This is a genomic window from Odoribacter sp. N15.MGS-14, assembly GCF_000980245.1.
GTDB classification, from domain to species: Bacteria; Bacteroidota; Bacteroidia; order Bacteroidales; family Marinifilaceae; genus Odoribacter; species Odoribacter splanchnicus.
Genome location: NZ_LARE01000005.1, coordinates 1 through 57,671, shown reverse-complemented (window position 1 = coordinate 57,671; position 57,671 = coordinate 1). Strand labels below are relative to the sequence as shown.

The 57,671-nt window shown below is 43.9% G+C and carries 53 protein-coding genes, 1 tRNA gene and 1 pseudogene; 26 read left to right on the top strand and 29 right to left on the bottom strand.

The annotated features are described in order from the left end of the window. Window positions 1-183 precede the first annotated feature (183 nt). Complete coding sequence (locus WS34_RS15345; protein WP_233433991.1) at window positions 184-351, top strand: hypothetical protein; 168 nt, start codon at window positions 184-186, stop codon at window positions 349-351. Here the strand turns inward: WS34_RS15345 and WS34_RS01920 are convergent. The 11 genes from WS34_RS01920 to WS34_RS01870 all read right to left on the bottom strand — a co-directional run bounded on the left by WS34_RS01920 (window position 348) and on the right by WS34_RS01870 (window position 10,428). After that, window positions 348-1,697 carry a carbohydrate binding domain-containing protein gene (locus tag WS34_RS01920; RefSeq protein ID WP_022160951.1) on the bottom strand — a complete coding sequence of 450 codons (1,350 nt, stop codon included), beginning with the start codon at window positions 1,695-1,697 and terminating at the stop codon, window positions 348-350. The genes WS34_RS15345 and WS34_RS01920 overlap by 4 nt on opposite strands. A gap of 290 nt (window positions 1,698-1,987) precedes the next feature. After that, window positions 1,988-2,464: an NADH-quinone oxidoreductase subunit NuoE family protein gene (locus WS34_RS01915; RefSeq protein WP_013610539.1), complete on the bottom strand. Its 477-nt coding sequence runs from the start codon at window positions 2,462-2,464 to the stop codon at window positions 1,988-1,990. A gap of 9 nt (window positions 2,465-2,473) precedes the next feature. Then, a complete protein-coding gene (locus WS34_RS01910) occupies window positions 2,474-4,234 on the bottom strand; it encodes an NADH-dependent [FeFe] hydrogenase, group A6 (protein ID WP_022160950.1) in 1,761 nt (586 codons plus the stop codon). A 30-nt stretch (window positions 4,235-4,264) separates the two neighbouring features. Beyond that, window positions 4,265-6,055 carry an NADH-quinone oxidoreductase subunit NuoF gene (locus WS34_RS01905; RefSeq protein ID WP_013610541.1) on the bottom strand — a complete coding sequence of 597 codons (1,791 nt, stop codon included), beginning with the start codon at window positions 6,053-6,055 and terminating at the stop codon, window positions 4,265-4,267. A gap of 52 nt (window positions 6,056-6,107) precedes the next feature. After that, window positions 6,108-6,497: a (2Fe-2S) ferredoxin domain-containing protein gene (locus tag WS34_RS01900; RefSeq protein WP_013610542.1), complete on the bottom strand. Its 390-nt coding sequence runs from the start codon at window positions 6,495-6,497 to the stop codon at window positions 6,108-6,110. Between the two features lie 27 nt (window positions 6,498-6,524). After that, window positions 6,525-7,094: an ATP-binding protein gene (locus tag WS34_RS01895; RefSeq protein WP_013610543.1), complete on the bottom strand. Its 570-nt coding sequence runs from the start codon at window positions 7,092-7,094 to the stop codon at window positions 6,525-6,527. A 107-nt stretch (window positions 7,095-7,201) separates the two neighbouring features. Then, window positions 7,202-7,921, bottom strand: a complete 720-nt coding sequence (locus tag WS34_RS01890; protein WP_022160946.1) for a PHP domain-containing protein — start codon at window positions 7,919-7,921, stop codon at window positions 7,202-7,204. Between the two features lies 1 nt (window position 7,922). Continuing rightward, the gene (locus tag WS34_RS01885; protein WP_013610545.1) at window positions 7,923-8,267 is read right to left on the bottom strand and encodes a DRTGG domain-containing protein; all 345 of its coding nucleotides are present in this window, start codon (window positions 8,265-8,267) and stop codon (window positions 7,923-7,925) included. Between the two features lie 18 nt (window positions 8,268-8,285). Continuing rightward, entirely contained in the window at window positions 8,286-9,644 is a 1,359-nt protein-coding gene (locus WS34_RS01880) for a [Fe-Fe] hydrogenase large subunit C-terminal domain-containing protein (RefSeq protein WP_013610546.1), read from the bottom strand. Between the two features lie 17 nt (window positions 9,645-9,661). Beyond that, a complete protein-coding gene (locus WS34_RS01875; protein ID WP_022160943.1) occupies window positions 9,662-10,075 on the bottom strand; it encodes an ATP-binding protein in 414 nt (137 codons plus the stop codon). Window positions 10,076-10,083: 8 nt separating this feature from the next. Next, window positions 10,084-10,428, bottom strand: a complete 345-nt coding sequence (locus tag WS34_RS01870; RefSeq protein ID WP_013610548.1) for a DRTGG domain-containing protein — start codon at window positions 10,426-10,428, stop codon at window positions 10,084-10,086. A gap of 391 nt (window positions 10,429-10,819) precedes the next feature. Here WS34_RS01870 and WS34_RS01865 point away from each other — a divergent pair, with 391 nt between their 5' ends. Both WS34_RS01865 and WS34_RS01860 read left to right on the top strand, forming a co-directional pair. Then, complete coding sequence (locus WS34_RS01865) at window positions 10,820-11,266, top strand: hypothetical protein (RefSeq protein WP_046402777.1); 447 nt, start codon at window positions 10,820-10,822, stop codon at window positions 11,264-11,266. A gap of 71 nt (window positions 11,267-11,337) precedes the next feature. Then, on the top strand, window positions 11,338-12,009 hold the full coding sequence (locus WS34_RS01860) for a hypothetical protein (RefSeq protein WP_087381968.1): 672 nt from the start codon (window positions 11,338-11,340) through the stop codon (window positions 12,007-12,009). Window positions 12,010-12,037: 28 nt separating this feature from the next. Here the strand turns inward: WS34_RS01860 and WS34_RS01855 are convergent, their stop codons facing one another. After that, window positions 12,038-14,998: a BamA/TamA family outer membrane protein gene (locus WS34_RS01855; protein WP_046402775.1), complete on the bottom strand. Its 2,961-nt coding sequence runs from the start codon at window positions 14,996-14,998 to the stop codon at window positions 12,038-12,040. A gap of 173 nt (window positions 14,999-15,171) precedes the next feature. On the opposite strand from WS34_RS01855, the pseudogene ligA reads away from it, so the two are divergent. The 3 genes and pseudogenes from ligA to WS34_RS01845 all read left to right on the top strand — a co-directional run. Further along, a pseudogene (ligA, locus tag WS34_RS01850) lies at window positions 15,172-16,869 on the top strand (NAD-dependent DNA ligase LigA); the annotation flags it as partial. Then, window positions 16,867-17,661, top strand: coding sequence for a helix-hairpin-helix domain-containing protein (locus WS34_RS15885; RefSeq protein WP_502685461.1), 795 nt, complete (start codon window positions 16,867-16,869; stop codon window positions 17,659-17,661). The pseudogene ligA and the gene WS34_RS15885, both read left to right, overlap by 3 nt. Before the next feature lie 42 nt (window positions 17,662-17,703). Continuing rightward, on the top strand, window positions 17,704-20,217 hold the full coding sequence (locus tag WS34_RS01845; RefSeq protein ID WP_046402772.1) for an ATP-dependent Clp protease ATP-binding subunit: 2,514 nt from the start codon (window positions 17,704-17,706) through the stop codon (window positions 20,215-20,217). Window positions 20,218-20,385: 168 nt separating this feature from the next. Here WS34_RS01845 and WS34_RS01840 read toward each other — a convergent pair whose 3' ends face one another. Both WS34_RS01840 and WS34_RS01835 read right to left on the bottom strand, forming a co-directional pair. Further along, window positions 20,386-20,856, bottom strand: coding sequence for an Lrp/AsnC ligand binding domain-containing protein (locus WS34_RS01840; protein ID WP_013610555.1), 471 nt, complete (start codon window positions 20,854-20,856; stop codon window positions 20,386-20,388). A 30-nt stretch (window positions 20,857-20,886) separates the two neighbouring features. Next, entirely contained in the window at window positions 20,887-21,510 is a 624-nt protein-coding gene (locus tag WS34_RS01835; protein ID WP_013610556.1) for a hypothetical protein, read from the bottom strand. A 233-nt stretch (window positions 21,511-21,743) separates the two neighbouring features. Here WS34_RS01835 and WS34_RS01830 point away from each other — a divergent pair, with 233 nt between their 5' ends. Beyond that, entirely contained in the window at window positions 21,744-23,312 is a 1,569-nt protein-coding gene (locus WS34_RS01830) for an alkaline phosphatase family protein (RefSeq protein WP_013610557.1), read from the top strand. Between the two features lie 8 nt (window positions 23,313-23,320). On the opposite strand, the gene gldD is transcribed toward WS34_RS01830, so the two are convergent. The 3 genes from gldD to WS34_RS01815 all read right to left on the bottom strand — a co-directional run bounded on the left by gldD (window position 23,321) and on the right by WS34_RS01815 (window position 25,870). Continuing rightward, on the bottom strand, window positions 23,321-23,890 hold the full coding sequence (gene gldD, locus WS34_RS01825) for a gliding motility lipoprotein GldD (RefSeq protein WP_022160937.1): 570 nt from the start codon (window positions 23,888-23,890) through the stop codon (window positions 23,321-23,323). A 33-nt stretch (window positions 23,891-23,923) separates the two neighbouring features. After that, window positions 23,924-25,219 (bottom strand): gliding motility-associated protein GldE, encoded by a 1,296-nt coding sequence (gene gldE / locus WS34_RS01820; RefSeq protein ID WP_087381965.1) that lies wholly within the window; start codon window positions 25,217-25,219, stop codon window positions 23,924-23,926. 201 nt (window positions 25,220-25,420) lie between these two features. Then, window positions 25,421-25,870, bottom strand: coding sequence for a single-stranded DNA-binding protein (locus WS34_RS01815; protein ID WP_046402769.1), 450 nt, complete (start codon window positions 25,868-25,870; stop codon window positions 25,421-25,423). A 284-nt stretch (window positions 25,871-26,154) separates the two neighbouring features. Here WS34_RS01815 and WS34_RS01810 point away from each other — a divergent pair, with 284 nt between their 5' ends. The 8 genes from WS34_RS01810 to WS34_RS01775 all read left to right on the top strand — a co-directional run bounded on the left by WS34_RS01810 (window position 26,155) and on the right by WS34_RS01775 (window position 33,299). Beyond that, window positions 26,155-26,460, top strand: a complete 306-nt coding sequence (locus tag WS34_RS01810; RefSeq protein WP_445557737.1) for an HU family DNA-binding protein — start codon at window positions 26,155-26,157, stop codon at window positions 26,458-26,460. 208 nt (window positions 26,461-26,668) lie between these two features. Next, the gene (locus WS34_RS01805; protein ID WP_022160284.1) at window positions 26,669-28,213 is read left to right on the top strand and encodes an Rne/Rng family ribonuclease; all 1,545 of its coding nucleotides are present in this window, start codon (window positions 26,669-26,671) and stop codon (window positions 28,211-28,213) included. Between the two features lie 320 nt (window positions 28,214-28,533). Continuing rightward, window positions 28,534-30,561 (top strand): protein-disulfide reductase DsbD family protein, encoded by a 2,028-nt coding sequence (locus tag WS34_RS01800; protein ID WP_013610573.1) that lies wholly within the window; start codon window positions 28,534-28,536, stop codon window positions 30,559-30,561. Between the two features lie 123 nt (window positions 30,562-30,684). After that, window positions 30,685-31,188, top strand: a complete 504-nt coding sequence (locus WS34_RS01795; RefSeq protein ID WP_013610574.1) for a GFO_1088 family ECF-type sigma factor — start codon at window positions 30,685-30,687, stop codon at window positions 31,186-31,188. Further along, window positions 31,178-31,636 carry a PG0215 family putative anti-sigma factor gene (locus tag WS34_RS01790; protein ID WP_013610575.1) on the top strand — a complete coding sequence of 153 codons (459 nt, stop codon included), beginning with the start codon at window positions 31,178-31,180 and terminating at the stop codon, window positions 31,634-31,636. The genes WS34_RS01795 and WS34_RS01790 overlap by 11 nt, the downstream gene beginning before the upstream one ends. A gap of 7 nt (window positions 31,637-31,643) precedes the next feature. Then, window positions 31,644-32,141, top strand: a complete 498-nt coding sequence (locus WS34_RS01785) for a DUF4252 domain-containing protein (protein WP_013610576.1) — start codon at window positions 31,644-31,646, stop codon at window positions 32,139-32,141. Window positions 32,142-32,166: 25 nt separating this feature from the next. Next, entirely contained in the window at window positions 32,167-32,667 is a 501-nt protein-coding gene (locus tag WS34_RS01780; RefSeq protein ID WP_041556231.1) for a DUF4252 domain-containing protein, read from the top strand. A 14-nt stretch (window positions 32,668-32,681) separates the two neighbouring features. Next, window positions 32,682-33,299, top strand: a complete 618-nt coding sequence (locus WS34_RS01775; protein WP_013610578.1) for a DUF5715 family protein — start codon at window positions 32,682-32,684, stop codon at window positions 33,297-33,299. A gap of 21 nt (window positions 33,300-33,320) precedes the next feature. On the opposite strand, the gene WS34_RS01770 is transcribed toward WS34_RS01775, so the two are convergent. Continuing rightward, window positions 33,321-33,674 carry a lipocalin-like domain-containing protein gene (locus WS34_RS01770; protein ID WP_046402765.1) on the bottom strand — a complete coding sequence of 118 codons (354 nt, stop codon included), beginning with the start codon at window positions 33,672-33,674 and terminating at the stop codon, window positions 33,321-33,323. A gap of 105 nt (window positions 33,675-33,779) precedes the next feature. Then, window positions 33,780-34,361: a Crp/Fnr family transcriptional regulator gene (locus WS34_RS01765; RefSeq protein ID WP_286693593.1), complete on the bottom strand. Its 582-nt coding sequence runs from the start codon at window positions 34,359-34,361 to the stop codon at window positions 33,780-33,782. Between the two features lie 141 nt (window positions 34,362-34,502). On the opposite strand from WS34_RS01765, the gene ychF reads away from it, so the two are divergent. Further along, window positions 34,503-35,603, top strand: coding sequence for a redox-regulated ATPase YchF (gene ychF / locus WS34_RS01760; protein ID WP_013610581.1), 1,101 nt, complete (start codon window positions 34,503-34,505; stop codon window positions 35,601-35,603). A 70-nt stretch (window positions 35,604-35,673) separates the two neighbouring features. Here the strand turns inward: ychF and WS34_RS01755 are convergent, their stop codons facing one another. The 3 genes from WS34_RS01755 to WS34_RS01745 form a co-directional block, all read right to left on the bottom strand. Then, window positions 35,674-36,678 carry a family 43 glycosylhydrolase gene (locus WS34_RS01755; RefSeq protein WP_286693592.1) on the bottom strand — a complete coding sequence of 335 codons (1,005 nt, stop codon included), beginning with the start codon at window positions 36,676-36,678 and terminating at the stop codon, window positions 35,674-35,676. 46 nt (window positions 36,679-36,724) lie between these two features. Next, window positions 36,725-37,708 carry a family 43 glycosylhydrolase gene (locus WS34_RS01750; protein ID WP_286693591.1) on the bottom strand — a complete coding sequence of 328 codons (984 nt, stop codon included), beginning with the start codon at window positions 37,706-37,708 and terminating at the stop codon, window positions 36,725-36,727. A gap of 138 nt (window positions 37,709-37,846) precedes the next feature. Beyond that, complete coding sequence (locus WS34_RS01745) at window positions 37,847-38,986, bottom strand: aldose epimerase family protein (protein WP_046402762.1); 1,140 nt, start codon at window positions 38,984-38,986, stop codon at window positions 37,847-37,849. A gap of 230 nt (window positions 38,987-39,216) precedes the next feature. On the opposite strand from WS34_RS01745, the gene WS34_RS01740 reads away from it, so the two are divergent. Both WS34_RS01740 and WS34_RS01735 read left to right on the top strand, forming a co-directional pair. After that, window positions 39,217-41,283: a beta-L-arabinofuranosidase domain-containing protein gene (locus tag WS34_RS01740; RefSeq protein WP_286693590.1), complete on the top strand. Its 2,067-nt coding sequence runs from the start codon at window positions 39,217-39,219 to the stop codon at window positions 41,281-41,283. 14 nt (window positions 41,284-41,297) lie between these two features. Next, window positions 41,298-42,392, top strand: a complete 1,095-nt coding sequence (locus WS34_RS01735) for a glycoside hydrolase family 43 protein (protein ID WP_046402760.1) — start codon at window positions 41,298-41,300, stop codon at window positions 42,390-42,392. Window positions 42,393-42,566: 174 nt separating this feature from the next. Here WS34_RS01735 and lolA1 read toward each other — a convergent pair whose 3' ends face one another. Then, complete coding sequence (gene lolA1, locus WS34_RS01730) at window positions 42,567-43,199, bottom strand: outer membrane lipoprotein periplasmic chaperone LolA1 (protein WP_046402759.1); 633 nt, start codon at window positions 43,197-43,199, stop codon at window positions 42,567-42,569. A gap of 120 nt (window positions 43,200-43,319) precedes the next feature. Between lolA1 and cdaA the strand changes: the two genes are divergently transcribed. After that, window positions 43,320-44,105: a diadenylate cyclase CdaA gene (cdaA, locus tag WS34_RS01725; RefSeq protein ID WP_286693589.1), complete on the top strand. Its 786-nt coding sequence runs from the start codon at window positions 43,320-43,322 to the stop codon at window positions 44,103-44,105. Window positions 44,106-44,182: 77 nt separating this feature from the next. Here the strand turns inward: cdaA and WS34_RS01720 are convergent, their stop codons facing one another. Continuing rightward, entirely contained in the window at window positions 44,183-45,127 is a 945-nt protein-coding gene (locus WS34_RS01720; RefSeq protein WP_046402757.1) for a phosphoribosylaminoimidazolesuccinocarboxamide synthase, read from the bottom strand. Window positions 45,128-45,154: 27 nt separating this feature from the next. Further along, window positions 45,155-46,120 (bottom strand): PhoH family protein, encoded by a 966-nt coding sequence (locus tag WS34_RS01715; protein WP_046402755.1) that lies wholly within the window; start codon window positions 46,118-46,120, stop codon window positions 45,155-45,157. Window positions 46,121-46,301: 181 nt separating this feature from the next. Between WS34_RS01715 and mazG the strand changes: the two genes are divergently transcribed. From mazG to WS34_RS01690, 5 genes are all read left to right on the top strand, one after another. Then, window positions 46,302-47,090 (top strand): nucleoside triphosphate pyrophosphohydrolase, encoded by a 789-nt coding sequence (mazG, locus tag WS34_RS01710; protein ID WP_046402754.1) that lies wholly within the window; start codon window positions 46,302-46,304, stop codon window positions 47,088-47,090. Window positions 47,091-47,098: 8 nt separating this feature from the next. Then, window positions 47,099-47,467 (top strand): hypothetical protein, encoded by a 369-nt coding sequence (locus tag WS34_RS01705; protein WP_046402752.1) that lies wholly within the window; start codon window positions 47,099-47,101, stop codon window positions 47,465-47,467. Window positions 47,468-47,575: 108 nt separating this feature from the next. Further along, window positions 47,576-50,806: an FAD-dependent oxidoreductase gene (locus WS34_RS01700; protein ID WP_046402750.1), complete on the top strand. Its 3,231-nt coding sequence runs from the start codon at window positions 47,576-47,578 to the stop codon at window positions 50,804-50,806. Between the two features lie 252 nt (window positions 50,807-51,058). Continuing rightward, a complete protein-coding gene (locus WS34_RS01695; protein WP_046402748.1) occupies window positions 51,059-51,898 on the top strand; it encodes a CvfB family protein in 840 nt (279 codons plus the stop codon). Between the two features lie 123 nt (window positions 51,899-52,021). After that, complete coding sequence (locus tag WS34_RS01690) at window positions 52,022-53,131, top strand: acyltransferase family protein (protein ID WP_046402746.1); 1,110 nt, start codon at window positions 52,022-52,024, stop codon at window positions 53,129-53,131. A gap of 57 nt (window positions 53,132-53,188) precedes the next feature. Here WS34_RS01690 and WS34_RS15835 read toward each other — a convergent pair whose 3' ends face one another. The 3 genes from WS34_RS15835 to WS34_RS01675 are packed head-to-tail and all read right to left on the bottom strand — an operon-like array spanning window position 53,189 to window position 55,588. Further along, on the bottom strand, window positions 53,189-54,325 hold the full coding sequence (locus tag WS34_RS15835) for a cell division ATP-binding protein FtsE (RefSeq protein WP_046402743.1): 1,137 nt from the start codon (window positions 54,323-54,325) through the stop codon (window positions 53,189-53,191). A 45-nt stretch (window positions 54,326-54,370) separates the two neighbouring features. Beyond that, window positions 54,371-55,030, bottom strand: a complete 660-nt coding sequence (rpe, locus tag WS34_RS01680; protein WP_046402741.1) for a ribulose-phosphate 3-epimerase — start codon at window positions 55,028-55,030, stop codon at window positions 54,371-54,373. A 24-nt stretch (window positions 55,031-55,054) separates the two neighbouring features. Further along, window positions 55,055-55,588: a gamma carbonic anhydrase family protein gene (locus tag WS34_RS01675; protein WP_046402739.1), complete on the bottom strand. Its 534-nt coding sequence runs from the start codon at window positions 55,586-55,588 to the stop codon at window positions 55,055-55,057. A 230-nt stretch (window positions 55,589-55,818) separates the two neighbouring features. On the opposite strand from WS34_RS01675, the gene WS34_RS01670 reads away from it, so the two are divergent. Next, entirely contained in the window at window positions 55,819-56,244 is a 426-nt protein-coding gene (locus WS34_RS01670; RefSeq protein WP_286693588.1) for an Hsp20/alpha crystallin family protein, read from the top strand. A 272-nt stretch (window positions 56,245-56,516) separates the two neighbouring features. Beyond that, window positions 56,517-56,589: transfer RNA gene (locus tag WS34_RS01665), tRNA-Gly, on the top strand. 488 nt (window positions 56,590-57,077) lie between these two features. Here WS34_RS01665 and WS34_RS01655 read toward each other — a convergent pair. Further along, the coding region (locus WS34_RS01655; protein WP_286693587.1) for an IS256 family transposase at window positions 57,078-57,671 on the bottom strand (594 nt) is incomplete at its 5' end.

The window sequence follows — 57,671 nt, the reverse complement described above, 5'->3', positions numbered from 1 at the left end:
ATCAAAAATGATTCCCGGTTAAAATAAGATGTAAAATTTATTTTTTAATGTTTGATTGTATCCAATTTAATCGTACGTTTTATTCATTCGGAAATTCTTGAAAAAGAAAGAATTGTATGGGAGAAGATGAAAGAATTTTGATCCGTAATTTCTTGCATAGTGCCCGTTTATCGGGGGAAGGATGTGTCAGTTTTGAATCCGTACATCGGGTATTATAAGGCGGCAGCGATAGCGCAGAAAGCCCACCGCGAAGGAATTACCTTGCGGCAGGCTGCGATTGGGTCGGGTGAGGTTACGGCAGAGGAGTTCGATCGCTGGGGCGACCCGGCCCGGATGGTGGGGGAAAGCTAATCGACGGCTTCCACACGGATGGCATCGACGTATAGCCCTTTACCTTCGACCGGATCCATGTAATTACGGATTTCTACCCGGAGCTTGGTGGCGTCCGCCGGTGCCCGGAATACTTTTCCGGCATAGGCATCGATATAGCCCGAAGTCTCGTATTGGTAACTCGGAGAATGAAGGGCGTCCGAAGGCAGGTTTTTACTGCCTTTCATCCAGGTACACCAGCTGCGCCATTTGACCTCGTGAGCGGGTGCATTGACGTACATCTTCAATTGGTAACATTGACCACCCGTCACAGGAATGTCCTGATAGAGGTAAGTTTTACCTTCTATTCTTACCGCTTTACTTCCCTCCTGGGTCGGAGAGGTGACGCTGACTATCCGGGGAGTATATTCTTTACTGGAAACATCTGCATTCCAGTGATCGGGAAGATCGTCAATAAAATCGCTTTCAAAGCTTCCGTTTAGAACGAGGTTCGTTCCATTGCCTACGCCTGTACAGGGACCTTGGGGCTTGTCGACTTCCCAATCCGCTTCCTGCAGGATCGTTTCATCCCAATCTGCGAGTCGGGTGGTGATATCCAACTCGCTGGTGGCAGCCGGGTCTTTGAAAATGGCTTTGATCTCCGTTATCCGGTTGGCTAATATGGATTCGATGGGATGCTCCGGAGTGACAAATACCATTGAATTGGAAGAAAGGGTCAGAATAGCCTTTTCTTTTGGGGGAAATACCAGCAAAGTCGTCACCGAAGTACCGTTCTCGTCCGGTAAACCGATATTTTTAGTGATAGAACAATCGCCTTTATATTCTCCGGTCAGACTCATCTTTTGAGAGATATTACTTAGATTGATTTGTAAATCGGTTAACCATTCGGGAATATTCTCGATGGTCACTCTCAACATTCCGACTTTTCGGTTGAGGTCGAAAACGGCGCTGTTGTCGCCGTCCTGGGCCACGGTGAAATCACTTTGCCCGAGTAGATGATCTCCGGTTTCTGTTTTACCCGATTTCAGGAATATTTCGCCGGGCGGAAGATTATCGGTATATTCCCAATTTTCGGTTTCTTCGGCATTTGTAACGCAATAGCCGGTATATGTGCCGGGAAAAAGCTTCAGGTGAAGGACATTGTTGTCCTCTTTTTCGGGATTGACACTGTACCGGCTCATGCTGGAATGAACCTGATCGTAAACAAAAAACTGATACACTGAGGGAGAAGCTGTAATGCCGGACAGGCTACGTGTTCTGACATACATGGCGACATCTTGTTTGTCACCGTCACCAGGCCAGGGGTCCATCGAATGATGACAACCGACAGCCATAACTACCGCTAAGATATAAATCATGCGTTTCATGGTGAAAAATTTTTAATGAAATAATTAAAACAAGCAGCATTCAGGAGAGAAGAATGCAAGGAGTACAACCACTATAAAATTAAAGAAATTAGATAAAATAACCAAATTATAATTGATAAATCTGTTTGAAAAACAGGATATAATTCAAATTGAAGTGGAGATGACAATGATAAGCTATAACATGTAAGCAAAAAGAAATAAAAAAATAAGTATATGGATGTGTTAATATGTAAAAATCCACAGGATTCCGTTTCCGGAGTACTGTGGATTTTAAGCGATCATAAAAGGTTCTAATCTAATTCTTTCAGTATTTTTTCTACGTCACCCGGAACAACGCGTCCGAATACTTTTTCGCCGATCAACACGACGGGAGCCAGGCCGCAAGCCCCGACACAACGCAGACTGGACAAAGAGTATTTACCGTCGGGAGTCGTTTCGCCTACATTGATATTCAATATCCGTTTAAATTCATCCAGTACTTTTTCAGCTCCCCGGACATAACAAGCGGTTCCCATACATACGGAAATCGGATGTTCACCTTTGGGGGTCATAGTAAAGAATGAATAAAAGGTGACTACTCCATATACCTTAGATACCGGAATATTCAGCTTGTCGGCAACAATCCGTTGTACTTCTGCCGGAAGATATCCGAAAAGATGCTGTGCTTTATGTAAGACATTGATCAGTTCTCCCGGCTGATTTCCATGAGCATCACAGATTTCGAGTAACTTGTCTATTTTATGCTGAGGTAATTGTATTTCGCTCATAGTTTTCAATTAATGGGTTGCTTTATTAAAATAGTGGGTATGTAATAAATGATGGGCTTTTTCGCTCAACGGCTTTCCGAGATATTCTTCATATAATTTGATAATATCCGGGTTTTCATGAGATTTCCGTAGCGGTTTATGCTCGTCTTCCTGATAGAGGGCCTGGCTGCGGGCTTTTAATAAAGCCGAATTGCCATGATGTAAAGGTTGGCCTCCTCCTCCGATACAACCACCGGGACAAGCCATGATTTCGATCGCATGGAATTCGGATTTTCCTTCCCGGATTTCATTCAAAAGTTTACGGGCATTTCCCAATCCATGAGCAATACCGACATGGAGTTCTACTCCGTTGAGTTTAATAGTTGCTTTTTTTATGTTCTCCAGACCCCGTACTTCTTTGAAATCTACTTTGTCGAGTGTTTTTCCGGTATAAAGTTCGTAAGCTGTTCGCAATGCTGCTTCCATCACACCTCCCGAAGCTCCGAAGATTACTCCGGCACCTGTAGATTCTCCCAAAGGATGATCGAAATCTTCGTCCGCCAGGCTGTTGAAATCGATATTGGCCCGTTTGATCAGACTGGCTAGTTCCCGGGTAGAAAGAGAGTAGTTGACATCGGGATCGCCCTGTGTTGCGAATTCTTCCCGGGCACATTCGTATTTCTTAGCCAGACAAGGCATAATAGATACAACGATCAAATCTTCCCGGGGAATGTTCATCTTTTCTGCCCAATAGTTTTTAGCGATAGCACCGAACATTTGTTGGGGTGAACGTGCGGTCGACGGGATATCCAGCATATCGGGGAACTGATGTTCGAAGAAATTGACCCAGGCCGGACAACAAGAAGTCAGAATAGGGAGGCATACGTCTTTATCACCCTTGAGATAACGGGTCAACCGATCCAGTAATTCGCTTCCTTCTTCCATAATGGTCAGATCGGCAGCGAAATCGGTGTCGAACACTTTGTCGAAGCCCAATTGTCTTAAAGCAGCTACCATCTTTCCGGTAACAGAAGTGCCGGGTGTTAAACCGAATTCCTCGCCGAGTGCAGCCCGTACTGCCGGTGCCGTCTGTACGATAACGGTTTTTTTCGGATTACTCAGATCGCTGATCAGCCGATTCGTATGGTCGACTTCGGTCAGTGCTCCTACCGGACATACGGCGACACACTGACCACAGAAGGTACAGGCTGAATTGGATAAAGGTTCGTCGAAAGCCGGAGCTATCGTTGAAATGAAACCACGGTTTACAGCACCGAGTGCCCCTACGGTTTGCACTTCATTACACATCATCTCACAACGACGGCAATAAATACATTTGCTCATATCGCGGACAATCGATGGAGAGGTCTCTATCGGGAGAATATTCCGCTCACCGGCAAAGGGTATCTCGCGGATTTTTAATTTAACGGCCAGGTTTTGTAATTCGCAATTCCCGGATTTCGGACAGATCAGGCAATCGTTGGGGTGGTCCGAGAGAATTAATTCCAGTACGGTTTTCCGGGCATTGAGCACCCTGAGGCTACTGGTTTTTACCTTCATGCCGTTTTCACAACGGGTAGCACAGGCCGGAGCCAGGTTTCTCCGTCCTTCGACTTCGACGACACAAATACGGCAGGAAGCCGGAAGGTTGGTGATACACATGTCTTTCAGATTCATATAGCATAAGGAGGGGATTTGAATACCTACTCCCCGGGCTGCTTCGAGAATCGTCGTTCCTTTGGCCACCTCTACGATATGATTATCTATTTGCAGAGTTATATTTTGTTCCATGTTTTTTCGTTATGGGCTGTTATACTTCGGTTATCCGGCACTTATCGCATTAAATTTGCATTTATCTTTACAAGTACCGCATTTGATACATTTAGTCGTGTCGATGAAATGGGCTTCTTTCCGTTCGCCGATGATTGCATCTACCGGACAATTACGTGAACAGAGGGTACATCCTACACATAGTTGCGGGTCGATACGGAAAGATAACAACGCCTTACATTTTCCGGCAGGACATTTGTGATCCCGGATGTGAGCGACATATTCGTCATAGAAATGTTCCAGTGTAGACAGTACCGGATTGGGAGAGGTCTGTCCCAAGCCGCAAAGAGCCGTATCTTTAATCACTTGGCTCAGGTTACGGAGGTTGTCGAGATCTTCCATCGTGCCTTTCCCTTCGGTGATCCGGGTTAAGATTTCCAATAACCGTTTGTTGCCGATCCGACAGGGAGAACATTTTCCACAAGATTCTTCGACGATAAATTCCAGATAGAACTTGGCGACAGCAACCATACAATCGTCTTCGTCCATGACGATCATGCCACCGGATCCCATCATCGAACCTGCTGCCAGCAAGTTGTCGAAATCGATCGGAGTATCCAGATGTTTCTCCGTGAGACAACCGCCCGAAGGACCTCCGGTTTGTACGGCTTTAAATTTTTTACCATTTTTGATTCCTCCCCCGATTTCATAAATGACTTCCCGGAGAGTAGTACCCATAGGCACTTCGATCAGGCCCACATTATTGATTTTACCGGCTAATGCAAATACTTTGGTTCCTTTCGAACGTTCTGTTCCGATAGAAGCAAACCAGTCGGCCCCTTTGTTGAGAATGACAGGAATATTGGCCAGTGTTTCGACGTTATTGACATTCGTCGGTTTATTCAAATAGCCCGATTCTGCCGGGAAAGGAGGTTTGGTCGTGGGCTCGCCCCGGTGTCCTTCCATCGAGTGGATCAAAGCGGTCTCTTCTCCACAGACAAAAGCACCTGCACCATAACGGATTTCTATATGGAAAGAAAAATCGGTACCGAGAATATTTTCTCCCAGCAGCCCGTATTTTTCAGCTTGTTCGATCGCGATACGAAGCCGTTCGATAGCCAGAGGATATTCTGCCCGGATGTATACCAGTCCTTTACTGGCACCTATGCTGTAACCGCAAATGGCCATGGCTTCGATCACGGAGTGCGGATCCCCTTCCATAATCGAACGGTCCATAAAAGCTCCCGGGTCCCCTTCGTCGGCGTTACAAACGACATATTTTTGATCGGCCTGGTATTTGCGGGCAAATTCCCATTTCAGACCGGTAGGGAAACCGCCGCCACCCCGTCCACGCAATCCGGATCGTTTGATTTCGTCGATAACCGCTTCCGGAGTCATCTCTGTCAGACATTTGGCTAAAGCGCTGTAACCGTCACGACCGATACATTCTTCAATGTTTTCCGGATCGATAAAACCACAGTTACGCAAAGCGATGCGTAATTGCTTTTTATAAAATTCCATGTGTTTGGAATCGCTGACCGTCACTTTTTTAGACGGTTCTTTGTATAATAACCGTTCTACCTTGCGGCCTTTAATGATGTGTTCGTTGACGATTTCTTCGGCATCTTCCGGTTTTACCTGTACATAAAAGGTATTGTCAGGCATGATCTTGACAATAGGACCTTTCTCACAGAAACCGAAACAGCCGGTAGCGATGACCTGTACTTCGTCTTCCAGAGCACGTTCTTTCAGACAATCTTCCAGTCGGCAGATGATATTTTTACTGGCTGACGCACGGCAACCGGTCCCTCCACAGACAAGAATATGCATTTTATAACTCATAGATGGGGTTGTTTATCGATTAATAGTTGAAAATATTTAGCACGTTATAGAATCAGATACTTTGGTAATTAACCGGGATAATCCCTTCGACCAATTCGTCGTTTTTCAGGTATTTCTGGATGATCTCTTCTGCTTTAGCACAGTTGACATGACCGAATACGATCGGTTCTTTTCCCGGTTTGGTGATTTCTACCGTGGGCTCTGCAAAGCAGTAACCCATACAGCCGGTTTGAGTGACTACGGCCTGAATACCGTTTTTTTCAAGATTGTTCAGAAAGTAATTCATCGTTTCCTTACTACCTGCTGCTATTCCACAAGTGGCCATGGCGACTTTGATCTGAATCAGATTTTCAGGATGCTCGCTTTTTTCGCGCAGATCGATTTTCGATTGAACGTTATCCCTGATTTTTTTCAGGTCGGCGAGTGATTTTATTTTTTCCATATAGCTGTTATTAGGTGATAATTGATTTTATGATTGCCTGATAGACATGCTTTGATCGGCATGTATTTCTTTGAGATTCTCCCGGATTAAATTTTGTATGGCCGGAAGAATTTCGGGATGTCCCAAAGGTACACCTTCCAGCACCTGTATGATCTCTTGGGTATCGAACCGGTATGTACCGCTGGGAGTCGAATGATCGTAGCTGAAATGGATGGCCGGATTGGCGGCTGCCAATAGCGTAAGCGTTTCTGCTACATCTCCCAAAGGAGGACGGTCCAGATGGGAATGACCGAAACGGGCTGTGAGAGTAGTCCCTTGACCCGGCTGTGAGACGATACTAACTTTTCCTCCGGTTCGTTCGGCATTTTGCTGGAGCAAGGGAATTCCCAGGCCCACTTTGCGTACTGTCCGGCTGGTAAAAAAAGGATCCCTGACCCTTGCCAAAGTCGCCTCATCCATACCGCAACCGTTATCCTGAATTTCAATAAGAAAGAGATCTGCCTCCGGATCTTCGCAAATCCGGATCTGAATCCACGAAGCCTCTGCCCGGATAGAATTCTGGACGATATCCATCATATGAGAGGACAAATCTTTCATGAATAGGTTATATTCTTTAACTTATTGGGATAATAAACTTTAAATATTTATTTCTGGCCTCAAATTTAATTTAAATTCATAAAATTACAACGATTGCAGGAGTGAAATTACGTAATTAAATTCCGGATAGATTGCCGGATGTTTTTGAAGGAAAAATCTTCTATTTTCAGTTGGGTATATATTTTTCCGATGTCCCCGGGATAGTGGGCATCCGAGGACTGGATGAAAGAGGCGGATTTCAGTTCGGGATGGCCGGACAGGAATTTCGAAAGAGAGGTATGACTACTGAGCTCCAGGGCATCATAACGTAAATCCGGCGGGACGAATCCTAATTGTGAAAGAATACTGAAACAGGGTTTGTCGATATGGGCCGGAATGAAAATACCGTCGAGTTGCCTGACTTTATGTGCAATTTCTTCCAGCGATTGGTTCAAGGCAGAAATCAATAGTTTGGGTTCTTCGTAAATGATCTGTTCTTCCGGATCGACGACAACCTGGAAGCCGAATTTTTCCGGGTCGTTCGGAATATCGGGTAAATGTACATCCAGGTAATGCTGAAAAATAGTAAGCTGTTCGTCGGTTTCGAAAAAAGTCAGGGCATGCACTTCTTCTTTACTGCAGATTTCAGCACCTGTAAGGACGAATATACCTTTCGTTTTCCCATAATCACGGATTATCGGTGCCTGGCGGGTGGAGTTGTGATCAGTGATTCCGATCATATTCAGTCCTTGGACTTGGGCGAAATACAGAATATTCTCCGGACTCATTTCCAGATCTCCGCAAGGGGAAAGGACGGTATGAATATGGAGGTCGGCCCGAATGTCCATTTTACTGCTCCTTTTTCTGGAGAAGTTCGTAAATCTCGCCTGTCATTTCGAATGTCTGTCTGGAAGTACTTAAGATGGGTATGCCTTCTGCCTCACTTTCGGAAACGGTATCTTCTTCCGGTCGGTAACCTTTGACCAGGACAATGGCTGCCAGTTCTTTCAGCGAAGCGATGGCCATGATATTTTTGTGTGTCTGAAGCGTAATCCAGATATTCCCTTCCCGGGCGTTACCCATCACATCACTCAGTAGATCGGAGGTATAGCCGCCTTTGATCTCTTTGTCCAGGCCTGCCGCACCACAGCAGACTTCTAATTTTAGTTGTGTAGCCAATTCTCTGACTGTCATATCTTTGTTCGTTTATTTTTATTCTTCGTTCTTTTCAAATTTTCCGATTCCCCAGACTTTGGCCGATAATTCCATCGATTCTTCCGGGGTAAGCAACCCTTCCCGGGTGAGGATTTTTTGCATGAATATACATTGGTTGAGTTTGGCCTTTCCTTGCACGACATCCTGAGCCAAAGCCTGACAGGAGGGTGTGCCGCAAGCCCCGCAGTCTATCTGAGGTAAAACTTTCATAATGCGGGTGATTTTTTCCATTTTCTGAAAAGCAACCGACAAGTCTTCATCCAGTTTTTCGATCGACCGGGGTGGAATTTCACCGCTCAGTTGCATTTGTTTTACCAGAAAATCCTTGTACCGGGGCATTTTATTGATAGAGATGTAGTTGTATTTGATATAGTTCTCCATCCGTTTCTGTAGTCTTTCGATGGTGAGAAAACGGTTGTTGATCGCCAGTGCCCCTCCGGCACAGGAATGGTCGCATGCCCTCAGTTCCAGAAAGTCGATATCTGTCAGTTCGTCGTTTTCCAGTTTTTCGAGGATATCGATGACATTATGGATTTCGTCGATCGCCAGGCAACGCCCCGGATAGTTGGAAGCTTCTCCTCCCGAGAGGGTCCATTGGATGGATTGCGGAGTCAGATGGTATTGTTCCGGTACCCGGGGGAGAACCTGGGATTTATGTCGGTTGATCGAAAGGAGGATTTTGTTATAGATAAAATCCATATTGATCACCCCGTCTACAGGAGAACTTTCTTCGCCGACGGGACACTTGATGGCTGCGATTTTAGCGGCACACTGGGTGACATAAAAAACACCGATCTCTTTTTCAGGTATGCCTTTGTCGATGTATTTTTTCCTGACATAGATGGCTGCAATATCCATGGCTTGCTTTAAGCGGACGATATGTCCGATCAGGGAAGGAAAACGTACCTGGATCAAGCGTACGACAGCCGGGCAGAAACTGGAGATAAAAGGACGCTGCCGGGGATGCTGCTGAAGATAATGCTTTGTCTCTTCCATCAGCAGACCGGTCGATTTATCCACTTCCATGACATAATGGAATCCCAGGTTGTGCAACTCTGAAAATATCTGTTCTTCGCTGATATCTTCCGGGAATTGTCCGATAAAGACCGAAGGTAACAAGATGATCCGGTAAGAGAATTTGAAAATCTGATTGAAATCGTCCTGTTCCACATAAATGGCTTGACGGGGACAGGTCTTCAGGCACATGCCGCAATCGGTACAAGCGGCTTCGTTGATGGTCGCTTTACCGTATTTTATGCGGATCGCTGCCGTAGGACATACATTCATGCAGTGCGTACATCCTGTGCAAACCTCACTGTTGATCTTCAATGCATGATAAAATGTCTCGTTCCCCATTTTCGTAATTTTAAGACTTATCTCAGATACGTGGTCATCGTCACTTTGGTGCCGACATTTACGGTAGATTCGATATTCAACCGGTCACAATTTTTTTTCATATTGGGTAATCCCATCCCGGCACCGAATCCCATTTCCCGGACTTCGGGCGAAGCGGTCGAGAAGCCTTCCTGCATAGCCTTCGCTATATCGGGGATACCCGGCCCCTTATCAGTGATGGTGACGACGATAGATTTCCCGTCCAGCACGACGTTCATCACTCCCTCATAAGCATGAGCGACGACATTGACTTCCGCTTCATAAAGCGCAACGACGATACGTTTTATTAAAAGGGCATCGACGTTGAGCTGTTTCAATATTTTCTTTATCTCACTGGAAGCGGCCCCTGCCCGTGAAAAATTTCCTCCTTCCAGATTAAAATTGAATTCCATATGTTTTCTTAATACACCGGAAGAAGCCCGGCTTTATACAATTCTCCGCATACCCTGAACATACTTTGACGGCAACGCAATAGCAGGATTTCGTTTTCCTCGGCCAGCTGTTGCATTTCTGCCGTGATCTGCTTGTCACGAACAAAAAGAATAAACGGAATATCCGCCATTTCTGCCGTACGAATGACTTGTGGATTGGCCATCCCCGTTATCAACAGCAATCCTTCCGTATTCAGACGCAAGACATCGCTCATTAAATCTGCTGCAAAAGCATGTTGTATGGGATCGTGAAGCTTACGGGCCCCACAAATACACGTGGCGTCGAGTAATTTTATAATGTCGTCCGGTGTCATACCTTGGTTAATTTATATGCATCTAAATTAGTGAAATCATCTTCAAAAACAATACCTCCTCTGCGGGAAGCGATAATTTAAAATTGATATAAATAAGTATATTAGTCCGATGAAGACATTGGTTTTAATTGTTGTCAAGGTTTCAGAAGTCAGGGATAACCGTTTCATTGAAAAACCGGTGTTTTCATCTTCGGGGCTCGTGTTTGAGGATCCAGTCGTTTCTGTCGGTCAGTGAAAGAAAGCCTTATCGGACCGTTTCAGGCGATCGGGTTTGACGACACAAAAATCGAAATCGGAATGGAAAGAAAAAATTAAACCGAGAATTAAATGGGGCTATGAAGTCCTTGAAGTTTATTTTTTTGTATCTTTATAAAAATATTGTCGCATAAGTATGATAAGAAATGTAGTATTGACAATAATAGTTTGTTCTTTGCTTCTGATTGTTCAGGCATGTTCTGCCGGGCATGAGGACGAGGTCGAACCTGTCGTAGAAGAAAAAGGGTTTACGGTAAAGGTGTTTTATATAAATGAAGCTCAGCCCGATGTAGAAATACCTGATGCCGGGGCAAAGGTGTATCTCTATTATGGAGTGAATAACGGAGAATTGGTAAGAGGAGAATTTCAAGCCGGGGGAGAAGTGGTGAAAGGGGATATAACGTTTTTTCCGGACCAAATGTATCGGATCGATGGGGATGGGATGATCGATATTACTCCTTTATATGAGGATAAAGAGATGACGATGCTTATCGAAAGTAACTTTTATACAACCAGACTGGCGACCGGATATTTCCGGGATCTCAGTCGTCCCATAAATTATAAGTGTTTATTTTATCCTTAGTATCGATGGGGATAGCCGGCCTGATCGGACGAGGGACGGTCGGGGAATAAGGGTACTTTAGATAAATCCAGATGATGAAATACGAAATTGTAGCTTTTTATAAACAGGAGATAGAAGAAATCCGTGAATGTGCTGAAAACATCGGGCGGTTATATGGATGGCGGTATAGATGTGAAAAAATACCCGGTAGCGGAAAACTGCTTTCAGCCTGCATGGGAGAGGATAGTGTTCTTTGTTTGTTGAAGCGGAAATCATATTCTTTTTATCGGTTGATGAAGTACGTGTATGCTTTGAATAAACCGGTACTTGTTTTGCAGGATCATTTTTCTGCCGATACTTTTCAGCAGCTGAAAATTCCGGTAGGTTATTTGAAGGAAAATAAAGAAAAAGGGATTTGGGCTAATTTCCTGCAGCGGCATCATCCCGGGTGTCGGATCGAAATCATCGTTCCCCGGGAAAAAGATGAGCATATTGCGGCCATGGTCCGCAATAATTTAGCATTTATGGAGCGTATCTTAAAGCATTCCGAAGCCCGCTACGAGGTGGTGAATGAAGAGAAAAGTTTTGAAAAAAGCCTGATAAAGGTTTTGCAGGATCTTTCTCCGGGGATAACCCTGATGATGCGTCCGTTCCGCTTATTTCCCTTTTACTATCCCTATACTGTCCGGCTTTACCGTAAACACGCCCGGTCCGAAGTATTGATTATCCCCCGGGACGACTCTTTGTATATACCTTGCCATTAAAGATGATAGATGACACCTGTCATCTATCTTAAATACTCAGTCCGATAGAGAAAATCAGGTCGGCGAACATCTTTTTATGTTGTGTTTCGTAGCCGGTGCGGATACCGAGACGGATCGGATAGGTTAACCGGAAGAAGTGGGTGTCCGTGGTCAATTCTATTCCATAGGAGGAGTAAGTAGCTTTGCCGAATTTGTTGCGGCTGCTACCCCAATCGTAGAATACGGCGGCGTTTATAGTTTTGAGATAGAGCAATGAACTCAGGGGCAGATCCGGGAAAGCGATCGGCATATGGTAACCGGTACGCAAGCTGGCTATTTCGTAGCCAGGTAGGGTGATCCCTCTGGGGTAAAGAATTTTATTGCTATAATTCCGCTCTTTGTGCGACATATGCTGGAAGCCTCCGTACAGCGACAGGGAATGATTGGTGGTGAAGCCCGGAAAATACAGGTGTCCGTCTCCCCACCATTGATAGCCCAGGTCTATATGTTCCAGAGGGCTGTGAGTGTAACCTGCACTGAAAGTTTGGCCCCAGCGGGGATTGATCTCCTGGGTAGTCATACGGGTTTGATTGGTAAAATAAAGTCCGTATTCCAGCAATTGATAAAACCGGGAAGGCTCGTTCACCTGGTAAAAGTTCGGATCGACTTGTGTAATCCATATAGTGTTCGCTTCTGCTATTTTACAGGTGTAGAGTTTATTTAATTTTTCATGGTGTAATCCGACAAACCGGTAACGGACATAAGGTTGTAAGGTCCGGTTATATTGGCGGGCAGACAGGGTAAAAGGAAACCGGACCGTAACCTCAGCCGAAGAACGCCAGGCTTTATATTGTGCATAAAAAGTTTCTTTTTGCCGGGTAGGCAGGAAAAAACCTTCGTTGAAAGATTCGTAATCGTATCTCCCGCTATACAGGTCGAAATCGAATACCGGCCACCAGCCTTTGTAGCTGGCATTCAGCATCCAGGCCCCGTGGTCATAACCCGATTTTAAGATATAACCGACAGTAAAGGATAAGGTGCTCAACTTATTCTGAGAGTAAACTACCGCACCGAAGTCGACGTCCATATCGTTCAGATCGGCTTCTACCGGTCCCCAGCTGTGGATATTGACAAGGTGGGTGAATTTATTGTATTTCCGGGAAGGATAGATAGAATCGTATTGGAAAGCAGAATGCCATTTTTCTTCCTGTTTCATCGAGTCGGCTAACCGGAATTGCTGATAGACCGTCGGCTGTTCCTGTAATCCGGCCAGGTCGATATGCCCGGGTTTATAGCCATCTGCTGTGTAGAAAGAAAAATACAACTGTTTTTTATCCGCACTGAGGGTGGGGAACTGTAGGCCGTACTTACTGTTCAGCACATTCACCGGACCTTGTGCGGTCCAACGGTAGAAAGCATTGTTACCGTTGTAAGAAGCTCTGTAGATCAATAGACTGTCTCCGGCAACCGGGTGGTCCAGTTCGTAATAGATCGCAGGACAGATGGTATGTCGCCGGTGAGTGACCGGATCGATCGATACCAGACTCAAGCCTCGGGGGGATTGGACGACTGTGGTGATTTTACCCTCGTGGTAAGACGGATGGATGAATAGTTCGTTCGCTTCTGCCGGAATACGCCCGGTTTCCCGGCTCAAAGTCGAGTCGAGCAAGACCAGATAAGATCGGTTGCAATGGTCCACTTCTACACAGCCCCACTCCTGGCCCATCGCGAAAGGAGAAAAACGGTTGTTCCGGCTTTTATAGCGTTTGTATTTACCGGTATTCAGGTCGTAACTGCTTAAACGCATACGTCCGCCCTGATCCCAACGGATGTGATTGTAATATTCGCTCCAGACTATTTGGTCGTTGTTGAAGGCAAATTTATAGTCGTCCAGAATCCCTGTACGCCGGAGGAGTTTTTCGTTCTGATTGTGCAAGAGAACGAAAGCTCCCGTTTGTTGCAGCCCTTTTTTATAAGCAATCACTTTGCCGGAAGAAATCGGGGTGGGATTGTAGTAATTCGTGTAATACTTGTTGTGGGTGGGAAGTGTATCGAATGGAGACGATACGAGAGAGGCCTCCCGCATCCAGCGCTGTTGCAATTCGGAAAAATTATCCCGGTAAAGGGTACGCTTGGCATCCCGGTAGGTGTTGGCCTGGCGGACACTGTCGGGATCGATAAACAGAGAACGGAATGTACTGTCCCGCCAGAGACTGTCCCGCTTGCCCTGCATGGAAAGCTTCAGGCTGGTGGCGAAGGGAGTAATGCCGTAAGGGCGTCTTCCGGTGCGTTCCAGCGCTTTTGCCCAGATATCCGAACCGTAATTGACCCGGGAGTTGGCGGTCATGAAGTACCCCATGGTGTAACGATTGGGCACGAAATCTTTGTTTGAACCCAGTACGGCTTTCGAATAATTGTAAATCCCTTTTTCCAGGATTTGGGCTTTCATTTCGTTCAGAAATTCCGGGGAACGTCCTCGGCCGAGATGGCCGACAGCAGTTTCAAAACATACGGCATCTCCTTCCATAAACCACATCGGTACATATACACCGACTACTGCAATAGGAAAAATCTCCCCGAAGAGATAATACAGGTCTTTGGTAAGTCCCTGGTTTACCTTGTCGAGCTGCACGACATGCCGGAATTCGTGTACACACAAATGTTCCAGCCAATCATCCGTGGGATCTTGGGAAGGCATGGTGTAAAGTTCACTCTTCCGGGGTGCCAGGGCTACATTCCCATTGGAAACACCTCCGTCGGCATGCATGATGATGGATATCTTTTTGGGGTGTAATTGCAGTGTGTTGGCGTGGTGGTATAAAAGACTGAAAATAGAAGCTGCTTTTTGGGCGTTTTCTTCGAAAAAATCCGGGTATATAATTTGAAAATCGTCGGTTTTGATTTGCTTCCAGCGCAGGGAAGGCCTATCCTGACCGAAATTGACGAATTGTGCCGAAACGATTGAAAATGGGCACCAGAGAAGTAGAATAAAAAACAGAACTTTCTTCATATATCACCTATTTTTTAGAGCATCTAAATTAAATTATAAATTTTAGAAATAAGCCTGATTGCCTTTTTTATTTTAACACCGGCTTGCGTTTGCAAATTTTGCGTTTTTACATTTAAGTTTGAAAGAGGTACGCCAAAATTTTCCTTACCTTTGTAAAGGATAAAACAAGAGATATGCAAACAGAGAAAGATCGGATTTTGGAGTTGCGGAAAGCGCTTGAATATCATAATTATAAATATTATATCGAAAATGCACCGGAGATTTCAGACCGGGAGTTCGACGGGTTGATGCACGATTTGGAAAAACTGGAAGAAAAGTATCCGGAGATGTACGATCCCAATTCCCCGACCCAACGGGTAGGGAGGGATATCAATCAGGAATTTACTCAGGTCGCTCATAAATATCCGATGCTTTCTTTGGGAAATACATATAGCGAAGAAGAATTGCGGGATTTCGATCAGCGGGTGCGGAAAGTAGTCGGTGACCGGGTACAGTATGTTTGTGAGTTGAAATACGACGGGACTTCGATTAGTCTGACTTATGTGAACGGTGAGCTCACTCAGGCGGTTACCCGGGGAGACGGCGTGAAGGGAGACGATGTCACGGCTAATGTCAGGACGATTCGCACTGTACCCTTGAAGTTGAGAGGGGATTATCCGCCCGAATTCGAGATCCGGGGGGAGATTCTGATGCCTTTTTCGGTATTCAATCGCTTGAACCAGGAAAAAGCAGAGGCCGGAGAACCTTTGTTCGCCAATCCCCGGAATGCTGCTGCAGGAACCTTGAAATTACAGAATTCTTCGCTGGTAGCGAAACGGCATTTGGATTGTTTTCTTTACTATATTCCCGGCGAAGTGACTCCGGCGGAAACCCATTACGGAAACTTGATGAAAGCTAAAGAATGGGGCTTCCATATGCCCCCTTATATTCACTTGGCCGATTCGTTTGAAGAAGTTTGGGCCTTTATCACAAAATGGGATGAAGAAAGGACGGGTTTGCCGGTTCCGATCGATGGGATTGTGATCAAAGTCAATGATATCGGGATGCAGCATTTGCTGGGATATACGGCAAAATCTCCCCGTTGGGCCATTGCTTATAAGTTTAAGGCCGAACAGGTGGAGACGCCCCTGATCGATGTGGTTTATCAGGTAGGGCGGACAGGTGCCGTCACGCCGGTAGCCAATCTGGAACCGGTGCATATTGCCGGCACTACGGTGAAAAGGGCTTCCCTGCATAATGCAGATATCATCTCTTCTCTGGATTTACACGAACATGATACGGTGTATGTGGAGAAAGGGGGAGAAATTATTCCGAAGATTGTGGGGGTAGACCGGGCTAAACGCAGGGAAGGAGCCGCAGCTGTCGAATTCATTACGTATTGTCCCGAATGCGGAACAAAATTGATACGGATAGAAGGTGAAGCCAATCATTATTGCCCGAATGAAGACCATTGTCCACCTCAGATAGCCGGAAAAATCGAACATTTCGTTAGCCGTAAGGCGATGAATATAGAGGGGATGGGAGAAGAAACGATCGAGTTATTACTGGGTAAAAGGCTGATCCGGGATGTGGCCGATATTTATGGATTACCGGCAAAGCGAGAGGAATTGATCGGACTCGAAAAAATTGTTTACCCCGAGAGTTTCGAAATGACCAGTATCCCTTTAGCAAAAGTGATTTATGGATTTGAAATCGGAATAAAGAATATTTCTTCCCGAAATGCAGAGACGTTGGCTGGTCATTTCGGTAGCCTGGAAGCTTATGCCGCTGCTTCGAAACAAGAGCTTTCAGCGGTGATAGGCGATGAAACGACGGTAAACCGGATATTGGATTACTTTCGTACTCCTTTTAATCAGACCGTAGAACGCTTGAAAGAAGCAGGTGCCGTTGAAAATATTCCTTTGGATTATGTCGTCTATGCATTGAATATTCCGGGGATAAATTGGCATAAAGCTGACTTATTGGCAGCCCGCTTCGATTATATTTATGAATTATCTGTGGCTTCTGCTGCTGAAATCCGGGCTGTTGAGGGGATCGATGCAGATGAAGCCGATAGCATTGTCCGTTTTTTCCGTTCTAATGAAAAATTGGTACGGAAATTGAATACTTTATCCGTTTATCGGATGCAGGAGAAATCGGTAGATAATTTAATCGCCGGTATCGAAAAATCGAAAACGGCCGGTTTTCCCGCTTTATTGAATGCTTTGGGAATCCGGTATATCGGAGAGACTGCCTCCCGTAATCTGGCTAAAAGTTTCCGGGAACTGACCAGGCTGATGGAAGCCGATTTTGAGCAATTGACCGAAGTAGAAGATATCGGTGAACAGATGGCTAATAGTATTTTGCGCTATTTTGGTAAAGAAGAAAACAGACAATTGGTGAAACGTCTGATCGATTATGGCGTAGAAGCAGAAATAGGAGAAACGGAAACAGGAAACGATAACCTGACAGGGCAAACATTTGTGATTACCGGTACACTGACCCGGCCCCGCGAATACTTCAAAGAGTTGATTTTGAATGCAGGGGGAAAGGTCAGCGATTCTGTTTCAGCCAAGACCGCCTATTTGTTGGCTGGCGAAAATGCCGGTAGTAAATTGAAAAAGGCAGAAAAATTGGGTACCCGGATTATTTCTGAAGAAGAATTTTACGAATTACTGAAATAATAGGGAATACCCTGCTACATCAACGAAGTAATAAACGAGGATATGACAAAAAATGATAACAAAAAATTGAAAGAAATAATAGACTTAGCTTGTGAAGAGGCAAAGCGTTTGGGGAATACGAAGGTTTCACCCGAACATTTGTTTCTGGGGATGTTGCGGATGGATCAGGCCAGGGCTATCGATGTTCTGATCGCTTTGGGAGTGGATTTTTATGAGGTGAAAGCAAAAATCGAACAGAAACTGAATAAGCAAAGGAATAAGAGTGAAGAGATGCCCGATGAGCTGGATCTTACTCTGGCTGCCAACAGTATTGTTAAACGGGTCATCGAGGAGGCCTGGAAGCTGGGGGATGAGGAAGTAGAGTCGGAACATCTGATGTTGGCCATGTTGAGAAATCAGGCAGGGTTTGTCACAAAATTGTTTAATTCTATGGGAGTAGATTACGAGAAGTTTAAAGAACAACTGCTGAAGGAGAAAACCCGTATGCAATCCGATTATGGAGAAGAATCCGATGAAGACGAGGATGCAGGTGATGAAGAATCGATGTACAATCCCTATCGTCAGAACGGGCCTGCTAAATCGGATACACCGGTATTGGATAATTTCGGTATAGATATCACGAAAGCTGCCGAAGAAGGTACCCTCGATCCGATCGTAGGGAGAGACCGGGAAATCGAACGATTGGCCCAAATTCTGAGCCGGAGGAAGAAAAATAATCCGGTGTTGATCGGAGAACCGGGGGTCGGTAAATCGGCTATTGCCGAAGGGTTGGCGATCCGTATCATCCAGAAAAAAGTGTCACGGGTATTGTTCGATAAGCGGGTAGTAGCTTTGGATATCGCGTCTATTGTTGCAGGTACGAAATACCGGGGACAATTTGAAGAGCGGATGAAAGCCATTCTGAATGAATTGGCTAAAAACAAAAATATTATCCTTTTTATCGACGAGATTCATACCATTGTAGGAGCCGGAGGGTCGGGAGGTAGCCTGGATGCGGCAAATATGCTGAAACCTGCGCTGTCGAGAGGGGAGATTCAGTGTATCGGGGCGACGACCCTCGACGAATACCGGCAGAATATCGAGAAAGACGGTGCTTTGGAAAGACGCTTCCAGAAAGTATTGGTCGAACCGACTTCTTTCGATGAAACGGTCGAAATCCTGAACAATATCAAATCCCGCTACGAGGATCATCACAACGTCCGTTATACCGATGAGGCGATCAAGGCCTGTGTCAAGCTGACGACGCGTTATATTTCCGACCGGGCGTTGCCTGACAAAGCGATCGATGCGATGGATGAGGCCGGTTCACGGGTACATATCGCCAATATCCATGTGCCTCAGGTTATCGAAGAGTTGGAAAGATCGGTGGAAGAAATCAAGAATAAGAAGAAAGAAGCGGTCAAACAACAGAATTTCGAGGTTGCAGCTGCTTTTCGGGATAAAGAACGCCAATTGCTGGCCCAGCTCGAGCAGGAAAAAGACAACTGGCAGAAAGAATTGAAAGAAAACCGGGTGGTGGTCGATGAAGAGAGTGTGGCCGAAGTAGTGGCAATGATGACCGGAGTACCCGTAAAACGGATCGCTAAGACCGAGGGTATGAAATTGTTGCAGATGCGTGAAGAATTGGCGGATAGTGTCGTCGGACAACAGGAAGCGATTGAAAAGATCGTTAAAGCGATACACCGGAACCGGGCCGGATTGAAAGACCCCAACCGACCGATCGGATCGTTCATTTTCCTGGGGCCTACCGGTGTCGGAAAAACTCAATTGGCCAAAGTATTGGCACAATATCTGTTCGATACGCCTGATTCGCTGATCCGGATCGATATGAGTGAATATATGGAGAAATTTGCTGTTTCCCGGTTAGTCGGGGCACCTCCCGGATACGTAGGATACGAAGAAGGCGGACAGCTGACGGAGAAAGTGAGACGTAAACCTTATTCGGTAGTATTATTGGATGAGATTGAAAAAGCACATCCCGATGTATTCAACATCCTCCTGCAGTTGCTGGATGACGGCCAGTTGACCGATAGTTTGGGGCGGCGCGTCGATTTTAAAAATACGATTGTGATCATGACTTCCAATATCGGAAGCCGGCAATTGAAAGATTTCGGACGTGGTATCGGATTTATGGCTGCCGATAAGACGAATGACAACGATTATGCCAAGAGTGTCGTGCAGAAAGCGTTGAAGAGTGCCTTTTCTCCTGAATTTCTGAATCGTATCGATGATGTGATCGTCTTCAATCCTTTGAGTAAGGAAGATATCCATAAGATCATAGATATAGAACTGAAAGGACTGCTCAAGCGGGTAGGTGAATTGGGATACCACATCCAGGTTTCGGATGCTGCAAAAGAATTCCTGACCGAGAAAGGGTATGATCCTCAATATGGAGCACGTCCGTTGAAACGGGCTATCCAGAAATACCTGGAAGATGAATTAGCCGAAGTGATCATCAAAGGCGACCTTCCCGAAGGGGGGACCCTTTATGTCGACTGCGATAAGGAAAACGATAAGCTGAAGGTAAAAAGTAAAAAGCTAGAGGCTAAAAGCTAGAAGAGACGAAAAGCTAGAAGCTAAAGGCGAGAAGGCTATAAAATAAGAAGCTAAAGGCTATAAAGCAAATTATAAACTCCTTTTCTTTGCTTTTAACCTTTAGCTTCTTTGCTTTTTTATCTTTTCAGCTTCTCGCTTTTAGCCTTTAGCTTTTAAGCCTTTTCGCCTTTATTGTTCCTCCGTACAAATATCCACCTGTTTTTCGATGAGCTGATCCAGGGAGATGAAAGATTCGGTTTTAGCAATACCGGGAATATTTTGCAGAGTATTGATCAGGATATCCATCAGATGCTGGTGGCTGTTACACCGGATTTTCAGGAAAAAGGAGTAGTGACCGGTGATGAAATGGCATTCGATTACTTCAGGGATCTTTTCTATTTCTTTGACAACTTTTTTATATTGGGAAGCATTATCCAGAATGACCCCGATGAAAGCACAAATCTTGAATCCCAGTGCGCGTGGCTTTACAATGAATCGTGAACCTTCGATGATGCCGGCATCTTCCATTTTTTTCACTCTTTGGTGAATAGCTGCGCCGGATATACCGCATTCACGGGCAATCTCCAAAAAAGGTACTCTGGCATTTTTTACAAGATAGGATAGAATTTTTCTGTCTATATCATCGATCTGGTATTTCATAGCATTTAGGTATTGATTAGTAAAATGAGATTATCTGAAGTTCAGAATACTATACAATTGTTTGCGTTGTTTGTAATATCTTCTTCCTTCTTCGTTGGTAATGTTTTTGATGACTCCGTCTATCAAATTATTGAATATCGTTGCAAAAGTAAATCCTTCCGGAGGGTAAATATCCGGATTATGAATATCGTTTAGTTTGGCGATATACATCCGGGCGATCATCTCGCTTGAAATATCCTTCTTATACATGCCTTGTTCCATGCCTTTCTCGATATTGATTTTAATCTTCTCATAGATAAAATCTGAACGCATTTGCATATGTTCTTCGAAAATATCCGGGAAAGCTTTCGATAACATAATGGTGAATGAAGGAGATACATTGAAAAAACGGTTGTTGATTTCATCACTGACGATCAACATAATATCGATAGCGTTCCACCCTTCGAAATTGTATTCATTGAAGATTTCTTCAAAACATCTCCGTTCATGCTCCAGTATGGCTTTGACAATGTCTTTGCGGTCGGTGAAATTTTCTTTCAATTCCTCTAAGGTCAGGCCCACCTTTTGCAAGTGTTCTTCGTTGAAATCATTAATTCCGTATTTCGAAATATAGGTTCGTAATTTTTCTGCCAGTTGAAATCTCTGTTCTGTCATTGTTCTGCAAAATTCGGTTTGATGCCGTAAATATAATAAACAAAATGGGATAGCGCCAATTTAAAGTTGTAAATTATTATTTATTCGATCTTTTTTCTTTTAAAATATAGTTGATAATAAGAAAATTGTTTCAATTCTGTTTTTGATAGGATTTCATGGGGAGACATACTATTTTAAAGGTTGTTTTTATACCTTTGTACGATCAAGGGTTGTGATATCTAATTTGAAAATAAATGAAAAAGGGGATACTGGGATTTTTGTTGATACTGCAGGGAATGGTATCGATGGCTGCTGAGAATAAGACGAAATTGATCGTAGGGATTACAGTCAGTAATTTTTATCCGGAGTGGGTAACTATTTATAAGAACGATTTGGCAGAAGGAGGCTTGAAGAGAATTTGTGGGCAAGGTAGAGAGATGATGGCCGATTATCGGTATCTGTATTCGCAGACCGGAGTGGATCAGGCAACGATTTATACGGGTTTATTGCCATCCGAACATGGGGTGATCGCTCACGATTGGTACGATCGTTTGAGAGGAAAGCGGCAGAATAATGTGATCTCGGATAACTGCCTGATGTTGGGGGAAGATGGAGTCAAAGGGCTTAGTCCTGAAGGCTTACAAGCCTTGACACTCGGATGTGCTATGAAGATGAATAATGTTTTTTCGAAAGTATATAGTGTTGCTGTCAATGGGGAAGAGGCGGTTCTGAGTGGAGGAAGCTGTGCGAATATGGCTATTTGGTTGAGTGAAGAGTCAGGTAAATGGATCTCTTCCGATTATTATGCCGATTCGTTGCCGGGGTGGCTGCAGGCTTATAATGCCAAAATGGAAAGCGATTTTTTTATTCGCCGGGGGTGGATGGCTTTGGGGGATGAGGATGGTAATGCAACCTCCCTGCGTTTGAAGAACAAGATCGGTTTGGGAAATAATTTTTATTACGATTTGGCACAGGCGAAACGGAAATTCGATACCTATCGGATTTTAAAAGCTACTCCTTATGCTAATACCCTGGTGACGGATTTAGCGCTTGAATTACTCAAGACGGAGCAACTCGGGCATGATAACGATGCTGATTTACTGGCACTGAATTTTTCCTGTCTGGACTATATGAACCGGGATTATGGCGTATATTCCCGCGAATTTCAGGATGTCGTGATGCGATTGGACCGGGATGTCGAAAAGCTTTTGAATGAATTGGATAGCCGGGTGGGAAAAGGAAATTATACCGTTTTTCTAACTTTTTCCGAAGCCCGTGAATTGTTGCCGGAAGAATTGGCCAAGATGAGATTGACCTCCGGATATTTCAGTATTTTTAAAGCCGTTGCCTTATTGAAGTCTTTCTTGAACCTGGTATATGGAGAAGGGGAATGGATTTTGGATTATGATGCCGAACAAATTTACCTGGATCGTCAGTTGATCGAACAGAAAAAAATTTCTTTGAAAGAGATGCAGGATAAGATCGCTGATTTTATGATCGAATTCGAGGGGGTCGGACATGTACTGACTGCTTATTCCTTGACTCATAATGCGTCGTCGGCAGGTAAGGAAGTCTTGTTTCAGAATGCTTTTTCTCAGAAACGGAGCGGAGATATTTTGTATTCCTTGGTACCGACCTGGATTCCAACCCTAAAGGAACGGGAAGACAATTATGCGCGCTATAGCAAGAGAAACCGGGTTCCGCTTTATCTGTATGGGGCTGGGGTACCTCAGGACTTACCTCAGGAGTGTCAAATGACCGCTTTGTTACCGATGTTGTGTCGTATACTGGAAGTACCGGTTCCCTATACGGCCGGGAAATAGAAGTTTTTTCATTTGTTTTTAAAGCGGAGTGTTTCCATCAGAGTGACGATGTCTTCCCGTAAATAATCGATGACCGGAGCCAAAGAATCTTTATCGGGGTGCTGGTTGAAATATAAAGCTCCGCGCAGAAAATGACGGGTGGAATCGGTGATGAAAAATTGAGTGGAAGAAGCGGTATTTCCTTCGATATAATAAATGAGTCCGAAAATTTCCCGATTCTTGAAATATTTTTCGTTGATCGATTCGGCCTTTATCGTATGCGTATAGGCCAGATGATGACAGTCTTCGAGATAATGATTCAGGGCGGTATCGTTGTTGATCTCTTTATAGGAGAGATGGAGTTTGGCGTTGTATTGCGGATAAGAAAGATTCATCCACCCTGGTTCTGCCTGCTTATCGGGATCGGCTTCCAAGATGGCCTGTGCCGATTGCTCGAAACAATAGGGTAGAGTGTCGGGAGAAGCGACCCACTGTTTTTCAGGAAAGTCGATCCTGAAATATCCGTAAGGCTTGGGAGTATATTGGTCCTTGCAACCCGACGCCAGGAGTAAGAATAGAATAAAAGCTGTTTTTAGCATCACATGAGGTATTTATTTTTCAGTAAACCTGTATCAATTTCTTTCGTATTTGATTTTTTTTATCCGGCGGTTATCGACTTCCAAAATTGTGAATTTATGGCTTTGATAAGTGATTACGTCGTTCTTTCCGGGCAATTCTCCCTTGATTTCCAGAATCAAACCGGCCAGGGTATCGGCTTCTCCTTCGATATCTTTGAAACTATCCGGATCTGCATCTACGATTTTAATAAAATCATTTAATAGAGTACAGGCTTCGAAAATATAGGTGTTGTTGGATAATTTCGTATAGGTTTCTTCTTTTTCATCATATTCATCGTTGATTTCTCCGACAATTTCTTCCAGAATATCTTCCATGGTTACGATCCCGGAAGTTCCTCCGTATTCGTCGACGATGATGGCCATATGGACCTTTTTTACCTGGAATTCTTCCAGCAAATCATTGATTTTTTTGGTCTCCGGTACGAAATAGGCCGGACGGATCAACGATTGCCATGCGAAATTCTGAGGCTCTTTCAGATGGGCAAGCAAGTCTTTGACGTACAAAATACCTTCGATGGTGTCCAGATTTTCACGATATACCGGCAAGCGGGAATACCCGTGTTCGATTACCACATTTTTGACTACTTCGAAACTATCTTCGATATCCAGGGCTATAATGTTGATACGGGGACGGATGATATCGATGGCAGCGATATTGCTGAACCGTACGATTCCCTCTAAAATATCTTTTTCGTCGTTGATTTCTGCATCTTCGGTCAATTCCAGGGCTTTGGATAACTGATCCATGGATAAGCCGTCTTTTTTGGCCATTCGTTTGCTGATAAGGGAAGTTGACCGGATCAATAAGGTCGATAAAGGACGGAAAAGATAAGTGAGGAAAGTCAAAGGACCTGCCATAAAAATGGCCATTTTTACCTGTGAGCGATTAGCGTATAATTTGGGTATAATCTCACCGAATAAAAGGATGATGAAAGTGACCCCTATCACCTGGATGATAAATCCCAACACAGGATTACCCGAAAAATCGAATAAAGAATTAACCAGATAAGTCGATAGAATGACTATACCTACATTTACGAAATTATTAGTAATCAGAATGGTCGATAGTAATAGATTCGGCTTTTGGTGAAGATTGGCTACTTTATCGTAACCTTTTTCTTTCAATTTTTCTAATTCTCCGGGAGATAGAGAGAAATAGGCTACTTCTGAGGCAGAAGCTAATGCTGAACATAACAGAAGGAATAGAAGAATAATCAGAAAAACAATGTCTGCAAGATCGAAAGTTCCGCGGAATATACTTTGTGCCGCGTCATAAGCGTCTGTTTCCAAAATGAAATGAATTAGTTAAACAAATTAAGCTAAAGGCTATAAGCTATAAGCTAAAAGCTGATTGCTATGAGTTTGAAAAGCCAGAGCTTTAAGATTAAAACTCCAGGCTATACTGGGACAAAGATAATTGAAAAACTTTATTTTTATAGCTTTTCACCTTTCGCTTTTCGCTTATAGCCTATAGCTTATCGCCTTTCAGCCTTAAAATGGCAGATCGTCGTTATCGTCCGGTGTATTCATCGGAGGAGTAGCGGTCGTTGAAGTGCTACTTGAAACCGACGGCGTATAAGATCTGGGAGCATTTCCTGTGGCCTCACCGTCTTGTCTGGAAGATAACATTTGCATATTATCGGCATAAATTTCGGTCGTATATCTTTTTACTCCATTCTGGTCGTCCCAGGAACGGGTACGAATCCGTCCTTCGATATAAAGACGCATTCCTTTTTTGACATACTTTTCGACGATTTCAGCCAATCCTCTCCATAATACGATGTTATGCCACTCGGTCTGATCGATGTTTTCGCCGTTTTTGTTTTTATATCTTTCCGTAGTTGCCAGACGGAGATTGGCAACCGCTACTCCGCCTTCCAGGTATCTGACTTCCGGATCAGCACCTACATTTCCAATTAAAATTACCTTATTTACCATAATGCGTCCTAATTAAATTATTTAAATAATTGAAGCAGATAATGAGTGAATCATTGTTCGAAGCCCATATACACGTGTAAATTTCTTAACTGAAATTTTACACAAGTTACGAAAAAAAACGGACATGGGATACATCGTCTGCATGATTTTTTTCAGAAAAGCGAAATTAAGGAAAAAAATCTGATTCAGAAAAAAATGACAAAAATCATCCCGTTTTTTTTATTCTTAATAGAAAAGCTTTATATTTGCAGACTGAAATTTGAACGAGAAGAAATAAATTATTGAATATTAAATATTTAAAGAAAATGACAAAAGCGGATATTGTTAACGAAATTTCGAGAACGACCGGGATTGAGAAAGTAGCTGTGCAAGCAACTGTGGAGGCTTTTATGGAGTCAATTAAAAATTCCGTTGTTGAGGGTAAAAACGTGTATTTAAGAGGTTTCGGTAGTTTCGTTGTGAAGAAGAGAGCTGAAAAAACAGCCCGTAATATTTCTAAAAACGTAACTATCAAAATTCCGGAACATTTTATTCCTTCATTCAAACCATCCAAGAGTTTTGTTAACGACGTAAAGGGTAATGTTAAAAAATAAGAAAGGAGGAATTTATGCCAAGCGGTAAGAAAAGAAAAAGACATAAGATGGCTACCCACAAACGGAAAAAAAGACTGAGAAAGAATCGTCATAAGAAGAAGTAAAATTCTTCGCGTTTGTGAGTAAAGATATAAACCTAAAGGCACACGTCTTTAGGTTTATTTGGTTAAAAGATAATGTAATACGGTATCTTAAATAGATAAAAGTTGTGAGTAGTGAGTTAGTTATTGACGTCAAAGCAGATGAAATTGTCATTGCCCTGTTGAGAGAAAAGAAACTGATCGAATTGACAAAGGAAAAGACCAGTATGCAATTTGCTGTCGGGGATATTTATCTCGGAAAAGTGAAGAAAATCATGCCGGGATTGAATGCTGCTTTCGTGAATGTAGGGTATGAAAAGGATGCTTTTTTACATTATCTGGATTTGAGTCCCCAGTTTCATTCGCTGGATAGCTATATCAAACAATGTATAGCTAGAAAAGGAATGCCGGTATCGAAGTTGAAACTGGAACCGGAAATTCCCAAAAATGGGAAAATTGCCGATATTCTGACAGTCGGACAATGGGTGGCCGTTCAGGTGGCCAAAGAACCGATTTCTACCAAAGGACCCCGCTTGACTTCCGAACTGAGTATTGCAGGACGGAATCTGGTATTGATGCCTTTTGCCGATAAAGTGTCGGTTTCCCAAAAAATAAAATCTCCGGAAGAACGGAAAAGACTGAAACGTTTGATCGAAAGTATCAAACCGAAGAATTATGGCGTGATCGTCCGGACTGTCGCCGAAGGAAAGAAAGTAGCTGTTTTCGATAGTGAGCTCAAAGAATTGGTCGAACGTTTCGAAACGGCTTTTAAACACATCCGGGAGATAGAACCTCCGAAATTGATTTTAGGAGAGATCGATCGTACCAGTGCCATACTCCGGGATATCCTGAATCCCTCTTTCGAAAATGTATATGTCAACGATATCACGCTGAGTAAAGAAATCCGGCATTTTCTGACTACTATTGCTCCGGAAAAGCAGGATATTGTCAAATATGTTTCTCCTGAGATACCGATTTTAGACCATTTTGGTGTGGATAAGCAAATCAAATCTTCTTTGGGAAAGACGGTTTCCTTTAAAAACGGAGCCTATCTGATTATCGAACATACGGAGGCTTTCCATGTGATCGATGTGAATAGCGGTAACCGGACCAAACTGGGGGACGATCAGGAAACGAATGCCCTTGAAGTCAATCTGGCAGCAGCCGAAGAAGTGGCTCGGCAATTGCAGTTGAGGGATATGGGAGGGATTATCGTCATTGATTTTATCGATATGCAAAAGGCGGAAAATCGCCAGAAATTGTTCGATAAAATGAAGGAATGTATGGAAATCGACCGGGCAAAGCATACGATCCTGCCATTGAGTAAATTCGGGTTGATGCAAATTACCCGCCAACGGGTACGCCCCGCTATGACTGTGGATACGACCGAACTGTGTCCGGTATGTCACGGTACCGGTAAAGCGGAAGCCGCTATTCTGGTGATCGATAAGATTGAAGATGAATTGGAATTTTTTGTATGTGAGAAGAAAAACAAACGTATTATCTTAAAAGTGCACCCTTTTGTCGGTGCCTACCTGAAAAAAGGATTACTGTCCATGCGGCGGAAATGGGCTTTCCGTTATCATATTTCACTGAAAATAGTTGATGTCCCTTCCTATTATATCTACGAATACCATTTCTATAACCGCTATAACCGGGAGTTGGAGAATTAGAAAAAAGTAAAGGTGAAAAGTGGAAAGATCGATCGTCCGGTTGGGAAGGAGGATTGATCAGGGGAGGATTTTATATTGCTGAGAAGAGGGATTCCGGGTGTATATGCTATGGCTGTCAACTTATGAAAATACAGCGGACAGAGATTGTCCGTGGCCTTCTTAAAGAAACTTGAAAAACGTTTGCATACCCATTAATTATATGTTAAACTTGTATTTGCGTCTAGTGTGAAAAAAAATTAATAATATTTTTGTATGGAGATTTTGCATCAGACGGTGTAGAGGCAAGAATGAAAATTAATTAATAATACACTTAATAGTTTATGAAAAAAGGATTGTTTGCTTTTTTGTTGACGTTCATGCTGGGTATTTTTACTGTTTCGGCACAGGTAGAAAATCCGGCTCAATGGTCATATTCTCAGAAGAGTCTGGGAAATAATGAATACGAACTTGTTTTTAAGGCCGCTTTAGAACCGGGATGGCATATTTATTCGATGTATACGCCCGAAGGTGGTCCTATGGCTACAACTGTTACTTTTGAAGAAGCCGGAAAAGGGATCGAATTGGTTGGAAAAGCAACAGAGAACGAACCCAAAAAAGAACATGACGATGTATTCGGTGTGGACGTTTGGTCGTTCGAACTTGAATATGTCATTACTCAAAAAATTAAAGTAACCGATCCGGCTATTGCTGCTGTAAAAGGTGAAATCGAATTTCAGGTATGCCGCGAAGGACAATGTGTGAGATTCGACGAATCGTTCGATATCAAGATCGGTGATCAGCCTGCTGCTAAAACTGAAGTAAAAGCTGCTGCTGCAACCGATTCTTCCAGTGATTCGACTAAAGACGAGTCTTTGTGGATATTTTTCTGGGGGGCTTTCGTAGCCGGTTTGGCTGCTGTGGTGATGCCTTGCGTTTTCCCGATGATTCCGATGACTGTATCTTTCTTTATGCACGGAGATACGAACAAAGCAAAGGCGAAAGCAAAAGCGATCTTCTTCTCTTTGTCGATTATCGCTATCTATACCGCTCTGGGATTGATTATTTCTATGTTATTAGGTCCTGATTTTATCAACTGGTTAAGTACCAATTGGGTGCCTAATGTATTTTTCTTTGTGATCTTTATGATTTTCGCAGCTTCTTTCTTCGGTGCTTTCGAGATTGTATTACCTTCCTGGATTGTAAATAAATCGGATGCACAGGCAGATAAAGGCGGATATGTCGGAGCTTTCTTCATGGCTTTCACTTTGGTATTGGTATCTTTCTCTTGTACAGCTCCGATTGTCGGGACTGTACTGGTTGAGGCTGCCAGAGGATCTGTACTGCGTCCGATTATCGGTATGTTGGGATTTTCTATCGCTGTAGCCTTACCTTTCGGTTTCTTTGCTTTCTTCCCTTCAAAACTAAGCAACCTGCCGAAATCAGGAGGTTGGTTGAACTCTGTAAAAGTGGTACTCGGTTTTATAGAAGTTGCTTTAGGATTCAAATTCCTGATGGTTGCCGACCAGACTTACCACTGGGGATTACTCGACCGTGAAATATATATCGCTATTTGGGTAACGATCTTTACTTTGCAGGGATTGTACCTGATGGGTAAAATCAAATTTGCACATGACAGCGAACTGAAATACATCGGTGTTCCCCGTCTGGCGTTTATCATCGCTACGTTCACTTTTGTGGTATATCTGATTCCGGGTATGTTCGGTGCTCCTTTAAAAGCTTTGGCCGGTTATTTCCCGCCTCAGGAAACCATCGACTTCGATATCAACCGGATTGTACGGGATAATGTAAAGCAGATTTCTGTCAGTGGTGTTGCTACCGGAACAGCTAAGAAGTCTGACGCTTGTGAAGCTCCGAAATATTCCGATTTCTTGCATTTAGCTCATGGTTTGGATGGCTATTTCGATTATGATCAGGCTTTAAAATGTGCTCAAGCTCAAAACAAGCCGCTCTTTATCGACTTTACAGGACACGGTTGTGTAAATTGCCGCGAAATGGAACAATCGGTATGGTCCGATCCGCGTGTATTGGATATGTTGAAAAACGATTATGTCGTAGTGGCTTTGTATGTAGACGACAAGACTACTTTACCTGAAAGTGAATGGTATGTATCCGATTATGACGGAAAGAAAAAGAAAACATTAGGCAAGAAAAATGCTGACTTTCAGATCAAGAAATTCGATTCCAATGCACAGCCCAACTACATTTTGTTGGATAGCCGCGGCGGCAACGATAATGATCTGAGACCGCATATACTGGCTGCTCCAAGAGGACATAACCTGGATAAAGATGCTTTCGTTGAATTTTTGAAACAAGGTTTGGAAGAATATAAGAAAAGAGGAAATAATTAATTGACTCTTTGACTGATCGATCAGGTACCCCGGAAACGGGGTACCTTTTTTATTTTCCGAAAATTCGGTCTTTTATGTAACTTTTAATCTTTTCAACTGTCTTAGTATTGTAAGTGAGTTTGAATGATGGATAAAAATGAATTTATATCTCTGGTACTTCCTTTAAAGGATCGGTTGTTTCGGGTGGCTTGGTGTATTCTGCGAAGCAAAGAAGAGGCCGAAGATATTGTTCAGGATGTAATGCTGAAGGTGTGGAGGGATGAAAAAGGAAAGGTTGAAAATCTGGCAGCTTATTGTTACACCATGGCCCGGAATCTGGCTTTAAACCGATTGGTCTTGAAAGACAATCGGAGCAAGGAGTTGGAAGGGGCATATGAACAGGAAGTGCAGGAACAACCGTTGGAAAATATAATCCGTACCGAAAAGATGAAGTTGTTATATCGGATGATTGACGGATTACCCGGTTTACAGCGGGATGTCGTCCAATTGAGAGATATGGAAGGACTGAGTTATCGGGATATTGCGAAAACTTTACAGGTGACGGAAGAACAGGTGAAAGTGAATTTATTCCGGGCCAGGAAAAAAATTAAAACATGGATTTTAAACATGGAGAATTATGGATTATGATCGGATCATAGGGTTGTTGGATAAGTACTGGAAGTGTGAAACCACCTTACCCGAAGAAGAAGAACTGCGTTATTTTTATAAGCATTGCCGGCAAATGCCGGAAGAATTGGCCGAATATAGGGAGCTGTTCATCTTTCAGGAAGGGGAAAGACAAATCGGGTTAGGAAATGATTTCGACCGGAAAATTTTGGCTTCCATCTACAATAAACGTCCTGCCGGATGGAGAAAAGGGCTTCGGGTGGCTGCGGTGTTGTTGTTATTGATAGGGGTAAGCCAGGTATTGATCGATATAGGGAATCCGCAAAAGGATACTTGTCAGACTCCCGAACAGGCACTGGCCGAAGTCCGGCAGGCTTTGAATTTTGTATCTTCGAAGATGAACAGAGGACAACAACTGTTGGAAGAGAATATGGACGAAATGAAATGGATAAACCGATATATAAAATAAATAGGTAATGAAAAAGTGGATATGCATTGGATTATTTTTGATAGGAACCTGTAGTGTCCAGGCCCAGGATCTGGTAAGCGATTTTTTGGCCAAGACGAAAGAAAATAAAGTCTTTACACAGGTCAATATCAGCTCCAGGATGTTTCAAATGATTTCAGAGATCACGGATGCTGAAACGGAAAGTATTATCCGAAATTTGACCGGTATGAAAATGCTGACAACAGAACAGGAAACAGACCGGTATTTTCAGGAAGTACGGACGATGCTTCAGAAGCGAAAGCCTGAATATGAGGAATTGATGAGCATTCTGGAAGAAGGAGAACAGGTGTGGATGTATGTCCGGGAAAAGAATAAGGAGATTGTCGAATTGGTGATATTGGTAGGAGGAAAGGAAGAGTTTATGTTGATGAGCTTTTGTGGGGTGATCGATTTGAAAAAAATCTCCCGTTTGGCTAAAGCAGTAAATGTGGAAGGTATGGAGTACCTCGGAAAAGTAAAGAAATAGAGTGTGTCGAATTTTAAACTTTGGGATGATGAAAAAAAGTTTGTTCGTATTGATTTTAATCGGAGGTTGGGTAATCCCCTCTTGGGCTCAGAATAACAAAGAGTTCGAACAATTGTGCAAAAAATATCAGGATTCGGAAAATGTCGGATCGTTCGGAATGGATGGCTTGGGTTGTCTTTTGGCTTCCTGGTTTATCGGGAAAGAAGCGAACGATATAAATGCATTGATTCGGCAATGTTCTTCTTTCCGCATATTGAGTTGTAGCGGAGAAGAAAGTAAAATGCTATGTAAAGATATCCGGGCATTTGTCCGGGCTAGCAAACTCGAGGAATTGATCAGTGTACAAGAAGATGGATCGGAGGTGAAACTCTATATGCAAACGGTTAAAAATAAAGTCCATCAGGTTTTTGTATCGGTTGTCGATGAAGAACAGGAAGTTGTATTTCTGCAAGTAAAAGGAAAATTCGATCTGGCAGCTATTCAAAAATTAGCTAAAACTTCTCAGATTAGTTATCTTTGCCACTGAAAAGGACAACAGATATGCAGATATTGAAGTATATTTTCATCGGTTTGCTGATATTTTTAACGTGTGGTTGTGGTGGAAAGAAAAAACAAGGAGAATTCCGATATTTCCGGAATTATCAACGTACATTTAACGATTTGAACGATAAGCATCTGAAGGCTGCCCGACAATGGGGGATACAACCGGTTACTTCTGACGAATTGTTGGAAGAGCAAATGGGAAAGTTGGATAAAATCGGCTCCTGTCGTTATTATCAGGTAGATGAATTGACCCATTCTATCCCTTATTTGGTTCCCCGGGCAGAGAAATTATTGAAGACGATTGGCCGGAATTTTCAGGATTCCCTTTCCAGTAAAGGCCTCTCTTCCCGTAAGATCATCGTGACCAGTGTGTTGAGAACAACCGGGAATGTGAAAAAGTTGCGGAAGAAAAATGTGAATGCCAGTGCCAACTCAGCTCATGTTTATGGAACTACTTTCGATGTTGCATATGCCCGTTACAAAGGAGCCGAAAAAGAAGAAACCGATAAATTAAAGTCTGTGTTGGCAGAGGTTTTGCAAGATTTGCGCAAGCAAAAGAAATGTTATGTCCGTTACGAATTCAAACAAGGGTGCTTTCACATCACTGTTCGTTAAGTGAACAGGTGCGCTTCATTCTTAGTTGTACCTTTTGTAATGAATTTGGTAACCGACTCCTTTCTTTAAAATCAACTGGTCTTTGTCGAGCTGTATGATATTCAGGGTGTCTGAAAAATGTAAGGTTTGACGGTTGCCGGTACTTTCTCCTTCCAGAATGAGTGTTTTTCCGTTTATCTTCCAGCTTTTGTATTGAAGAGTGGCCATATTGATCGAACTGGCTTTCCCGTCTTTCTGAAATTTTATTCCTTGTACATCCTGGGCTCTGCCGGGGATGGGTTCACACCAGGAACCTAGTATTTTTTTCTCGTAACCTGTATTGGAACAGGATATCAGGCCTAAAGTCAGACAAGCGATTAAAGTAAAATTTTTCATATCACATTTTATTTTATAGTTGTTTGTTTTTAAGGAGATAGCAAAAATAAAATTCTATAGGTGAAATGACGAACTTGTCTTGGAGAAAGAGAAAAAATCTTGATTTTAATCAAGATTTTTTCTGGATTCGTAGAGAATACGGGTTCTGATCCGGCTTAATGTCTCGGGAGTGATTCTGAGGTAAGAAGCAATTTCTTTGAGATTAACCCTGTTCAAAATATCGGGAACTCTTTTTTGTAATTGGAGATAACGTTCCTCGGGGGTATCACAATGCAGGGAAATTATTTTTTTGAGAAAGTCGAAGGCCAACGATTCGACGAATGCACGTACATAAATTTCACCGTCGACCGATATTTGAAGAAAAGGATGTAAGGTTTCCAGAGGGGCCTGGATAACGACAGAATCTTCTAAAGCTTTTACATCCAATAAAGCGTCACAACCCTTTCGGGAAGGCAGGTAGGAGGATATAATTTCTTTCTCGAAAGCAAAAGCCATAATGTGTTCTGCACCTTTAGCGTCATGGCGGAGAAATTTGAAGCTTCCCCGGACGATATAGGCTATCTCATGGCAAAAATGTCCCCTTTGGATAAAAAAACTATTTTTCTTGATTTCTGTTCTTGTCCCGTGTTTTAGGATAATATTTTTCAGGAACTCCAATTCTTTTATATGGATATCGATATCTGACATGAAGCTTGCGGCATACTGTTTATCCGGACGAAGATACAAATAAAGCCTCACATTTTAATATTGAATTATCTTTCAAAATTGATTATCTTTGCACGCCCGGAAGGGAAGGAATCATAGGTAATTATAAAAATAAAATATATTATGGGTTTACAATGTGGTATTGTCGGACTGCCGAATGTTGGAAAGTCTACCTTGTTTAATTGTTTGAGTAATGCGAAGGCGCAATCCGCCAATTTCCCTTTTTGTACGATAGAGCCCAATGTCGGGGTGATCACTGTTCCCGATGAACGGTTGAATAAACTGGTCGAGTTGGTGAATCCGCAGAATGTGGTTCCTGCTGTGGTTGAAATTGTCGATATTGCCGGCCTGGTGAAAGGAGCCAGTAAGGGCGAAGGATTGGGTAATAAGTTTCTCTCTAACATCCGTGAGACGGATGCTATTATTCATGTGTTACGTTGTTTCGATGACGATAATATCGTACATGTGGACGGTAGTGTAGATCCGGTGAGGGATAAGGAAATTATCGATACTGAATTGCAGTTGAAAGATTTGGAAACAGTAGATAATCGCTTACAGAAAGAGGAGAAAAGAGCTATGACAGGTGGGGATCCGGTCGCTAAACGCTTGGTTGAAGTACTTCATCTGTATAAAGCTGCCTTGGAGAAAGGATTGTCTGCCCGTACCGTCGTATTGGACGATTTACAACAGGAAGCGGCCAAAGACCTGCAATTATTGACCAATAAACCCGTATTGTATGTTTGCAATGTCGACGAAGCCTCGGTTGTGAAGGGAAATAAATATGTAGATGCTGTTCGTGAAGCGGTGAAAAATGAAAAAGCCGAAGTATTGATTATCGGGGCAGGCATTGAGGCTGATATTGCAGAACTGGAGACCTACGAAGAAAAACAATTGTTTCTGGAAGATTTGGGACTAAAGGAAGCCGGAGTCAACAAGCTGATTCGTACGGCTTATCATTTATTGAATCTTCAGACCTATTTTACTGCTGGCCCGAAAGAAGTGAGGGCATGGACTTTCCGTAAAGGTATGAAAGCACCTCAGACGGCCGGTATTATCCATACCGATTTCGAAAAAGGGTTTATCCGGGCCGAAGTGATCAAATACGATGATTTCATTGCATACGGTTCCGAAACGAAATGCAAAGAAGCCGGCAAAATGTCGGTAGAAGGGAAAGATTATGTGGTGCAGGATGGAGATATGATGAATTTTAGATTTAATGTATAATCGATCACGGGGACGGGGCAATTGTGCGAAATTTTCGCACAATTGCCCCGTCCCCGTGATCGATTTTTCATCAGTCTTCTTCGTTAGGTAGATAGAAGTCGAAATCGCTATTGCGGTCACAGATTAGAAGGCCGTCCTGGATGGTCAAGGGAGCTACTTGAATACAACTTCTCCGGTATTGATACGGTAGGTTGCCTGATTCATCATTTCGGGTTTCGGTATGTGATTTACGTCCCGGGTGTGTGAAGTAGAATATATAAGCTTTATCTCCGGCCACAACGACGTCGGCATGTGCTCCCTGAGGAGTATCCTGGAAACGCTTGCCTGGTTTATCCAGGAGCAATCCTTGTTTTTCCCAGGTATTTAAGTCGGTGGAACGGTATACCCGCAAACCTTGCCATTCATCGGTGATCATCCAGTAATAATTGCTGAAACGGAATACTTTGGGGCCTTCATGGGCATTCCCTCCAATTGCCGGCTGATCGTGGGTAATCCATTTTTTTAGATTTTTACTTTCGGCCATCATTGTCACAGAGCCGCGGTTCTGGTCTTTGTACCACATTTTCCAAGTACCGTCGGGAGTCCGGTATAAGGTAGGATCGATGATATTGGAGTTGATCTGTGGTTTTCCTGCATATTTCCAGTCCCATAAATTTTTACTAGTGTAGTGGGCGATACAGGCATTCCCGCTCCAATGATTGCGTACGCCTTGAATATAAGATACGAACATATGGTATTTACCGTTGTGATACACGACATCCGGTGCCCAGAATGTGTTGTGTCCCGGTTCGATATCCAGGTCGAGAGTGCCCCGGTAAACCCAACTTTGACCATGGTCGTCGGAAGAGGCTATACCGATCTGATTCCCATAACAATAGGCGACGTCTGCGGTTTCGGAATTTGCCCGGCGTTGCGTGTAAAGCATCCACCAGTTTTTTTCAGTCCGGTTCCAGATAAGTACCGGGTCGGCAGCTCCATCGGTAATCGGATCCCGGAATAGGGGAGCCGGAGCTTGGTGTTGTCCCCACAAACTCATGGTGTAAAGCAGGAATAGAATGAAAAATAAAATTTTCATGGCTGTAGAGTGATTAGATTAGTACAAAAGCTTTACAAGGATACATTTAGAATTTGGGAGCCTGGGCTTCATTCGACGGCATATTTCCTTCCACGTAAGGCCAACCCTTTTTCCAATGTATCCGGTCGAGCATCAGTACTCGCCCTTGTTTGGCTTTATCCCGGATATAAGCGTGATATAAAATCCAGTCGTCGCCTTTCTTATCGGTCATAATTTCGGCGTTGTGCCCCGTACCGGCAAAACTTGCGTTGGGATGAATGACCACCTCGTGGTGATTGTCGAGCATGGAATGACCGTTTTTGTCCATGTAAGGCCCGAACAGGCTTTCCGACCTGCCGACCACCGTAGTATAGGTACTTTTTTCTCCCTGACAGCACGAACCGATAGAAGCGAACAGATAGTAATATTTTCCTTTTTTATGAATATATACAGCTTCGTAGGCCGTTCCTGCTATTTGCGTCGGTTTTGCACCGGGACGGATATGAAGCCCATCTTCGCTTAATTCGATATAATAAATACCCCGAAAACTTCCCCAAAACAGGTATTTCTCTCCGTTTTCTTCGATATAAAAGGGATCGATAGAATTTTGAACTCCGATTTCATTGCTCCTGAAAAGTTTTCCCTGGTCTGCAAACGGTCCTTCCGGCGAATCGGCGACGGCACATCCTATGCCGCAGGTATGTTCGCCACCCCATCGGGACATCGCATAATATAACACGTATTTCCCATCGATGTAATTGATATCCGGTGCCCACAAACCGGCTTGGGGTTCGAAAGTCGGACGTGTCGCGTCGGTGAAAGCAGTTCCGACAAAAGTCCAGTTCACCAGGTCCGGAGATTTATAGATCGGTGTATTGTGAATATCCTCGGTGGCGTATAAATAAAACATACCGTCGGGAGCTTGAATCACGGTAGGATCCGGAGTCGACCTGGCCAGAACCGGATTGCGGTAAACTTTAATTTGGGGTGTTATTCCATAGATGTGGAGAGAACAAAAGAGGAGAAGTAGGAAGATGAATCTTATTTTCATAGATATTGAAGTCATAATAATCAAAAAGGAAACGGTGACTATACAGTTTTAACCCTTGTTACCGTTTTAACTGTTGTCACCGTTTTAACTTTATAAATTGGTTGGCTAACTCCTTGTTATAATAACAGGAACTATCGGTTATTCTACACCGAATTTATAAATACAGGTGCTGTGGTATTTTTCTCCCGGACGTACAACGACCGAAGGCCAGTCGGCTTTGTTGGGTGAATCGGGATAGTGTTGTGTTTCCAGGCAAAGAGCAGAACGTAAAGGATAGTAAATACCGTGTTTACCTTTTACAGTCCCGTCGAGGAAATTACCGGCATAAAATTGAATACCCGGTTCGTCAGTATATACTTCCAGGGTGCGCCCGCTTTTAGGGTCGTACACTTTGGCTGCAACTTGGCTGATGTCGCCTTGGGTGTTCAAAACGTAATTGTGATCGTAACCGTGACCGTTTTTCAATTGTTCGAAATCGTAATTATCGATTCTGGCACCGATTGCGGTTGCTGTCCGGAAATCCATCGGAGTACCTTCAACCGGAGCGATTTCGCCGGTAGTCATAAACGTACTGTCTACCGGAGTATAATGGTCGGCATTCAGCGTCAACTGATGATCCAGAATGGTGGTTTTACCATCTCCTGAAAGGTTGAAATAGGCATGATTGGTCAGATTGACGATCGTCGGTTTGTCGGTTTCTGCTTCATAGTTGATCTGAAGTGCATTGTCGTCGGACAAGTTGTAAGTTACCGTTGTTTTCAGCGTTCCCGGAAAACCGGCTTCTCCGTCGGGAGAAACACAACTCAGGACTAAAGTCTGGGCATTGGGTTGGGTTGCATCCCAGATCCGGTGATGAAATCCGGTGTCGCCTCCGTGTAAGCAGTGACCGTAGTTATTTTGAGGCAATTGGTATTCCTGGCCGTCCAGGGTGAAACGTCCCTGATTGATCCGGTTGCCATAGCGTCCGATCAGCGCTCCGAAATTACCGCCCTGGTCGGCGATGTAATCGGCGATAGAACTGTGGGCCAGCATGATGTCACCAAACTTGCCGTTTCGGTCGGGCACCCAGATAGAAACGATACGACCTCCGTAGTTCGTGATCGCTACTTCTACACCATTTTTGTTTTTCAGTTCGTACAAAGCGACTTTTTTTCCGGAAACCGTCGTGTCGAAATCTGCTTTTTTTAATCCGGATAAGGTCGTGCCCGTATCGGTCTTACTGTTACAAGCCGTCAGAGAGCATAAAGCACAGCATACGATGAGTAGTCTTTTTTTCATATATTAAAATATTTAGTGTGTAAGTTTGTTACAAAGTAAGAAATAATCCGGATAGAATACTAGTAGAATTATGTCATAAAATGGTATTTTCAGATCAAACTAAACCTTTGAAGGCGGATTCCGGACTTGATTTTTACCTGATATTGATATTTAATGGTTAGATTCTTTTACCTTTTCTTTCATTTTAGAATTATTTTTACGCTATTGAAATTTTTAACCTAAAATATGATATGATGAATTTACTCACGAAATCATTGTCGGTTTGTGCAGGTACTTTATTGGCAACGGGTATTTTATTCACCGGTTTTCGTTCGGCTGACGAAGAGCATATAGCTGTAGTGGAACGTCCTTCGACCAAGGTAGCCAATGTGAATTATACCGGTAGCCGGGCTCCTTTGAAACCTTTACAGTTTATTAAATTGCCTGTCGGGAGCATTCAGCCCGAAGGGTGGCTGAGGAAATACCTGGAACTGCAGAGAGACGGGCTGACCGGACATTTGGGAGAAATCAGTGCCTGGTTGGAAAAAAATGACAATGCCTGGCTGACTTCCGGCGGACAACATGGTTGGGAAGAGGTTCCCTATTGGTTGAAAGGATACGGTAATCTGGCCTATATCCTGAACGATCCTAAAATGATTGCCGAGACGAAAGTTTGGCTGGAAGGAGTTTTTAAAAGTGTACAACCGGATGGGTATTTCGGACCGGTAAACGAACGGGACGGCCGCCGGGAATTGTGGGCTAACATGATTATGTTGTGGTGCATGCAGTCTTATTATGAATATTCCGGCGATCAGCGGGTGATCGACTTGATGACCAATTATTTCAAATGGCAGCTGACGGTCGATGACAGTAAATTTCTGAGGGATTACTGGGAAAATAGCCGGGGAGGTGATAACCTTTGGAGTGTGTACTGGTTGTATAATATTACCGGCGATTCATTTTTATTGGAACTGGCGGAGAAGATTCACCGTTGTACGGCCGATTGGACGATGGACAGCCGTTTACCCAACTGGCATAATGTGAATGTAGCACAGTGTTTTCGTGAACCGGCCACTTATTATATGCTTTCGGGTGATTCGGCCCATTTAGCTGCCAGTTATAATGTACATGCTTTGATTCGCCGTTGTTTCGGGCAGGTGCCGGGCGGTATGTTCGGGGCCGATGAAAATGCCCGGATGGGATGTATCGATCCCCGGCAAGGTACTGAAACCTGTGGGTTTGTCGAGGAAATGGCTTCCGACGAATTGATGATGCGTATCACCGGCGATCCGATGTGGGCAGAACAGTGTGAAGACGTGGCCTTCAATTCTTATCCGGCAGCGGTGATGCCTGATTTCAAGGCGCTGCGTTATATCACTTCCCCCAATCAGGTGTTGAGTGATGCGCAGAATCACAACCCCGGGATCGACAACGGAGGACCGTTCCTGGCGATGAATCCTTTTAGCAGCCGGTGTTGCCAGCATAATCACGCACAGGGATGGCCTTATTATACCGAACATTTGGTGATGGCTACTCCGGATAACGGTCTGGTGGCCGCTCTTTACGGAGCTTGTCAGGTTAAAGCTAAAGTGGGGAATGGCAAAGAGATCGTTTTGAAAGAAACAACCCGCTATCCGTTCGAAGAAACCATTGCCTTTACGATGGATACGAAAGAAAATGTGAATTTCCCGTTTTATCTGCGGATTCCCTCCTGGACCGCGAAAGCTCAGGTGAAAGTGAATGGCAAACGGGTGAAAGTCTCTCCTGTGGCCGGGGAGTATTTCCGTATCGAACGGACCTGGAAAAATGGTGACCGGGTGGAACTGGTATTGCCGATGCACCTGACTATGCGTACCTGGCAGGTGAATAAGAATAGCGTCAGTGTAAATTACGGTCCTCTGACTTTATCGCTGAAAATCGGCGAGGAATTTATCCGGAAGGATAGTCGTGAGACGGCTATCGGTGATTCGAAATGGCAAAAGGGAGCAGATGCTGAAAATTGGCCTTCTTATGAGATCCATCCGACAACTGCCTGGAATTATGCACTGGTATTAGGCGAAAAGAATCCGTTGGAAGGATTTGAAGTGGTGAAAAAAGCCTGGCCGTCGGATAATTTCCCGTTTACTCCCGGGAATGTCCCCTTGGAAGTGAAAGCGCAGGGACGCCGGATTCCTTCGTGGAAGATCGATAAGTATGGGTTGTGCGCTGTACTACCCGAAGCAGATGCCCCGAAATCCCCGCAAATTGAAAATATTACCTTAATACCGATGGGAGCTACCCGTTTGCGGATTTCTGCTTTCCCTGCCGTATCTGAATAATAAAAGCTTGTAAGATGAAATATGGGTGGTATTTAGTGATCGGTATTCTCCTGTTCGCATGTAAAAGCGGACAGGAGACTGTTTTCTGTAATCCTTTGGATGTAGCCTTTGGAGATCCTTATGTTTTACTGGCTTCCGACGGACATTATTATATGTATGGGACGGGAGGTGTGGAAGATGGTTTTGCTTGTTATTCTTCGGACGACCTGGTGCATTGGCGTTCCGAGGGACAGGTCTACTGGGGAAATACTCCCGAATCCTGGGCTGTGGCTAATTTCTGGGCTCCGGAAGTATATGAACGGAATGGTAAATTTTATCTGTTTTTTAGTGCCGATTGGAAAGAGAACCCGGACCATGAATTGGAAAATTTCCGTATCGGGGTGGCTGTAGCTGACCGTCCGACCGGACCTTTCCGTGAATTGACCGACGGCCCTCTCTTCGATCCGGGGTATCCGGTGATCGATGGGAATGTATTTACGGATGAGGACGGACGTTCGTACCTCTTTTTCTCCCGCTGTTGTTATAAACATCCGGTGGAAAGTGAAGTCGCCGATTGGGCGAAGGAGAAAGGAATGTTCGATGAAATTGAAGAGAGTTGGGTATATGGTGTGGAAATCAAATCTGATTTTACAGGGATATTGGGTGAACCGGTATTGGTATTACGGCCGCCTGTCCGGATGGACGACCGGCAGGCTGAATGGGAAAGCCGTTCTGTTACATCGGGAGAAGTAAACCGCCGCTGGACAGAAGGCTCTTTTACCCTGAAAAAAGGAGATACCTATTATATGATGTATTCGGCCAATTTCTTCGGGGGCAAGAACTATGCCGTCGGATATGCTACGGCTGACTCTCCTTTAGGTCCTTATGTGAAAGCTGCTAATAATCCGGTGTTGGAGAAAAATGTCGGTAAGGGAGGTATCGTGACAGGAACAGGACACAACAGTGTTACCTGGTCCCGGGATGGGAAAAGAATGTTTTGTGTATACCATGGTCGGACGGCTCCTACGGGAGAACAAAGAGTTGTATTTATCGATCCGATGGAGATAGACGGGAACGGTGTTTTGAAAGTGAATGGTCCGACGACAATCGAACAGAAAATCAGATTATAACAATCACGGGCAATCACGGGGACGGGGCAATTGTGCGAAAGTTTCGCACAATTGCCCCGTCCCCGTGATTACCCGTGATTACTATAACAGAATCGGAACGGTATAGGAAAAATAAGTCTAAATTTATAGGTATAAATAATATATAAATACTGTGATTTATATGGGATAAAATTTTTATCTGAGATCGATAACTTCTACTTCCGGATGTTTAGCCGGGTCGAATTTAAAGAATGAATCGGCAGGTACGGGTGAACTTTGTTTGATGGATTTGATTGTGATCAGGACATTGTTTCCGTCTTTGCCGAAAGAGGTTACTTTTTGTATCGATGAAGTGGCTGGATTTACCCAGATACCGATTTTTGTAAAGTTACGGCTTTTATCTGTAGGAAAAAGTTCGATGTAGGTTATGCCGTTGCTCGTGCTGACCAGTTTTTGCTCGAATCCTTGGTTGTGGATATCGAAAAGTGTCGTCGGATTCAACATCTCTTCTTCTTCTTCATTGGGATTTTTGATGTTGACTTCCTGTACTTCCGGCATATAGGTATAGATATTTTTTCCGTCGTAATAGTTTTCAACATCCATCACGTTGAGTTTATAAAGATTGCCTTTCATCCAGGCTTTCCCTTCGTGCATTTCATGGATGTTTTCGTCTGGGTTTTCCATCGTTAGGGTGAAGTCGATTTCTGCAGCCGGGTAAGCTTTGAATTTTGCTGCTGCTTTATCCAATATTTCTTTTGCTTTCGGGTCGTTTTGGGCAAATACCGAACAAGCCAGGAGCACAAATAAGAAGGTTGTAAAATATCGCATAATAAATGTTTTAATGTGTTCTGATCCTATTTTGTGATTTCATTACGGCAAAGATACAGAATGTACCGTATATTCTGAAATTTTATTTAGATTTGTATGGTGAAATAAGTTTAAGGATCTATGTTGTTATTTATAAAGCTCGGCTTTTTCGATATACTGGATATTCTGATCGTTGCTTTTATTTTTTATCAGATTTATCGTTTGGTGAAGGGTACGGTAGCAATTAATATCTTTGCCGGAATTTTTACGTTTTATGTGGCCTGGTTGTTGGTGAGGGCGTTGAATATGGAGCTGATCACCTCCATTATGGGGCAGTTTTTCGGTATGGGAATGATCGCCCTCTTGATCGTTTTTCAACAGGAAGTCCGGCGTTTTTTGTTGCTGGTGGGAAGTAAATACAACCTGCAGAATATTTTCAATCTGGAAAAATTGTTTGCCAAGCCGGTGATCAAGGAAGATGTATCGGATGCGATTGTCGAGGCCTGTGTAAATTTTTCGGCTTCCAAGACAGGTGCTTTGATCGTTTTTCAGCAAAATACCGAATTGTACAATTATGCCCAGACAGGGGTCATGATGAAAGCGAAGGTGACCGATGAATTGATCGAAAATATTTTTTTCAAAAATACGCCTTTACACGATGGAGCCGTCATCATCAATGAAAATAAGATTTTAGCTGCCCGTTGTATTCTTCCGGTCTCCGATCGCCGGGATATTCCCGGAAGTATGGGATTGCGCCATCGGGCCGCTTTGGGACTCAGTGGGGTGAGCGATGCTTATGTGGTTGTCGTGAGCGAAGAAACCGGAAACATTACTTTCTTTAAAGACGGAAGTTATAAAGTAAAAGTGAGTCCCGAAGAATTGAAAAAATTTCTGAGTAACGATTTCTCCGGCTTTGTGGTAAAATAATGTCATTTGCCCGGTTATTGGTAAATAAAAGAGGGGTCCTGCATGCAAAACCCCTCTTGTGTCGGTAAGCGGTTGGCTTATAAAGTTTTCAGACAAGCGTTGACGTTATCTTCAATTCGTTTCAGGACGTTGGTAGAGTCGGCTTTCACGAATTTTTGGCCGGTAATGTGTTCGTATAATTCGATGTAGCGATCGGTAATTCCGGCAACTACTGCGGGAGTCATTTCCGGTACCTTTTGTCCGGCTTGTCCCTGAAAACCGTTATCCATCAACCATTCACGAACGAATTCTTTGGATAATTGTTTTTGTTTTTCGCCTTTGGCAAAACGTTCTTCATACCCTTCTGCGTAGAAATAACGTGAAGAATCCGGAGTATGGATTTCGTCGATCAGGTAAATCCGACCGTTTTTCTTTCCGAATTCATATTTAGTATCTACCAAAATCAATCCTTTCTCGGCAGCAATTTCTGTCCCGCGTTGGAATAAGGCATAGGTGTATTTTTCCATCAGCTCGTAATCTTCGCGGCTAACCAGGCCCTGAGCGATAATTTCTTCTTTGGAAATATTTTCGTCATGACCTTCATCGGCTTTTGTTGTAGGCGTAATCAGGGGAGAGGCGAATTTCTGATTTTCTCTCATGCCTTCGGGTAGGGGCAGACCGCAAAGGGTACGTTCTCCGGATTTATAAGCCCGCCAGGAACTTCCGGTCAGGTAACCTCGGATCACCATTTCTACTTTAAACGGTTCGCATTTATGTCCGACAGTAACCATCGGGTCCGGAGTGGCTATTTTCCAGTTCGGAACGATATCTGCGGTTGCATCTAGGAATTTGGCTGCGATTTGATTCAATACCTGCCCTTTGTAAGGCACTCCTTCAGGCAATACGACGTCGAAGGCCGAAATTCGGTCTGAAACCACCATGACCAGATATTCATCATCGATATCATACACGTCACGCACTTTCCCTTTGTACACACTTTTTTGTCCCGGGAAACAGAAATCTGTTTTTACAATAGCATCCATAGAAATTATATTAAAAATTTAATCCATTTATTCTTCATTCTTCCCTTGCCGTTCTTCCTGCTCTTCATTGTATGCTTTCACAATATCCTTCACCAGCCGGTGACGTACGATATCGTCGGAATTAAATTCCACGAAAGCGATGCCCTTGATGTCTTTCAGGATTTTGAAGGCATGAATGAGGCCCGAATCTCCACGCCGGGGTAAATCGATCTGACTCATATCACCGGTGATCACAAATTTAGCACTGATCCCCATTCGTGTTAAAAACATCTTCAACTGATTGCGGGTCGTATTTTGTGCTTCGTCGAGGATTACAAAAGAATCGTTTAGCGTGCGTCCTCTCATATAAGCCAGCGGGGCGATCTGGATAACTTCAGATTCCAGGTATTCTTCCAGCTTTTTGGGCGGAATCATGTCCGATAGGGCGTCGTATAGAGGCTGGAGATAAGGATCTACCTTTTCTTTCATATCTCCGGGCAGGAATCCCAGGCTTTCACCGGCTTCGACAGCCGGACGGCTCAGCACGATCCGTTTCACTTCACGATTACGCAAAGCCCTTACAGCCAAGGCGATCGCTGTATAGGTTTTTCCCGAACCGGCAGGACCGGTGGCGAACAATAAATCATTGGTTCTGGCCAGCTCTACCAATTTACGCTGATTGGGGGTACGGGCACGGATCGCTTTACCGGCATTCCCGTATAAAATGACCGATTCGGCATCTTCCGGATCGGCGACAACATGATCTTCCAGGATGATCCGTTTCAAGTTGGCTACCGTGAGCATATTATAACGGTGGTAGTGCTCGAGTAAAGCAATGATTTTAGTATTTAAAATTTCTATATCGTTGATTTCTCCCTGGATAATAATTTCGTCTCCCCGGGCTGTGATTTTCAGTTTGGGAAAATACTCTTTTAATAGATTGAATTTTGAATTGTTAACTCCGTAAAAATCAATGGGATCTATATTCCCTATGCTTATTCTTTTCTCAATCATGCAATCTTCAATAAATATAACAAAGGTACTACCTTTTTTATGATATGTGAGAGCAGAAACCGATTTTTTTTAATCATAAAAATACATTATTTTTGCAGCCACGAATTGGTGAAAAATGCATGAGGCTGTCGGGTAAGCTGTCCCGGAAGGAGGTAGAGACAACCTCTTTGATTGGTTATTTATGGAAGATCTGGAAAAGAAAAAAGAGGCTTTTGCCGAATTACTGGAAGTGATCGCAACACTTCGCGTCGAGTGTCCCTGGGATAGAAAACAGACAATGGAATCGTTGAGGGCATTGTCGATCGAAGAGGTGTATGAATTGGGGGATGCTATCCTGGCAGGAGATATGGCCGAAGTGAAGAAAGAATTGGGGGATTTGTTGATGCACATCGTATTTTATGCCCAGATAGGCAGTGAAAAAGAGGCTTTCGACATCACCGATGTACTGAATAGTATCTGTGAGAAATTGAAATACCGGCATCCTCATATTTATGGCGAAGTGAAAGTGAATAGTGCTGAAGAGGTGTTGCAGAACTGGGAGCAGTTGAAATTGAAGGAAAAAGGACGGAAACACCGGGTATTGGAAGGGGTTCCCATGTCATTGCCGGCTTTGGTAAAGGCTTACCGTATTCAGGATAAAGCACGGGGAGCCGGATTCGACTGGAAACAAAAGGAGGAGGTATGGACCAAGGTGAAAGAGGAACTGGAAGAGTTTGAGACAGAAGCAGCGAAAGCCGACCAGGAGAAGATGGAGCAGGAATTCGGGGATTTTTTGTTTTCGATCATCAATGCAGCCCGTTTATATGGTATTAATCCCGAGAATGCATTGGAAAAAACAAACCGGAAATTTATCCGCCGCTTCGGTTATGTGGAAGATAAAGCGAAAGAGACAGGGAAAAATTTATCGGATATGAGCCTGGAAGAGATGGAGGCCTATTGGCAGGAAGCCAAAGAGAGAGAACAGAAATAGGGGAAAAGATGGATTTGACAGGGAAATGGAGATATATCGAGAACTACGGCTACGGTGTCGCCGAGGGTGAGCTTTACCTGAAACAGAAAGGACAAAAGTTGGCCGGAAGGATCGTGTTTACGGATAAGGTCGAAGGAGAGAGTTCTTATATGATACAGGAATTTTTAAAAGGAGAACTGGAAGGGCGTAAAGTGCGGCTGGAAGCCATTGAGTTCGACATCATTCATTCGGAGTTTCCGATTACCTATCAGCTGGATCATTGGTTCGGTTTATTGGTCGATGACAATACGATCAAAGGAGTAAGTAAAGACGGACAAGGGGTAGAAGGATATTTTGAATTTGAAAAAGTAGCTACCAGTTTACCCATGGAAATCTGAAATGCCTGTTGCATCGGTATACAAAATTTAGGAAAGTTGACGAAAGTCAGCTTTTTTTTTATTCTTTTCTTTTAAATTGCCCATGCTATTAATCTAAAACCAGTTACTATGTCAAAAATTAAAAAACATCCGGTGTTGGAAGTTCCGGTAAGGGATAAAGTCATCTTTAAATATAATGGGCAGGAAGTAGAAGGAGAGAAGGGGTATACCATAGCGGCTGCATTGCATCAGGCAGGCTTTCCGGTGCACAGTCATAGCCTGGACGGGCGGGAACGTTCGCTGGAATGCGGTATCGGTAAATGCGGGGCTTGTGAGATGTTGGTCGACGGAAAAATCCGGCGGATTTGTATTACGAAAGTGGATGGAGTGAAGGAAGTGAGGGAGGTGACCGAAGATTTCATGGCCAAAAAGGTGAAACAACCGGTTGTCGATAAAAAGAAAATTTTGCGAACGACGGTGGTGATCATCGGGGCTGGACCTGCAGGGCTTGCTGTTCGGGAAGAATTCAATAAATATGGCGTAGATAATATCGTCATCGATAATAACGATAAGACAGGAGGACAATTTACCATGCAAACTCATCAGTTTTTCTTTTTCGAAAAAGAGAAACGTTTTGGTGGAATGCGTGGATTCGATATAGCCAAGACATTGGCCGGAGAGAATACCGACGGTATTTATCTGAATTCTACGGTTTGGGATCTGCTCGAAGGGAAAAGAGTGGCCGTGAAAAATATACAGACCGAGGAGATATTTTTCGTCGATGCCGATTACCTGGTTGTTGCAACAGGTGCTGTACCGTTTATGCCGGCTTTCGAAAACGACGATCTGCCGGGGGTATATACTGCCGCTGTCGTGCAGAAAATGATGAACAGCGAACTGACCTTATTGGGTAAAAATGTCCTGACGATCGGTGCCGGTAATATCGGTTACCTGACCTCTTACCAGCTGATGCAGGCCGGGGCGCAGGTCAAGGCTATTCTGGAGGCTATGCCCCGGGAAGGGGGATTTCCGGTACAGGCCAACCGGGTAAGGCGTTTGGCTATTCCGATTCTAACTTCGCATATGCTGTTGAAGGCAATCCCGAATAAAGAACATAATGGCATCGTCGGTGCGGTGATTGCCCGGTGTGAAAATTTCCGTCCGGTACCGGGAACGGAAAAGGTGATTGAAGGAATCGATGTCATTAATATTTGTACCGGATTGATTCCGGATAATCAGCTGCTTACCAAAGGAAAAGAAGTGTTCGGCGGACGTTGTTTTGCTGCCGGCGATGCTATCCGGATCGGTGAAGGGACTAGTGCGGTCTTGAAAGGACGGCATACGGCAATGCAGATTATGATGGAATTGGGCGTACGGCTGGATTATGACGATTATCTTCTGTTGTCCAAAGAATACATCGATTCGCAGCAACATCCGGTGAAAGTGTTGGAAGAGCCCCGTTTGCCGGAAGAATCCAGACGGTTGGCCCGGGGCTTCGTGCAGGCGGATTGCCTGTATGGTTTTGCTTGCAATCCCTGTTCCTTTGCCTGTCCGCATGGTGCGATTACCAAAACGTCGACTTCTACCGTGCCGGTGATCGATTACGATAAGTGTATCGGTTGTATGGAATGCGTTTATCAGTGTCCCGGATTAGCTATTTTCGGTTATGATTTACGGAAAGACAATCTTTTTTTACCGATTGAATATGAAGCACATGAAGGGGCAGAAGTCTATCTGGTGAACAATAACGGAGAGATATTGGGGGAGGGCAAGATCGAAAAGATTCTGCATAAGCCGAATAAAACGAATGTAGCCCGGGTAAAGTCCCTGACGATTCAGGGGGATGCCCTGACGCGGGTCAGGGGATTCGTTGTGAAAGAAAATTACCCGGAACCTTTGCAGCCGAAACCTTTGTTGGAAGATACAGCAGGGCCCACCTATATTTGTCATTGTGATGATGTGAAACTGGAAGAGGTATTGCAGGTGATCGGAGACCGGACATTTATTTCGATAGATGAAATCAAACATACCACCCACCTGGGCATGGGACCTTGCCGCGGTAAACGGTGTATCCCCCGTTTGCGGACAGCGCTTCGTAGCAGAGGAATCGAATTGGTCGGGGATGCCACTCCCCGGGCTCCGCTGTCGAATCAGTTGACATTGGGCGAGATCGCACCTGCCAAAAAAGGAGATACTTATCTGGTGGCCAACCGGGATACCTTTAAGAAGATAGAAGTCAGTGCTCTGATTGCCGGAGGAGGTATAGCCGGAAGCTCGTTATTCCGTTATATGGCGGAGGCTGGAATGAATCCGGTATTGGTAAATGCCGACCGGGGATCGTCATGGAGAAATATCGGCGGCGGACGTACGGCTTTCTCTTTGCCCGAACTGGCAGAAATTGCGGCTCAGAATCATCATATCTTTAAAGAATTACAATATCTGTCCAATATCGATTACAAACCGATCCGGTACATCAGTTTTGCACACGATGAGGCAACTTATAAGGCATTGGAAGCCAGTAAAGCCTGGTCGAAAGCAGAAATGATCGCTCCGAAGCAGTTCCGCGAAGAGATTTCTCCATATTTTAATGCTAATCCTAAAAAATATATTTCGGCTTTGGTAACGGACGATTGTTGGCAGGCGACTCCCGGAAAAGTGGTGGACCTGGTACGTAATCTGGGAATAGCTGCCGGAGGGACGGTCATGGAGGATTGCCGGGTGCTCGAAGCTTGCCGGGAGGGGAAATATACCAGTGTACTGGTACAGACCCACGATAAAAAATATGTGGAGTATCGTACCGAACATTTTGTCAATGCTTTGGGAAGCGGAGCCGGTAAATTGTGCGATAGCATGGGGATAGACGCCGGATTGTATCCTGTACGCCATCAGGCTTTCATTACCCGCCGTCTCCCGATGTTGGGTAAGAATGGGACGAATCTGGATATGTTGATCGACCGGCAGGATTACAAAGGTTTTTCTGCGGTTTATGGTCAGCAGATCGCTTATACCGGTCAGATTATCGGTTGTGCATCGCCGAAACTCGACGCTATGCGTATCGATAAAAATCTGAAGGTAAATACAAAAGCCTTTTTGGAAATCGTCAGTGAGATGTTCTCTGAATGGATTCCTGATTTGGCCGGTGTAGGTATACAAGCGGTGTGGGCCGGATATTACACCGAACCCCGTTATATTGTCGATCCTGAATTGGGACTGTTTGTCGGAATGCGTGGACACGGATTCATGCTCTCGCAGTACATTGCCCGGATGTATGTCGACAAACTACTGGGACGTCCTGTACCGGAATATTTCGAAAAATTAAAACTGAACGGGCCCGGATTATCTGAAAAAGCGTTTAAATAAGAGTGTAGCAAGTTTAGAAGTGCATAGACCCTGCGGACACTTTTTTATGGCTGTTGCTATGGCCGGTCGGGCCTGAGTCTCCCGGAAGAAAGTGTCCTGCAGGGATCTTTTATATCGGAGAGCTGCGGATGATCATTCCGGGGATTTCAATTATTCTGAGTTTTATTCTTTATATTTGTCGCGGGTACGAGGAATAAAACGGAAGAGTTAAATAGGTTTGAAAACCAAACAAAACGTGCAATTAATTTAGCCATGGTTGAAATAGGAAGATTTAATACTTTGACGGTAGTAAAAATCGTCGATTTTGGAGTTTATCTGGACGGAGGAGAACGCGGTGAGATCCTCATGCCGAAAGAATATGTCCCGGCCAATTGTTTTCCGGACGATGAGGTAAAGGCTTTTGTTTATTTCGATTCGGAGGACCGGATTGTCGCTACGACAGAACATCCCAATGTAATGGTCGGCGAATTCGCTTTCCTGAAAGTGGTCGCTCTAAGTTCTGTAGGGGCCTTTCTGGATTGGGGATTGCGGAAGGATCTGCTGGTACCTTTCCGGGAACAACGCGATCCGATGGTAGAAGGAAAATCCTATCTGGTATATGCTTATCTGGATAAAGCTTCCGACCGGATTGTCGCTTCGACGAAGATCGATAAATATCTGGATCAGGTATTTCCGGAATACGAGCCCAATCAGGAAGTTGAGGTATTGATCGCGCGGCAGTCGGATCTGGGATATAACGTGATTGTAAATAATACCCATTGGGGCTTGATCTATAAAAACGAGATTTTTCGGCCGCTGAAGATCGGTCAAAAAATGAAAGGGTATATTAAGGAGGTGCGAGAAGATGAAAAGATCGATGTGAGCCTGCAACAGCCCGGATATGCCAAAATAGAAGGGTTGGCCGGTGTGGTGCTCGAAAAATTGAAAGATTACGGTGGTATGCTGGACCTTTCGGATAAAAGCCAGCCGGAAGAAATCTACAAGGTCTTCGGATGTAGCAAGAAAAATTATAAAAAGGCCTTGGGGACCTTACTGAAACAAGGACTGATCGAGATCGGCGATTCCGAAGTCCGGTTGAAAACAGAAGATTGAATTCGGGGCCTATGCGGACACTACTTTGGGGCGTGATCGGAATGATGGTTTGGTGTAGGTGTCGTACCTTCCGGCCAAAGGGAAAGCGGTGCTGTTGAAATATAAATTGAAAAAAGATTTTTAATGGGAACTGAACTGAATGCTAAACCGCATTATTTAATTCTGGATGGATTAAGAGGTGTTGCTGCTATCCTGGTCGTATTTTTTCATTTATTCGAAGCCCATTCGTCGGGGCCGTTGGATCAGGTGATCAATCATGGTTATCTGGCGGTGGATTTTTTCTTTGTGCTTTCGGGGTTTGTGGTCGGTTATGCTTACGACGATCGTTGGAATAAGATGACCATCGGTGCTTTTTTTAAGCGTCGTTTGATCCGGTTGCAGCCGATGGTGGTGATGGGGATGTTTATCGGTGCTGTATTTTTCTTTTTCGGGAGCGAGGCTATGTTTCCGGGAATCGGTCAGGTTTCGGTTTGGCAGGTGATGTTGTTATTTGTTATCGGCTCTACTCTGCTTCCTGTGCCGACCTCTATGGATATCCGCGGATGGGGGGAAATGCACCCGTTGAACGGACCTGCCTGGTCACTTTTCTTCGAATATATCGCCAATATTCTCTATGCTTTAGTGATCCGGAGGTTTCCGAAGTTTTTACTGACCTTGCTGGTGATCGTGGCCGGCGGAGCTTTGATTCATTATGCCGTGACAAGTCCGAACGGCTGTCTGGCCGGCGGCTGGAAATTGGATGGCCCGCAACTGAGAGTCGGGTTTACCCGTCTGATGTATCCGTTTTTCGTCGGGCTGTTATTATCCCGGACCGGTTTCCTGATCCGGACCAGGTATGCTTTTGAAAAGTGTAGCCTGTTGCTTTTGATCGTCCTGGCTATGCCTCGTTTAGGAGGTGAGAGCCAGTATTGGTTGAATGGATTATATGAAGCCCTTTGTGTCATCGTTGTCTTTCCATTGATCGTAGTGCTCGGTGCTGGCGGAAAGTTATCGGAGAGCCTGTTCTCGAAAGGTTGTGATTTTATGGGAAAGATTTCTTATCCGCTTTATATCGTCCACTATCCGGTAATCTATCTTTATTGGAATTGGGTTACACCCAGGCATTTGCCCTGGACATCGGTATGGCCTTCTACTATTTTGATTGCGGCATTTTGTATCATGATGGCTTATGCCTGTCTGAAATTATATGACGAACCGGTAAGAACGTGGTTGAGAAAGAAGTTGAAAATCTGAAAAGGGATTGTCCGGAAGCGGGGAGTCTCACTTCGGGACAATCACTGGAGTGGTTGTTCAGTCGATAAGTTCGACATCTAATGCCGGAGGCAGGTTCTGCTTTTCTTTTTTCTCCGGAAGCTCTTCCTGTACTTCCGTAGTGGTTGAAGTTTCTTGGGCTGCCACTTCCTGATCTTCCGGTTTGATTTCAGGCAGATGGTCCAGTTCGTAGTCGAAAGCGGTGATTTCGGGGTAGTCGAGTTTGCCGATGAGGGTCATGATATCCTCGGCGGAATCTTCGGCTGTTTTTTTATCTTCGGTCTCAGCTTCCGTTTGCTCGGGCGTTTCTGTGAGATCGGTCGTTTGTGAGGTTACTTCGGTAGCAGCAACTGTTTCAGTCTCCCGATTTACCGTTGTTGTATCTTCAGGCACTTCCTCCGTATTTTGTGTTTCAATCATTCCGGCTTCGGAAGAAGGATCGGGGATAATTTCTTCTACCGGGGGGAGGGGAAGCACTTCGTCTGTACACTCGCAAGCCTTGGCCGGAGTCTTTTCGTAAAGTTCTCCGTGTTCACAACAGAATACCCGTCCCGGGAATTTCTCGATCAGGTCGTATTGGTGGGTAGCTATAATAATCGTTTTACCGGTGTCACAAATTTCTTTTAATAATTCCACCAACTGATAGGAGGTTTCCGGGTCGATGTTACCTGTCGGTTCGTCTGCCAGGATCAGAGGAGGGGCATTCAATAAAGCCCGGGCCAGTACGATACGTTGCTGTTCTCCTCCGGATAGCTGATGGGGCATCTTGGTCTGTTTGTCACTCATGCCGACTTTAGTGAGTACGGTTTCAATCCGTTCCTTGATGGCTTTTTTATTTTTCCAGCCGGTAGCTTTCAATACGAATTCCAGATTTTCATATACATTCCGGTCGATCAATAATTTGAAATCCTGAAAAACAATACCGCATTTCCGGCGTAGCAAGGGAACCTGTGACTTTTTGATTTTTTTTAATTGAAAACCGGCCACTTCAGCTTTCCCATATTCTAATGGCAATTCTGCATATAAAGTTTTCAGGAAGGAACTTTTCCCACTGCCTACCTTGCCGATCAAATAGACAAATTCACCGCTTGCGATATCGATATTGACATTTTTGAGTATGGTGTTCTTTTGTTGGCGGATTACTCCCCCCTCCATTTTAATAATGCTTTCTGCCATCTTACTGAAATACTAGGTTCAAATTTGAATATGCTGTTCTAAGCCTTACTCTGTTTTTAAGTTCTTTAATCCTGCAATGGTTGCTTCCGGATCTTCGGATTTGAATACAAAACTTCCGGCGACTAATGCATCTGCACCGGCAGCAACCAATTCTCTTCCGGTTTCGAAATTTACTCCTCCGTCGATTTCGATCAGGGTATGGCTATGCGTAGCCTGTATGAGTGCCTTCAGTTTTTTCACTTTTTCAAGCGAATGTTCGATAAAAGATTGCCCTCCGAAACCGGGATTCACACTCATGATCAGCACCACATCGATATCCTGTATCGTGTCTTCGAGCAGACTGACAGGAGTGTGCGGATTTAAGGCAACTCCGGCTTTCATGCCCAAAGCTTTGATTTGTTGGAGCGTACGGTGTAAATGGGTTGACGCTTCAAGGTGTACGGTCAGGATATCGGCTCCGGCTTTGTGAAATGCTTCAACATATCTCTCGGGTTGCACGATCATCAAATGAACATCGAGCGGTTTACGGGCTATTTTCCTGATTTGAGATACAACAGGCAGGCCATAGGATATATTGGGCACGAATACACCGTCCATGATGTCGAGATGAATCCAATCGGCTTCACTTCGATTGACCATTTCCACGTCTTTGCCCAGGTTCATAAAATCGGCGGCTAGAAGCGAAGGAGAAACTATTACACTCATATGCTTTGTTTTTGATGGTTTATTTTATTCGGCTTCCTGACTTTCGTCTTCGTACCAACTGGCATACATCGAGTAAGCATTTACAATTCTTTCCACTTCTCCTTTCAATAACTCTTCACCTAATTGTTTCATTTTTTGGGCTGGTGTCCCGGCATATACCCAGCCTGATTCTACTACGGTACCTTTTGTGACCACACTGCCTGCCGCCACGATCGTATTGCTTTCAACCACAGCATCGTCGAGAACGATAGCTCCCATGCCGATCAGGACATTGTCTTTGATCGTACACCCATGAATGACGGCATTGTGTGCGATAGAGACATTATTTCCGATGTTTGTCGGTGATTTTTTATAAGTGGCGTGGATCGTGGCATTGTCTTGTATATTGACTTTGTTACCGATCCGGATGGAGTGTACATCGCCGCGTAGCACAGCGCCGAACCAGATACTGCAATCGTCTCCCATTTCTACATCACCGATAATAGCTGCATTATCGGCTAAAAAACAGTTTTTCCCGAATTTAGGGGTATGTCCGTTTAGTTTCTTTATGATAGCCATATTGTAAACAAAATTAATAACTTAAAATTGAAACGTAACTTTTTAAACCGTTACGGGCTTCGAAGTTACGAATTATGAGGAAAACGGCAATAAAATATGCTAATTTTCAGTTTTTCAATTTCAATTTTCGAATATTTAATGAATCGGGCGAAACTGCCTGCATCGATTGGGCGTACAAGAGGGTGTAATCAGAAAAATAATTGAATATTGAAAGGAGGAAAGCGATGAATATGGTAAAAAGAAATAATGAGATCAAACCGTTTTATTCTAATTTTCTGGATGATTTTTTGAATACGGGATTATCTGCTTTTGAGGACAGAAGAGGTGTTCCGGCATTAAATGTCAAAGAAGATGAAAAGGAACTCGCCTTGGAACTGAGAGTTCCGGGAATGAAAAAAGAGGATATCCATCTGGAGTATAAAGATGGAATCTTAACGATATCCGGTGAGAAAAATGAGGAAAAAGAGGAGAAAGACAGAGATAAATATCTGAGAAGGGAATTTACTTCTTATTCTTTCCATCGGAGTTTCGAACTACCTGAAGAGAGATATGATGTTGCAAAGGCGCAGGCTGCCTATAAAGACGGTATCCTGGAAGTGACTTTGCCGAAAAAAGAGCAGAAAGATAAAGTGAGCAGACAAATTGAGGTGAAGTAGGTAGTTTGATTTTAGTGGTCGGCCGGTCCATATGAGGACCGGCTGATTTTTTGCTTCTTGATAATCAGAGAAATGAGAAAATAGTCGATTTTTTTTTGCCAAAAAATTTGGAGAAATATATAAAATCCACTTATCTTTGCACCGTCAAAACAAAACAGTTGTTTGAAATTATGCGAAAATAGCTCAGTTGGTAGAGCACGACCTTGCCCCATGTCGATAGACAAAATCCGACCTTGGCAAGGAGAGTAAAATCAACGAGCGTGCATAAAATTGCGAAAATAGCTCAGTTGGTAGAGCACGACCTTGCCAAGGTCGGGGTCGCGGGTTCGAGTCCCGTTTTTCGCTCACTTTTTAAAAGCCGGATATCCTCCGGCTTTTTTATAACCCATAGCCCCCGGGGACGGACAGTGGGCTATTTTGAGACACTATCCTAGCAAACAATGTTTGTGATAGATACTCAAAATTGATTTTTTTAATATTATTTCCAGATAGCTACCTTTCCGTTGCTGGACTGTTAATAGGTGGTTTATCTATAGCATTGCCGTTTTATCTCCGAATCAACGCCGAATCATCTCCGTTCTAAAATAGCCCAGATCAGGAAAAGCTCCGTTCTGCCAAGGGATATACCCTATAGAAACGGGGGCAATATTCCGTAGCCCCCGGGGATAGGAGGGATTTGGTAGCAATCAGAAAACCTACTGCACTATATTGATTAACCAGTACAAATGTGATAACCATCAGGCGCTCGAATATGCCAATAAATTTTCCGGTAGATAGTGTACCAAAAAGTGTGTATCTTCTTTCTTTTTTCATTTTTGCAAATCTATAAATTTTTAATAAAACAATTTTGATTCTAAAAAATTATAAATGGGATATTTATAAATATCAGCATTCTGTGCAACCGTTCCCATGAGTAGAATAACTGCCTGTGGATTCGGCATTGCTCCTCTCATATTAATGACCCTTTTATAATCCCTGTTTAGTCTTTCGATCCAGTTGGTGGTATAAATCATACCTCTGATCTCTTTTTCATATTTAAAGTATGTAAAATAGAACCTGTATCTGTCGTGGTTATACCTTTTGAGTGGCGGATAGCTTTTCTGCCATCTTTGGATAAATTCTTTAAATGTCCCGAATGCTTTTTCCGGAGTGATCCCGTACTGGTCAGGAGCGCATATCTGTTTGAGTTCCTCCATCACCTGTTTCTTATCCCTTGGTTTAACTTTACCCGCGATGTTCCTTTTTAAATGGACGGTGCATAATTGCAGGTCAGCCTGCGGAAAGGTGTCTGCCAGGGTGTTTTCAATACCTGCCAGTCCGTCGCATACCAGCAGATTGACAACGGCCACCCCTCTTTCTTTCAAATTTTCGAAAACGTCTTTCCAGTTCGTAGCGCTTTCGGTGGGAAAGTTTACCACCCTCAATAC

What these genes read in the sequence shown, in the direction of transcription:
- WS34_RS01745 (WP_046402762.1), bottom strand. Translation starts at nt 38,986, where the DNA reads ATGAAAAAAAGACTACTCATCGTATGCTGTGCTTTATGCTCTCTGACG.
- WS34_RS01770 (WP_046402765.1), bottom strand. Translation starts at nt 33,674, where the DNA reads ATGAAAAATTTTACTTTAATCGCTTGTCTGACTTTAGGCCTGATATCC.
- WS34_RS01870 (WP_013610548.1), bottom strand. Translation starts at nt 10,428, where the DNA reads ATGACACCGGACGACATTATAAAATTACTCGACGCCACGTGTATTTGT.
- WS34_RS01775 (WP_013610578.1), top strand. Translation starts at nt 32,682, where the DNA reads ATGCAGATATTGAAGTATATTTTCATCGGTTTGCTGATATTTTTAACG.
- mazG (WP_046402754.1), top strand. Translation starts at nt 46,302, where the DNA reads ATGGAAGATCTGGAAAAGAAAAAAGAGGCTTTTGCCGAATTACTGGAA.
- WS34_RS01705 (WP_046402752.1), top strand. Translation starts at nt 47,099, where the DNA reads ATGGATTTGACAGGGAAATGGAGATATATCGAGAACTACGGCTACGGT.
- WS34_RS01795 (WP_013610574.1), top strand. Translation starts at nt 30,685, where the DNA reads ATGATGGATAAAAATGAATTTATATCTCTGGTACTTCCTTTAAAGGAT.
- cdaA (WP_286693589.1), top strand. Translation starts at nt 43,320, where the DNA reads ATGTTGTTATTTATAAAGCTCGGCTTTTTCGATATACTGGATATTCTG.
- WS34_RS01830 (WP_013610557.1), top strand. Translation starts at nt 21,744, where the DNA reads ATGAAAAAGGGGATACTGGGATTTTTGTTGATACTGCAGGGAATGGTA.
- WS34_RS01720 (WP_046402757.1), bottom strand. Translation starts at nt 45,127, where the DNA reads ATGGATGCTATTGTAAAAACAGATTTCTGTTTCCCGGGACAAAAAAGT.
- ychF (WP_013610581.1), top strand. Translation starts at nt 34,503, where the DNA reads ATGGGTTTACAATGTGGTATTGTCGGACTGCCGAATGTTGGAAAGTCT.
- WS34_RS01880 (WP_013610546.1), bottom strand. Translation starts at nt 9,644, where the DNA reads ATGGGGAACGAGACATTTTATCATGCATTGAAGATCAACAGTGAGGTT.
- WS34_RS01670 (WP_286693588.1), top strand. Translation starts at nt 55,819, where the DNA reads ATGGTAAAAAGAAATAATGAGATCAAACCGTTTTATTCTAATTTTCTG.
- WS34_RS01690 (WP_046402746.1), top strand. Translation starts at nt 52,022, where the DNA reads ATGGGAACTGAACTGAATGCTAAACCGCATTATTTAATTCTGGATGGA.
- WS34_RS01800 (WP_013610573.1), top strand. Translation starts at nt 28,534, where the DNA reads ATGAAAAAAGGATTGTTTGCTTTTTTGTTGACGTTCATGCTGGGTATT.
- WS34_RS01790 (WP_013610575.1), top strand. Translation starts at nt 31,178, where the DNA reads ATGGATTATGATCGGATCATAGGGTTGTTGGATAAGTACTGGAAGTGT.
- WS34_RS01920 (WP_022160951.1), bottom strand. Translation starts at nt 1,697, where the DNA reads ATGAAACGCATGATTTATATCTTAGCGGTAGTTATGGCTGTCGGTTGT.
- WS34_RS01840 (WP_013610555.1), bottom strand. Translation starts at nt 20,856, where the DNA reads ATGAAATACCAGATCGATGATATAGACAGAAAAATTCTATCCTATCTT.
- WS34_RS01675 (WP_046402739.1), bottom strand. Translation starts at nt 55,588, where the DNA reads ATGGCTATCATAAAGAAACTAAACGGACATACCCCTAAATTCGGGAAA.
- WS34_RS01885 (WP_013610545.1), bottom strand. Translation starts at nt 8,267, where the DNA reads ATGACAGTCAGAGAATTGGCTACACAACTAAAATTAGAAGTCTGCTGT.
- WS34_RS01855 (WP_046402775.1), bottom strand. Translation starts at nt 14,998, where the DNA reads ATGAAGAAAGTTCTGTTTTTTATTCTACTTCTCTGGTGCCCATTTTCA.
- WS34_RS01890 (WP_022160946.1), bottom strand. Translation starts at nt 7,921, where the DNA reads ATGGACATTCGGGCCGACCTCCATATTCATACCGTCCTTTCCCCTTGC.
- WS34_RS01915 (WP_013610539.1), bottom strand. Translation starts at nt 2,464, where the DNA reads ATGAGCGAAATACAATTACCTCAGCATAAAATAGACAAGTTACTCGAA.
- WS34_RS15835 (WP_046402743.1), bottom strand. Translation starts at nt 54,325, where the DNA reads ATGGCAGAAAGCATTATTAAAATGGAGGGGGGAGTAATCCGCCAACAA.
- WS34_RS01860 (WP_087381968.1), top strand. Translation starts at nt 11,338, where the DNA reads ATGATGAAATACGAAATTGTAGCTTTTTATAAACAGGAGATAGAAGAA.
- WS34_RS01750 (WP_286693591.1), bottom strand. Translation starts at nt 37,708, where the DNA reads ATGAAAATAAGATTCATCTTCCTACTTCTCCTCTTTTGTTCTCTCCAC.
- WS34_RS01785 (WP_013610576.1), top strand. Translation starts at nt 31,644, where the DNA reads ATGAAAAAGTGGATATGCATTGGATTATTTTTGATAGGAACCTGTAGT.
- WS34_RS01740 (WP_286693590.1), top strand. Translation starts at nt 39,217, where the DNA reads ATGATGAATTTACTCACGAAATCATTGTCGGTTTGTGCAGGTACTTTA.
- WS34_RS01715 (WP_046402755.1), bottom strand. Translation starts at nt 46,120, where the DNA reads ATGATTGAGAAAAGAATAAGCATAGGGAATATAGATCCCATTGATTTT.
- WS34_RS01865 (WP_046402777.1), top strand. Translation starts at nt 10,820, where the DNA reads ATGATAAGAAATGTAGTATTGACAATAATAGTTTGTTCTTTGCTTCTG.
- lolA1 (WP_046402759.1), bottom strand. Translation starts at nt 43,199, where the DNA reads ATGCGATATTTTACAACCTTCTTATTTGTGCTCCTGGCTTGTTCGGTA.
- WS34_RS01755 (WP_286693592.1), bottom strand. Translation starts at nt 36,678, where the DNA reads ATGAAAATTTTATTTTTCATTCTATTCCTGCTTTACACCATGAGTTTG.
- WS34_RS01895 (WP_013610543.1), bottom strand. Translation starts at nt 7,094, where the DNA reads ATGAAAGATTTGTCCTCTCATATGATGGATATCGTCCAGAATTCTATC.
- rpe (WP_046402741.1), bottom strand. Translation starts at nt 55,030, where the DNA reads ATGAGTGTAATAGTTTCTCCTTCGCTTCTAGCCGCCGATTTTATGAAC.
- WS34_RS01765 (WP_286693593.1), bottom strand. Translation starts at nt 34,361, where the DNA reads ATGTCAGATATCGATATCCATATAAAAGAATTGGAGTTCCTGAAAAAT.
- WS34_RS01735 (WP_046402760.1), top strand. Translation starts at nt 41,298, where the DNA reads ATGAAATATGGGTGGTATTTAGTGATCGGTATTCTCCTGTTCGCATGT.
- gldD (WP_022160937.1), bottom strand. Translation starts at nt 23,890, where the DNA reads ATGCTAAAAACAGCTTTTATTCTATTCTTACTCCTGGCGTCGGGTTGC.
- WS34_RS01695 (WP_046402748.1), top strand. Translation starts at nt 51,059, where the DNA reads ATGGTTGAAATAGGAAGATTTAATACTTTGACGGTAGTAAAAATCGTC.
- WS34_RS01875 (WP_022160943.1), bottom strand. Translation starts at nt 10,075, where the DNA reads ATGGAATTCAATTTTAATCTGGAAGGAGGAAATTTTTCACGGGCAGGG.
- WS34_RS01780 (WP_041556231.1), top strand. Translation starts at nt 32,167, where the DNA reads ATGATGAAAAAAAGTTTGTTCGTATTGATTTTAATCGGAGGTTGGGTA.
- WS34_RS01845 (WP_046402772.1), top strand. Translation starts at nt 17,704, where the DNA reads ATGACAAAAAATGATAACAAAAAATTGAAAGAAATAATAGACTTAGCT.
- WS34_RS01905 (WP_013610541.1), bottom strand. Translation starts at nt 6,055, where the DNA reads ATGAGTTATAAAATGCATATTCTTGTCTGTGGAGGGACCGGTTGCCGT.
- WS34_RS01910 (WP_022160950.1), bottom strand. Translation starts at nt 4,234, where the DNA reads ATGGAACAAAATATAACTCTGCAAATAGATAATCATATCGTAGAGGTG.
- WS34_RS01900 (WP_013610542.1), bottom strand. Translation starts at nt 6,497, where the DNA reads ATGGAAAAAATAAAATCACTCGCCGACCTGAAAAAAATCAGGGATAAC.
- WS34_RS01700 (WP_046402750.1), top strand. Translation starts at nt 47,576, where the DNA reads ATGTCAAAAATTAAAAAACATCCGGTGTTGGAAGTTCCGGTAAGGGAT.
- WS34_RS01835 (WP_013610556.1), bottom strand. Translation starts at nt 21,510, where the DNA reads ATGACAGAACAGAGATTTCAACTGGCAGAAAAATTACGAACCTATATT.